Source organism: Solibacillus sp. FSL W7-1324 (assembly GCF_038008025.1).
Taxonomy (GTDB): Bacteria; Bacillota; Bacilli; order Bacillales_A; family Planococcaceae; genus Solibacillus.
This window is the reverse complement of sequence record NZ_JBBOYH010000001.1, coordinates 3,527,501-3,584,405: the sequence shown is the minus strand read 5'-3', so window position 1 is coordinate 3,584,405 and position 56,905 is coordinate 3,527,501. Positions and strand designations below refer to the sequence as shown.

The window sequence follows — 56,905 nt, the reverse complement described above, 5'->3', positions numbered from 1 at the left end:
TGAGGTCATGCAAAACATATTGCTAGTAGACGGCTATAACATGATCGGTGCATGGAGTGAGCTTCGTCCGTTACGCGAGCCTCACTTCGAAGATGCACGTGACCGGTTAATTGAACGAATGGCGGAGTATAAAGCACATACTGGCTGGCGTGTTATCGTTGTATTTGATGCCCATCTTGTACCGGGTACTGAGCAACTGTATATTCAGCATGCCGTGGAAGTGCTTTATACCCGTAAAAACGAAACAGCGGACGAGCGCATTGAAAAATTATCGAACGAATTAAAAGGACGGAAAATCCAAGTACACGTCGCAACTTCAGATATGACTGAACAAAATGTTGTATTTGGTCATGGTGCATTAAGGAAATCGGCCCGTGAGCTTGAAATTGAAATGCAAATTATTCAATCTAAAATTTCATCCAAAGTAAAAGAATCAACCGACGAAAAACCGGCCTCAAGGATTAAGCTATCAAAAGAAGTAGAACTGCAGTTTGAAAAATGGAGAAGAGGGCTCAAGTAATAGATTGCCCGTAAATTCCAATTAAGTTATACTATTCCTAATTATTCTAGCGTAACTGAGGTGATTTTCATTGCTTAAAAGTGAGAAGTTACAAATGGTACTACGTTTTGAACATTTGACAGATGAAGAGCTTGTAGAACAAGTGCATCTTGGCAATACAGATGCGCTAGATTTTTTAATTTCAAAATACCGATTGTTTGTTAAGGCAAAAGCGCGGTCGTATTTTTTAATTGGTGCGGATAAAGAAGATATCATACAAGAAGGAATGATTGGCTTATATAAGGCGATTCGGGATTTCAAGGAGGACAAGCTGGCGTCATTCCGTGCCTTTGCGGAGCTTTGCATTACAAGGCAGATCATTACCGCAATTAAAACGGCTACTAGACAAAAGCATATTCCGCTAAATTCATATGTTTCCTTAGATAAGCCAATTTACGATGAAGAGTCGGAGCGTACGCTTATGGATATTATTACGAGTCCGATTTCGGACGATCCGGAGTATTTGATGATCAATCGTGAAGATTATCTTTATTTGGAAGAGAAGATGGGTGAAGTATTGAGCGAACTCGAACAGCAAGTGCTGGTTCGTTATTTGGAAGGACAATCCTATAATGAAATTTCTGAAGAATTGGACCGCCATGTAAAATCCATCGATAATGCATTACAGCGAGTGAAGCGTAAATTGGAGCGTCATCTTGAATTAAAAGAAATGACTTAAACTCCACGAGCCTTTATTGACAGTGGGAAATTTAGGTGTTAGTCTTTAAAGGACAAACTGCCGAAAAGGTGATAAACATGGCAAAGAAAGTCGTTTTAAGTTGTGAAAAATGCGGTTCAAGAAACTACAATGTCCCGAAAAAAGAAGGGGCAACCGAGCGTTTAGAACTGAAGAAATTTTGCTCTCATTGCAATGAGCATACAATGCATAAACAAACGTTATAAATGAAACATAGATTAATTCGTTGTTCGGAGGTTAGCCAAAGATGAGTAAAGTAACAAACTTTCTGCAAGAAGTCGGCTCGGAAATGCGCAAAACAAGTTGGCCGAAACGTAAAGAGTTAACGAAGTATACGGTAGTAGTTATTTCAACGGTTATCGTGATGGCGTTATTCTTTACTGTAATAGATTTAGGAATCTCAGAATTATTCCGTTGGTTCTTGTCTCTGTAAGCAATATCATGTTAATATTTCGAAATAGCCCGTCCATGCCATATAACGGGTTTTTTCATTTGTTAAAAAATGCTGACAGCTTAATTTAAGAAATAGATTATTGAAGTTTTGTGAAAAGGGAAATATATACCCTAACACACTTAATGTAAAGGAGGGACGGACGATTTAGTCCTACCTATATGGAGAAAAATTGGTATGTAGTTCATACGTATTCAGGTTATGAAAACCGAGTAAAAGCAAATCTTGAAAAACGCGTTGAAACAATGGGAATGCAAGATAAAATTTTCCGTGTAATCGTAGCTGAGCATGAAGAGATTGATGTAAAAGAAGACGGTAAGAAAAAAGCGGTAATGCGTAAAATCTTCCCTGGTTACGTTTTAGTAGAATTGATTATGACAGATGATGCTTGGTATGTCGTTCGTAATACACCTGGTGTTACAGGATTTATCGGTTCTTCAGGCGGCGGTGTAAAACCGACTCCATTATTACCGGAAGAAGCGGAACGCCTGCTTGCACAAATGGGTATGAATGAAACATTATTAGGTGAAGTTGAAATTACTGTTGGTGAAGTTGTAGAAGTTCTTGAAGGACCATTTGCACATTTCCAAGGCCGCGTAGAAGAAGTAGACGTAGAAAAAGCGAAATTAAAAGTTCTTGTTGATATGTTCGGTCGCGAAACGGTAATGGAACTGGACTTTAACCAAGTTCAAAAAATATAGAATTATTTAGACTTGATTAAGTAATTTAAAAGTGTTATCATTTCAAAGGTCAGACTGTCCAAGTTTTGGACGTATGATTATAATTAGTTTTAATGTTATCGGCAAGTTAGCTGACGAACAGATATTTGAGTGGGAGGGGCAACCCAGTTACCACATCACGGACTTAAGGAGGTGTGTCTCGTGGCTAAAAAAGTTATTAAAGTTGTAAAACTTCAAATCCCTGCTGGTAAAGCAAACCCAGCGCCACCGGTTGGTCCTGCATTAGGTCAAGCAGGTGTAAACATTATGGGATTCTGTAAAGAATTTAACGCTCGTACTGCTGATCAAGCTGGTCTTATCATTCCAGTTGAAATTTCAGTATTTGAAGACCGTTCATTCACTTTTATTACAAAAACTCCGCCAGCTGCAGTACTACTTAAAGTAGCTGCTGGTATCCAATCTGGATCTGGTGAACCAAATCGTAAAAAAGTCGCAACGGTTAAACGTGATAAAGTTCGCGAAATCGCTGAACAAAAAATGCCAGACCTTAACGCTGCTTCAGTTGAAGCTGCTATGTTAATGGTTGAAGGTACTGCGCGAAGCATGGGTATTACGATCGAAGACTAATCCCATCTTCAACACTTGATGATGTTTTTGTTTTTGGAAGGTTGCTGCACTCGGATACTTGTTTGATGAGTGCGCAACCTTTATTCGTGGGAGGTCAAATCCGTTACAACCACAATCAAGGAGGAAATTATAATGGCTAAAAAAGGTAAAAAACTGCAAGAAGCAGCTAAATTAATCGACCGCGCAACTTTATACTCTGTTGAAGAAGCAGTAGCATTAGCGCAAAAAACAAGCACTGTAAACTTTGATGCAACTGTAGAAGTAGCATTCAAATTAGGTATCGATACTCGTAAAAACGACCAACAAATCCGTGGTGCGGTAGTATTACCACACGGTACTGGTAAAACTCAACGCGTATTAGTTTTCGCTAAAGGCGAAAAACTTAAAGAAGCAGAAGCTGCTGGCGCAGACTATGTAGGCGATGCAGAATACATCCAAAAAATCCAACAAGGTTGGTTTGATTTCGATGTAATCGTTGCAACTCCTGACATGATGGGTGAAGTTGGTAAATTAGGTCGTGTATTAGGTCCTAAAGGTTTAATGCCAAACCCTAAAACAGGTACAGTTACATTTGACGTAACAAAAGCTATCGAAGAAATCAAAGCTGGTAAAGTAGAATACCGTGCTGAAAAGTCTGGTATCATCCACGCTCCAATCGGTAAAGTTTCTTTCGATACAGAAAAATTAGTAGAAAACTTCTTAGCTGTATTTGAAGTAGTTCAAAAAGCTAAGCCAGCTGCAGCAAAAGGTACTTACATGAAGTCTGTAAACGTTACAACTACAATGGGTCCTGCTGTAAAAGTTGACGCTGCTAACGTAACAGTTAAATAATTTCCGGTTTTTTAAAACCGTTTTATAAAATTTGTTGACAACGCGCTTCTTACTTGGTAAGATGAATGCTGTTGTGAATCATCCATTTGTACCGTAGACAGTAGGGGTGCCATGTAGCACTTAATGATCCTACCGAGGACATAGGAGTTCGGATTCTTTTTAAGATGATGTACTTTCAGCCTCTATGTCTATTATTGATATAGAGGCTTTTCTTTGTCGGTATAAATGACTCATTCTAATAGGAGGTGTCATCATGAGCAAAGCAATCGAAACTAAAAAAGTTCAAGTTCAAGAAATCGCTGATAAATTCTCTGCTGCTGGTTCTGTAGTAGTAGTAGATTACCGTGGTTTAACTGTAGCGCAAGTAACTGAATTACGTAAGCAATTACGTGAAGCAGGTGTTGAGTTCAAAGTTTACAAAAACACTTTAACTCGCCGTGCTGCTGAAGCTGCTGGTTTAGAAGGAATCAATGAATTTTTAACTGGTCCTAACGCTATCGCATTCTCTAACGAGGACGTAGTAGCTCCTGCTAAAATTATTAACGAGTTCGCTAAGAAAAACGAAGCGTTAGAAATTAAAGCTGGTATCATCGAAGGTACATTGGCATCAGTTGAAGACGTTAAAGCTCTTGCAGAACTTCCATCTCGCGAAGGTCTATTATCAATGCTTTTATCTGTACTTCAAGCTCCAGTGCGCAACTTCGCACTTGCAACAAAAGCTGTTGCAGAACAAAAAGAAGAGCAAGGCGCTTAATAGTAGCCTCATAACTTCAAAAATCAGGCAAACTGCCTAAAACTAATAAACATTCCATAGGAGGAAATTAAAATGAACAATGAGCAAATCTTAGAAGCTATCAAAGCTATGACAGTTCTAGAATTAAACGATTTAGTAAAAGCAATCGAAGAAGAATTCGGTGTAACAGCTGCTGCTCCAGTAGCAGTAGCTGCTGGTGGTGCTGCAGGCGCTGCTGAAGAAAAAACTGAGTTTGACGTAGTACTAGCTTCTGCTGGTGGAGAAAAAATCAAAGTAATCAAAGTGGTTCGTGAAATCACTGGTTTAGGCTTAAAAGAAGCTAAAGAAGTTGTAGATAACGCTCCTAAAGCTCTTAAAGAAGGCGTTTCTAAAGACGAAGCTGAAGCTATCAAAGCTAAACTTGAAGAAGTTGGCGCTTCAGTAGAAGTTAAATAATTTCAGTTTAACTTTAATTGCTAGGCTCTGAGCTTAGTTTAATAAGGAAAGCTCGTCACATTTTTGCGGCGGGCTTTTCTTTATTTAACTTTTGTGGATATGAAAATATTGATTTTTTATAGTAATCCACATGAAAAGACATCATTTTGCACAAATTACCGCAAAATGTATTTTTTCTAAGGAGGCGTGTTGCATGTCTGAACATTATTATTCAAATAAGCCTCAAACTGAGAGTAAACCACGCCAATGGAAATTCACTTTATTAGGCAATACATTTACGTTTGAAACGGATACGGGTGTATTCAGTAAAAGCGAAGTAGATTTTGGTTCCCGTGTACTAATCGATGTGTTTGAAATGCCTAAAATTGATGGTGTTTTGCTTGATGTAGGTTGTGGCTATGGACCGATCGGATTATCGATTGCAAAAAACAACCCTGATCGTGAAGTGTACATGATGGATATTAATTCACGAGCAGTTAGTTTGTCTCAAAAAAATGCCCAGCTTAACGGGGTTCAAAATGTACGTATTTTTGAAAGCGATGGATTAGCCGCTGTTGAACCTGGAACAAAAGTAGCCGCAGTATTAACAAACCCTCCAATTCGTGCTGGTAAAGAAACGATTTTCAAGTTTTATGACGGTGCATACGAGTTATTGGCGGAAAATGGTGAGCTGTGGATTGTTATTCAGAAGAAGCAAGGTGCTCCATCAACTATGAGTCATTTAGAAGAAATGTTTTCAGAAGTAGATGTCGTTGAGAAGAAAAAAGGATATTGGATTATTCGAGCAAAAAAATAAGTAAGATTAGTTTCCATTATTGACTTGACAAATCGAGTATGATAACATAATAAAATGCAAAATTATTATTTTGAGGTAGTATGCCCTTTTGCATTAAATATTCAAAGTTACGGGTATACTGCTAAGAATAAGTTAAGTTTAACCGAAAATGAGGTTTAAAAAAAGTCTCGTTTTCTTTTTGTCTTTCGAAATCATACACTATTTGTATGTTTTTGCAAAGACCTATTATCGCTTTATTGAGGGGTGAATGAGTTGACAGGTCAACTAGTTCAGTACGGACAACACCGCCAGCGTAGAAGCTTTGCGCGTATTAGTGAGGTGCTGGAACTTCCGAATCTAATCGAAATCCAAACAGCATCTTATGAGTGGTTCCTTGAAGAAGGGTTGCGCGAGATGTTCCACGACATTTCTCCAATCGAAGATTTTACAGGTAATCTTTCATTAGAATTCGTCGACTATACTTTAGGAGATCCTAAGTATGATGTGGATGAATGTAAAGAGCGTGATGTTACTTATGCTGCACCATTACGTGTTAAAGTGCGTTTGCACAACAAAGAAACAAACGAAGTGAAAGAGCAAGATGTCTTCATGGGTGATTTCCCATTAATGACAGAAACAGGTACGTTTATTATTAACGGTGCTGAGCGTGTTATCGTTTCACAGTTAGTTCGTTCTCCAAGTGTATACTTCCACGAAAAAACGGATAAAAACGGTAAAAAAGGCTTTGGTGCAACGGTTATTCCAAACCGCGGTGCATGGCTTGAATATGAAACAGACGCTAAAGATGTTGTATATGTACGTATCGACCGTACACGTAAATTACCGGTAACAGTACTTTTACGTGCATTAGGTTTTGGCTCGGATCAAGAAATTTTAGATATCATTGGTGACAATGAATATTTACGTAATACGTTAGAAAAAGATAATACAGAAGGTACTGAAAAGGCTCTTCTTGAAATCTACGAACGTTTACGTCCTGGTGAACCACCAACAGTCGAATCTGCGAAGAACTTATTATATTCTCGCTTCTTTGACGCAAAACGCTATGATTTAGCAAATGTTGGTCGTTACAAAATGAACAAAAAGCTTCACATCAAAAATCGTTTATTCAACCAAACGATTGCAGAAACGTTAGTGGACCCTGACACAGGAGAAATTATCGTAGAAGCAGGTACATTATTAGACCGCCGTAATTTAGATAAGTTAATTCCTTATTTAGAAAGTGGTGTTGGATTCCGTACATTAAACCAAGTTGGTGGTGTATTGGAAGATGATATTACAATTCAATCGGTTAAAATCTTTGCACCAAATGATGAAGCACAAAAAGAAATTAACGTTATTTCAAACGCTTATGTAGATGAAGAAGTGAAAAACATTACTCCGGCCGATGTATTGGCTTCTGTATCGTACTTCTTCAATTTATTATATGACGTTGGTAACACAGATGATATTGACCATTTAGGTAACCGTCGTTTACGTTCTGTTGGTGAATTACTACAAAACCAATTCCGTATCGGTTTATCTCGTATGGAGCGTGTAGTACGTGAGCGTATGTCAATTAACGACACAGCTGCAATCGTACCGCAACAATTAATCAATATCCGTCCTGTTATCGCTTCAATTAAAGAGTTCTTCGGTAGCTCTCAATTGTCTCAGTTCATGGACCAAACTAACCCATTAGCAGAGTTAACGCACAAGCGTCGTCTATCTGCATTAGGGCCTGGTGGTTTAACACGTGAGCGTGCTGGTATGGAAGTACGTGACGTTCACTACTCTCACTATGGTCGTATGTGTCCAATCGAGACTCCAGAGGGACCGAACATCGGTCTTATCAACTCATTATCATCATTCGCAAAAGTTAACAAGTTTGGCTTCATCGAAACTCCTTACCGCCGTGTTGATCCAGAAACAGGTGCTGTAACGAGCGAGATCCATTACTTAACTGCTGACGAAGAGGATAACTATGTAGTTGCACAAGCGAACTCAATCTTAAATGAAGACGGTACTTTCGCGAATGAAGAAGTTGTTGGACGTTTCCGTGGTGACAACACTGTATTCTCTAAAGACCGTATCGACTACATGGATGTATCACCTAAACAAGTAGTATCTGCTGCGACAGCGTGTATTCCGTTCTTAGAAAACGACGACTCAAACCGTGCGTTAATGGGAGCGAACATGCAACGTCAAGCTGTTCCATTACTATACCCAAATGCACCATTCGTTGGTACAGGTATGGAGCACGTAGATGCACGTGATTCAGGTGCTGCTGTAGTAGCGAAATTCGATGGTATTGTTGAACATGTAGAAGCACGTTCAATTCACGTACGTCGTATTGAGCTAGTAGATGGTAAAGAAGTAAAAGGCGATTTAACAAAATATAAATTACAAAAATTCATTCGTTCTAACCAAGGTACTTCTTATAACCAACGTCCAATCGTAAAAGTTGGCGACCGTGTAAAACCTCGTGATATTTTAGCTGATGGTCCATCAATGGAAAAAGGCGAATTAGCACTTGGTCAAAACGTACTTGTTGCGTTCATGACATGGGACGGCTTCAACTACGAGGATGCTGTAATTATGAGTGAACGCCTTGTTAAAGACGATGTATATACTTCTGTTCATATTGAAGAATATGAATCAGAGTCTCGTGATACTAAGCTTGGACCTGAAGAAATCACACGTGATATTCCAAACGTGGGTGAAGATGCACTTCGTAACTTGGACGACCGCGGAATTATCCGTATCGGTGCAGAAGTTCGCGATGGTGACATTCTAGTAGGTAAAGTTACGCCAAAAGGAGTTACAGAGTTAACTGCGGAAGAGCGTTTATTACATGCTATCTTCGGTGAAAAAGCGCGTGAAGTACGTGATACTTCTCTGCGTGTACCACACGGAGCCGGCGGTATCATTTTAGATGTTAAAGTATTCAACCGTGAAGACGGCGATGAATTACCACCAGGTGTAAACCAATTAGTTCGTGCTTATATTGTTCAAAAACGTAAAATCCGCGTTGGTGACAAAATGGCCGGACGTCACGGTAACAAAGGTGTAATTTCACGTATCTTACCGGAAGAGGATATGCCGTTCATGCCGGACGGAACACCAGTTGATATCATGCTTAACCCACTAGGGGTACCTTCTCGTATGAACATCGGACAAGTGCTTGAGCTACACTTAGGTATGGCTTCACGTTACTTAGGTATTCACATGGCGTCACCAGTATTCGATGGTGCCAACGAAGCCGATGTTTGGGAAACGATGGAAGAAGCTGGTATGAACCGTGACGGTAAAACAATTCTTTATGATGGACGTTCAGGTGAGCCATTCGATAGCCGCGTTTCTGTTGGTGTCATGTACATGATTAAACTTGCGCACATGGTTGACGATAAACTTCATGCACGTTCAACTGGACCTTACTCATTAGTAACGCAACAGCCGCTTGGTGGTAAAGCACAATTCGGTGGTCAGCGCTTCGGTGAGATGGAGGTTTGGGCACTTGAAGCATACGGTGCTGCTTACACGTTACAAGAGATTTTAACTGTAAAATCGGATGACGTTGTAGGTCGTGTGAAAACATACGAAGCAATCGTAAAAGGTGAAAGTGTTCCAGAACCAGGTGTTCCAGAATCATTCAAAGTATTAATTAAAGAACTTCAATCATTAGGTATGGATGTGAAGATGCTTACAATCAACGACGAGGAAGTGGAATTACGCGACCTTGACGATGAAGATGAAGTAGCTGCACCTGTCGAAAGATCTAATGACAAAGAAGAAGACCCAGTAGAATCATTTGAATAACTTCAATTGAATCGGGCAGGTATATGCCCTGCCCGGTTTTTCTATTTTCATTCTTAGAATGAAAATAGGCTCTGGCAGATGTCGCAGATTTTATAAAGGAAACTTTATGAGTAAACTCATAAAAATCTGGACGCAATTATGCCAAGGCATAATTGAATAATTTTAGATACAAGTTTCATTATGGCCTAATATGAAATTTTGTAAGTGTAGAGCTACATTAAAAGTCATTTACGACTTATAACTAAAGGGAGGTAGGCTCCTTGATCGATGTTAATGAATTTGAATATATGAAAATTGGTTTAGCTTCACCTGACAAGATCCGTTCTTGGTCATACGGAGAAGTAAAAAAACCAGAAACAATTAACTACCGTACATTAAAACCAGAAAAAGATGGTCTATTCTGTGAACGTATTTTCGGACCAACAAAAGACTGGGAATGTCACTGTGGTAAATATAAGCGTGTACGTTATAAAGGTGTCGTTTGTGACCGTTGTGGCGTAGAAGTAACGCGTTCGAAAGTTCGCCGTGAACGTCAAGGACATATCGAACTAGCAGCACCTGTATCACATATTTGGTACTTCAAAGGTATTCCAAGCCGTATGGGTCTTATTTTAGATATGTCTCCACGTGCACTGGAAGAAGTAATTTACTTTGCTTCATATGTAGTAGTCGACCCAGGTCAAACGTCTTTAGGCTATAAAGACTTACTTTCTGAAAAAGAATACCGTGCATACCGTGAAAAGTATGGCAACGAATTCGAAGCAGCAATGGGTGCTGAAGCGATTAAACGTCTTTTAGAGAAAATTGACTTAGAAGATGAAACACAAGTTTTAAAAGAAGAGTTAAAATCTGCACAAGGCCAACGCCGTACACGTGCGATTAAACGTTTAGAAGTAGTAGAATCATTCCGTAACTCAGGCAACAAACCAGAGTGGATGATCTTAGATGTACTACCGGTAATTCCGCCAGAGCTTCGTCCGATGGTGCAATTAGATGGTGGACGTTTTGCTACATCTGACTTAAATGACCTTTACCGTCGTGTTATTAACCGTAACAACCGTTTAAAACGTTTACTTGACCTTGGTGCACCAAGCATCATCGTTCAAAACGAAAAACGTATGTTACAAGAAGCGGTTGACGCATTAATCGATAATGGTCGTCGCGGCCGTCCTGTAACAGGTCCTGGTAACCGTCCTTTAAAATCACTTTCACATATGCTGAAAGGGAAACAAGGTCGTTTCCGTCAAAACTTACTTGGTAAACGTGTAGACTACTCTGGTCGTTCGGTTATCGTAGTAGGTCCTAACTTAAAAATGTACCAATGTGGTCTTCCAAAAGAAATGGCAATCGAACTATTCAAACCTTTCGTAATGAAAGAGTTAGTAGAACGTGGCCTTGCCCATAACATTAAGAGTGCAAAACGTAAAATTGAGCGTTTACACAATGAAGTTTGGGATGTATTAGAAGATGTAATTCGTGAGCATCCGGTATTACTTAACCGTGCACCGACATTGCACCGTCTTGGTATCCAAGCATTCGAGCCTACACTAGTAGAAGGCCGTGCAATCCGTCTTCACCCATTAGTATGTACAGCTTATAACGCTGACTTCGATGGTGACCAAATGGCGGTTCACGTTCCATTATCAGCTGAAGCACAAGCGGAAGCTCGCTTACTTATGTTAGCAGCGCAAAACATCCTTAACCCGAAAGACGGGAAACCGGTAGTAACTCCATCTCAGGATATGGTATTAGGTAACTATTACTTAACACTTGAGCGTGAAGGTGCTCGTGGTGAAGGAGCAATATTTAATGATTCAAACGAAGTGTTAATCGCCTACCAAAACGGTCATGTACATTTACACTCTCGTATTGCGATTAAAGCAAGCTCATTAAATAACCCGACATTTACAGAAGAACAAAATAAAATGTTCTTATTATCGACTGTAGGTAAAGTAATCTTCAATGAAATTTTACCAAGCTCATTCCCTTATATTAATGAGCCTACTGCAGTCAACTTAGAGCAAAAAACACCTGAAAAATACTTCGTGAACTTAACAATTGACGAAGAGTTACTGAAAGAAATTGAAGCTACAGAAGGCTATGCTGATTTATCTGAATCAGAAAAAGTTGAAGCACAACGCCGCGCTATTTTAGCGAAACACTTCACAAATATGCCTGTAGTAGATCCTTTCCGTAAGAAATTCTTAGGAAATGTTATTGCTGAAGTATTCAAAGAGTTCCACATTACAGAAACTTCTAAGATGCTTGACCGCATGAAAAACTTAGGTTTCAAATATTCTACTCGTGCTGGTATTACAGTAGGTGTATCTGATATCGTCGTATTACCTGATAAAGGTGTCATCTTAGAGGAAGCCCAAAGCAAAGTAGATAAAGTAATGATCCAGTTCCGCCGCGGTTTAATCACTGAGGAAGAGCGTTATAACCGAGTTATTAACGTATGGACAGCTGCCAAAGATGAAATTCAAGGCAAGCTGATGAAATCTTTACAAAAAACAAACCCAATCTTCATGATGTCTGACTCTGGTGCCCGTGGTAACGCATCGAACTTTACACAGTTAGCTGGTATGCGTGGTCTGATGGCCAACCCGGCTGGTCGTATTATCGAGTTACCAATCAAGTCTTCATTCCGTGAAGGTTTAACAGTATTAGAGTACTTCATCTCTACACATGGTGCGCGTAAAGGTCTTGCCGATACAGCACTAAAAACTGCCGACTCAGGTTACTTAACTCGTCGTTTAGTAGACGTAGCACAAGATGTTATCGTTCGTGAAGACGACTGTGGTACTGACCGCGGTTTATTAATCGGTTCATTAATGGAAGGAAACGAATTAATCGAAGCGTTAGACGAACGTATTGTTGGTCGTTACGTGAAGAAAACAGTTCGCCATCCAGAAACAGGAGCGGTTATCGTAGAGCGTGATGGTTTAGTTACACAAGATATTGCTCGTGTAATTATCGATGCTAATATCGATGAAATTACAATCCGTTCTGCATTTACATGTAATACAAAACACGGCGTATGTAAAAAATGTTACGGTATGAACTTAGCTACTGGTGAAGAGGTAGAAGTTGGTGAAGCAGTTGGTATTATTGCTGCACAATCTATCGGTGAGCCAGGTACACAGTTAACGATGCGTACATTCCATACAGGTGGTGTAGCCGGTAACGATATTACACAAGGTCTTCCACGTATCCAGGAAATTTTCGAAGCGCGTAACCCTAAAGGTCAAGCGGTCATTTCTGAAATTACTGGTACAGTAATCGAAATCGAAGAGATTCGTGAAGGTCTTAAAGAAGTAACGATCCAAGGTGATGTGGAAACACGTAAATACCAAGCACCTTACAATGCGCGTCTGAAAGTAGCAGAAGGCGACACAATTGTAGCGGGTCAAACATTGTCTGAAGGTTCTATCGATCCGAAGCAATTATTAAAAGTAAAAGATGTATCGACAGTTCAAGAATATTTATTAAAAGAAGTACAGAAAGTATACCGTATGCAAGGGGTAGAAATCGGAGACAAACACATCGAAGTAATGGTTCGCCAAATGCTTCGTAAAGTGCGCGTGATTGAAGCGGGTGACACAGAGTTATTACCAGGGTCACTTCTTGATATCCACCAATTCTCTGAAGCAAATGCTGAAGCCGTATTAAGCGGAAAAACTCCAGCAACTTGCCGTCCTGTCATCTTAGGTATTACAAAAGCTTCTCTTGAAACAGAATCATTCTTATCAGCTGCATCATTCCAGGAAACAACACGTGTGTTAACGGATGCTGCAATTAAAGGTAAACGTGATGAGCTTCTAGGTCTGAAGGAAAACGTAATTATCGGTAAACTAGTTCCGGCTGGTACAGGTATGCAACGTTACCGTCAAATCCGTATGGAGCAAGAAGAATCAGCAGAAGTAATTACAGCTGAATAGCAGTATATATTAATGAAGAGATCCCGACAGAGACCATTTTCTGTCGGGAGATTTTCTTGGAATTTCCTTGGATTAAATATTAACCAACATACTTTCATAAGAAATCTGTTGACAGTGTAAGTTTGGAATGATAATATATTGAAGGTTGATAGTTAACTGTCTGTACTTAGGAGGATATGAAAATGTCTTACGATCAAGTAAAACAGGCCAGTAAAACAATCATAGGTATAAAGCAAGCAGTGAAAGCAATGTATGCTGGACAAGTAACAGCTCTTTTTGTCGCAATCGATGCAGACAAATGGGTAACCGATCCGGCCATTCTTCTCGCGAAAGAAATCGGTGTACCAGTCAATTACGTCGATTCTAAGAAAGAACTTGGTAAAGCTTGCGGCATTCATGTTGGAGCTGCAGTTGTTGCGATTACTGCGATGTAGTTTTTGTGTAAAGTACACAAAGACTTTGTTTTTACCCAAAAAATGAACCACCTGGATGTGTGGTATTGAAACAAGGAAAAAATGAAGGGAGGACAAATCGATGCCTACAATTAACCAATTAGTACGTAAGCCTCGTCAATCTAAAAGCACGAAATCAAAATCTCCAGCGTTAAACAAAGGATATAACTCATTTAAAAAATCTTTAACTGACGTTAAGTCTCCTCAAAAACGCGGAGTTTGTACTCGTGTAGGTACAATGACACCACGTAAACCGAACTCGGCTTTACGTAAATACGCTCGTGTACGCTTAACTAACCAACTTGAGGTTACTGCGTATATCCCAGGTGAAGGTCACAACTTACAAGAGCACAGTGTAGTTCTTATCCGTGGCGGACGCGTAAAAGACTTAGCTGGAGTACGTTACCACATCGTTCGTGGTGCACTTGATACAGCTGGTGTTAACGGTCGTTTACAATCTCGTTCTAAATACGGTACTAAACGCCCTAAAGAAAAAAAATAATTTAAGTTTAAATATACAACGATTTGAAAGGAGGAAAACACATGCCTCGTAAAGGTCCTGTTTCCAAACGTGACGTGTTACCAGATCCACTTTATAACTCAAAACTAGTAACTCGTTTAATCAACAAAATGATGATTGATGGTAAAAGAGGTACTTCTCAAAAGATTTTATACGGAGCTTTCGAATTAGTTCAAGAGCGTTCGGGTCAAAATGCTTTAGAAGTATTTGAAGCTGCATTAAACAACGTAATGCCTGTATTAGAAGTACGTGCTCGTCGTGTTGGTGGTTCTAACTACCAAGTACCAGTAGAAGTTCGTCCAGAACGTCGTACAACTTTAGGTTTACGTTATTTAGTAAACTACGCTCGTCTTCGTGGAGAAAAAACGATGGAAGAGCGCTTAGCTAACGAAATCTTAGATGCATCTAACAACACTGGTGCTTCAGTTAAGAAACGTGAAGATATGCACAAAATGGCAGAAGCGAACAAAGCATTCGCTCACTACCGTTGGTAATTTGATCTTTGCTCTAGCATTGCTGGGGCTAAGATTTTTACCATCTATACAGTTAACCCAATATGGAAGGAGAAATTTCCTATGAAACGCGAATTCTCTCTAGAGAATACTCGTAATATTGGGATCATGGCTCACATTGATGCTGGTAAAACAACAACTACTGAGCGTATCCTTTATTACACTGGTAAGATTCACAAAATCGGTGAAACACATGATGGCGGTTCTCAAATGGACTGGATGGAGCAAGAACAAGAGCGTGGTATCACGATCACTTCTGCTGCAACAACAGCTCAATGGAATGGTCACCGTATTAACATCATCGATACTCCAGGACACGTAGACTTCACTGTTGAAGTTGAACGTTCTTTACGCGTACTTGATGGTGCTGTAACAGTATTAGATGCTCAATCAGGTGTTGAGCCTCAAACTGAAACAGTATGGCGTCAAGCTACAACATACGGAGTTCCTCGTATCGTATTCATCAACAAGATGGATAAAATGGGAGCTGACTTCCTATATTCTGTAGGTACGTTACACGAGCGTTTACAAGCTAATGCTCACCCAATCCAATTACCAATCGGTGCTGAAGATGACTTCTCAGGAATTATCGACTTAATCGAAATGAACGCAACGTTCTATGGTAACGATTTAGGTACTGATGTAACTGTAGGAGAAATCCCTGCAGAGTTCATGGATCAAGCTGAAGAGTACCGTGAGAAATTAATCGACGCTGTTGCAAGTGTTGATGAAGAGCTTATGGAGAAATACTTAGAAGGCGAAGAAATTACTAAAGAAGAATTAAAAGCGGCAATCCGTAAAGCTACTATCGCGGTAGAATTCTACCCAGTACTTTGTGGTACAGCATTCAAACACAAAGGTGTTCGCAAAATGTTAGATGCTGCTGTTGATTACCTTCCAGCTCCAACAGACGTAGAAGCTATTAAAGGTACGGACGTTGACGGTGAAGAAGAAATCATCCGCCATTCTTCTGATGAAGAGCCATTCTCAGCTCTTGCATTCAAAGTAATGACAGACCCATTCGTAGGTAAGTTAACATTCTTCCGTGTGTACTCAGGTACATTAGAAGCTGGTTCTTACGTACAAAACTCTTCTAAAGGTAAACGTGAGCGTGTAGGACGTATCCTACAAATGCACGCTAACTCTCGTGAAGAGATCGCAAAAGTATACTCTGGTGATATCGCTGCTGCTGTAGGTCTTAAAGATACTACAACAGGTGATACTCTATGTGACGAGAAAAACCTTGTTATCTTAGAGTCAATGGACTTCCCAGAGCCAGTAATCTCTCTATCTGTAGAACCAAAATCTAAAGCTGACCAAGATAAAATGGGTCAAGCTTTACAAAAACTACAAGAAGAAGATCCAACATTCCGTGCTCATACTGACACTGAAACAGGTCAAACAATCATCTCTGGTATGGGTGAACTTCACCTTGATATCTTAGTTGACCGTATGAAACGTGAATTTAAAGTAGAAGCTAACGTGGGTGCTCCAATGGTATCTTACCGTGAAACATTCCGTAGCGAAGCTAAAGTTCAAGGTAAATTCTCTCGTCAATCTGGTGGTCGCGGTCAATACGGTGACGTAACGATCGAGTTCTCTCCAAACGAAGAGGGTAAAGGTTTCGAATTCGAAAACGCTATCGTTGGTGGTGTTGTACCTCGTGAATACATCCCTGCAGTAGAAGCGGGTCTACGTGACTCTCTTGACCGCGGTGTTGTTGCTGGTTACCCACTAATCGACATTAAAGCGAAATTAGTATTCGGTTCTTACCATGACGTTGACTCAAGTGAAATGGCGTTCAAAATCGCTGCATCTATGGCATTAAAAGAAGCAGCTAAAAAATGTAACCCAGTTATCTTAGAGCCAATGATGAAAGTAGAAGTTGTAATTCCAGAAGAGTACCTTGGTGATATTATGGGTAACATTACTGCTCGTCGCGGTCGCGTAGAGGGTATGGAAGCTCGTGGTAACTCTCAAGTAGTACGTGCTATGGTTCCACTATCTGAAATGTTCGGATATGCTACAACTTTACGTTCTGCAACTCAAGGTCGCGGTGTATTCTCAATGGTGTTCGATCACTATGAAGAAGTACCAAAATCAATTGCAGAAGATATTATCAAAAAAAATAAAGGTGAATAATTGAAATTTCACCTTGCATCAAGTATAAATAATTTGTAAGCTATGATTGACTGACTATAGATGGGGCCCGTTTATAGTCGGCATCTTAGAATAAATAATTTCAAAAAAAATAAAACATATCTCTGAGGAGGCATTTTCTAATGGCTAAAGAAAAATTTGACCGTTCAAAAACGCATGCTAACGTTGGTACAATCGGACACGTTGACCATGGTAAAACAACTTTAACTGCTGCTATCGCAACAGTTCTTTCTAAAAAAATGGGTGGTGCAGCTAAATCTTACGCTGACATCGACAACGCTCCAGAAGAAAAAGAGCGCGGTATCACAATCAATACTTCTCACGTAGAGTATGAAACTGCAACTCGTCACTATGCACACGTTGACTGCCCAGGTCACGCTGACTATGTTAAAAACATGATCACTGGTGCTGCACAAATGGACGGCGGTATCTTAGTAGTATCTGCTGCTGACGGCCCAATGCCACAAACTCGTGAGCACATCTTACTTTCTAAACAAGTAGGTGTTCCTTACTTAGTAGTATTCATGAACAAATGTGATATGGTTGACGACGAAGAATTATTAGAGTTAGTAGAAATGGAAATCCGTGACTTACTATCTGAATATGACTTCCCAGGCGACGATGTTCCAGTAATCAAAGGTTCTGCATTAAAAGCTTTAGAAGGCGAAGCAGAATGGGAAGAAAAAATCGTTGAATTAATGGACGCTGTAGATTCTTACATCCCAACTCCAGAACGTCAAACTGACAAACCATTCATGATGCCAGTAGAGGACGTATTCTCTATCACTGGTCGTGGTACAGTAGCAACTGGCCGTGTTGAACGTGGTCAAGTTAAAGTTGGTGACGTTGTAGAAGTTATCGGTATCGAAGAAGAAGCTAAAACTACAACTGTAACTGGTGTAGAAATGTTCCGTAAATTATTAGATTACGCTGAAGCTGGTGACAACATCGGTGCTTTATTACGTGGTATTGCTCGTGAAGATATCCAACGTGGTCAAGTATTAGCTAAACCAGGTTCAATCACTCCACACACTAACTTCAAAGCTGAAGTTTATGTATTATCAAAAGAAGAGGGTGGACGTCACACTCCATTCTTCTCTAACTACCGTCCTCAGTTCTACTTCCGTACAACTGACGTAACTGGTATCTGCATGTTACCAGAAGGCGTAGAAATGGTTATGCCTGGCGACAACATCGAAATGACTGTTGAATTAATCGCTCCAATCGCTTTAGAAGAAGGTACTAAATTCTCTATCCGTGAGGGTGGCCGTACTGTAGGCGCTGGCGTAGTAGCATCTATCCAAAAATAATTTTAGCTAATCGCTAATTTTCAAAAACACCTTGCAGGGACGCTTGCAAGGTGTTTTTTTTGTACCCTTTATAGCGTAAAAGCATAATGTTTATTCAATATATGTATTTCATTTATATATCATGACTCTTGTATAATGAAACGTAAGAACAGGGGATTCTAATGAATTATTAGAAATGTTCATTTAAAAGGGGGATTTATAGTGACAAATTATGTGCAAGTGGGAAACTTACAAGTAGCAGAAGTATTATTTCAGTTTATTAATGAGCGAGTTTTACCGAATAGCGGAGTAGAGCAAACGGCATTTTGGAACGGATTTGATCAGCTTATTCAAGAGCTAGCACCGGAAAATAAGGCATTGCTTGCTAAACGGGATACACTGCAAACACAAATTAATGAATGGCATAAAGGAAATAAGGGGAATTTCCAATTTGCCGACTATAAATCATTTTTAGAAGAAATCGGTTACGTAGAACCAAAAGTAGAAGATTTCAAAGTGGAAACAGAGAATGTGGATACAGAAATTGCATATCAGGCAGGTCCACAGCTTGTTGTACCTGTTAGCAATGCACGTTATGCGATCAATGCAGCAAACGCACGTTGGGGAAGTTTCTATGATGCCCTTTATGGTACGGATGCTATCAGTAGTGAAGATGGTGCAGAAGCAGGTAAAGGTTATAATCCGATTCGTGGTAATAAGGTAATTGCGTATGCTAAAAAGTTTTTAGATCAAGCTGCTCCTTTAACAGCAGCTTCACATAAAGAAGCGACATCCTATAGAATTGTAGAAGGTAAACTAGTCATTACACTTACAAATGGTGAAACAACGACATTGAATGAACCTGAAAAGTTAGTTGGCTATCAAGGAACGGCAGAACAGCCGACTGCAGTTTTACTGAAAAATAATGATTTACACATTGAAATTCAAATAGACCGTAACCATCCAATCGGAAAAGATGATGCAGCTGGTGTAAAAGATATTTATTTAGAGTCTGCAATCACAACAATTATGGACTGCGAAGACTCGGTAGCGGCAGTAGATGCAGAAGATAAAGTGGAAGTTTATGCGAACTGGTTAGGCCTAATGAAAGGCGACTTGACGGCAACTTTTGAAAAAGGCTCTAAAACCGTAACACGTACATTAAATCCTGACCGTGTATATACGGGAGTTAATGGTGAGACAGTAACATTAAACGGACGTTCGTTAATGTTTATCCGCAATGTAGGACACTTAATGACAAATCCGGCTATTTTAGATAAAGATGGCGGTGAAGTGCCTGAAGGAATAATGGATGGTGTCGTAACGAGCTTAATCGCGAAGCATGAAGTGATTGGCAATGGTCAGTATAAAAACTCGCAAAAAGGTTCTATTTATATCGTAAAACCGAAAATGCATGGCTCAAAAGAAGTAGCCTTTGCGAATAAACTGTTTGAGCGTGTAGAAGATTTAATTGGGTTGGAACGTTTCACTTTAAAGATTGGTGTTATGGATGAGGAGCGTCGTACATCACTTAACTTGAAAGCATGTATTCGTGAAGTGAAAAACCGGATCGTATTTATCAATACCGGATTCCTGGATCGTACTGGTGATGAAATTCATACATCGATGGAGGCAGGCCCAATGATTCGCAAAGGCGATATGAAAACTTCAACATGGCTTACTTCATATGAGAAATCGAATGTCATTGTTGGGTTAAATGCAGGCTTGCAAGGACGTGCACAAATCGGTAAAGGGATGTGGGCAATGCCGGACTTAATGGCGGATATGATTGAGCAAAAAATCAATCATCCGAAAGCAGGGGCGAATACTGCCTGGGTACCATCGCCGACAGCCGCAACATTACATGCAACGCATTACCACGAAGTAAATGTAAAAGATGTTCAAAAAGGTATTGTGACATCGGAAGATTTACAGGATGCGATTTTGGAAATACCGGTAGCGGCAAATACAGACTGGTCACCGGAAGAAATTCAAAACGAGCTTGATAATAATGTACAGGGAATTCTAGGATATGTTGTTCGCTGGGTAGAACATGGAGTGGGTTGTTCGAAAGTGCCGGACATTAATGATATTGGCTTAATGGAAGACCGTGCAACACTGCGTATTTCAAGTCAGCATGTAGCAAACTGGCTGCATCACGGAATTTGTACGAAAGAGCAAGTAGAGGAATCATTGAACCGCATGGCAAAAGTTGTTGATGAACAAAATACCGATGATCCGAATTACTCGCCTATGTCAGCAAACTATGAAGGTTCCGTAGCATTCCAAGCGGCAAGTGAATTGATATTTAAAGGTTATAATCAGCCAAACGGCTATACAGAACCGATTTTACACAAAAAGCGTATTGAAGCTAAAGCAAAACAAAAAGTAAACGCATAATTTTCTAAGTGACTACTATTTCTTCTGAAATAGTAGTCTTTTTCATTTAAATGATAAAAATAAGGGCGGATTCACTTAATATATAGGGAAAATGGTATAATAGTCATAATATAGTAATTTAAGTAATAGGAAAGAAGAGAATCAAAATGCAAAACAGAATTGAATCCTTAGATGCGCTTATTTCAATGATTTCAGTTATGAAAGAAGCAATTCCGACAGAATTATCAATTGCCGTATGTGATCTTGAAAAGTTTATAGCCTATTTCCCTGCAAAGGATTTAGATTTGAAAATACAAGTAGGTCAACAATTGAATCATGATGAACCGCTCATGATGTCATTGAAGAAAGGCCGACGTTTAGAAGCAGTTGTACCCGCCGATTATTATGGTTTTGAATTTATCGGAACTGCAACGCCATTATACGATCAAACAGGTAAAACCATTGGAGGAATTGCTGTCCAAGTAAGAAAGCATTCGGAATTAATAGAAATTTCCCAAGCAATAACGGGTTCTTTAACACATGCAAACGAACAGATCGTCAATATAGCGGGTGGTTCTACAAGCTTAAAAGAGTCGGCAAATGAGTTACTGCAACAATCGAAACAGGCTGAAAAGAATGTTCAACACACTTCCGAAATTTTATCATTGTTGAAGCGTATGGCAGACCAAACGAATCTGCTCGGTTTAAATGCCGCAATCGAAGCTGCCCGTGCAGGCGAAAAAGGGAAAGGTTTTGAAGTCGTAGCGACGGAAATCCGAAAGTTTTCAAAAGAAACAATTGAATCTACACAAAAAATTAGAGAAACGATGGATCAAATCAACGAGGCTACACAAAAAATTACAACCTCCATTGCTCAAATTTCCACTATCGGAACATTACAGAGCGAGTCCATTCAACAAGTTTCCGATTTTGTGAAGGAAATTCAAGTAATGTCTACACAGTTAAATGAATATGCCAATAAATTATAAAATGGTTGCCTAGAGATACTGAAACTTTCTAGGCAACCATTTTATTTAGAAACGAATTCACGGGCAAGTTTAATAAATTCCCGTACTGCGAAAGGTAAGTATTTATTTTTCTTCCACGTAACCCCCAGCTCAAGATAAATCTCTTCTTCCTGAAAAGGGATGCATTTAATCGATGTGTAAGGGATTTTTTCAGCTAGCTTTTTCGGAAGCAGCGCAATCCCCAGTTTTGCCTGAACCATTTCGATAAATAAATCTTTTTGCGTTGTTTCACAGGCAATTGTAGGGAAGAATCCATGTTTTGAGCATTCCTCGATAATGCGGTCATATAAAATGAAATCTTTCCGGTAAATAATAAAAGTTTCGTTTGCCAGTTCACTTAGCTGGATCGTCTCCTTTATTGCCAAAGGGTGACTCTCATGGACGATTAACATTAATGGATCTTTTAAAAATCGGATCGTTTCCAAAGACTCGTTCGTCGAAGTCACACTGCATACTAATCCGACATCCAGTTCACCTGCTTCAATTTCCTGGCGTATGCGCTTTGTTCCGACTTCTGTTAATAAAATTTCGATATATGGATTAAGCTCTTTATAATAGCTGATTAATTTTGAAAAAAATTCGGCGCCTACGATTGGTGGTATCCCAATGCGAATTTGGCCTTTCTTTAATTCCATCAAATCCGTTAATTCGGAGCGCAGGTTTTGAAATGATTCAAGTACTTGCATCGAATTCACGAGAACGGCCTGACCGGCATCCGTCAGCTCAAGCTGTTTGGATGAACGGTAAAATAAAGGTACGCCCAGTTCTGACTCAAAGTTTTGAATTGCTTTACTAATGGATGGCTGTGATACGTGCAGGGTTGCCGCTGCCTTCGTAAAACTTAAATGCTTGGCTACTTCAACAAAGTATTCGATTTGGCGTAAGTCCATTTTTCTTTTCCACCTCTTCACCTGTAATTCCTTTAATTGAATTGATTATAGCAAAGTTTGTAACGGTTGGATTGCTTGTTTTTGTATAATGGGAGTATATAGAAGGAGTGATGTTCTTTGAAGGTACTATTAATAGAAGATGATGTCTCCATATTTGAATTGATAGGCGAACGACTAGCACAGTGGAATATACAAGTAATTGGACCGAAAGATTTTCAACATATAATGGTAACTTTTAATGAAGAAGAGCCTCAGCTTGTTATTATTGATATTCAATTGCCAGCATTTGACGGTTTCCATTGGTGTCGTGAAATAAGGGCAGTATCGAATGTCCCTATTTTATTTCTTTCCTCACGTGATCACCCGATGGACATGATTATGGCGATGCAAATGGGAGCGGATGACTTTGTGCAAAAACCTTTCCATACTGAAGTATTAGTCGCAAAAGTACAAGCGTTGTTGCGTCGTGCTTATAATTATCAGGAAACACAGCAAAGTGATTTTGAAAGATGGAATGGTGCCGAGATTCATTATGACCGCGCGACTGTTCATTATAAAGAGCAACAGATCGAGTTAACGAAAAACGAGCTGTTTATATTAAAGGTGCTGGTCAAGGCAAAAGGACAAATCGTCTCCCGTGATGAACTTATGCGTAAATTATGGGATGATGAACGCTTCGTAAATGATAATACATTAACGGTCAACGTAAACCGTTTACGCCAACGTTTAGAGGATATTGGTCTTTTCAATGTCATAGTGACGAAAAAAGGTCTTGGCTACATGGCGGTGAATGAATGATCCGTTTGTTTATAAGACAATATTTATCCGCCATCTTCTTTGTTATCCTGCTTCAGCTGCTGATGAATCTGATATTATTCCTCGACACTGGATTCCATGGGGTTTCTTTACTTTATTTAAACATTATCTGGTTTACACTTGTAGCAGGTTATTTCAGTTTACGCTATGTGAAAGACAGGAAGTTAATGAAGCCCTATTCGAAGTTTAGAGGAACTTACTATGACGTTATTCATGAAGATTATAAAGAACAGCTCGCTGATAAGAATATAAAAATACAAGAACAAAAACAGATCGTATTAGAAAGACAGGACGAGCTTTTAGCATGGGTTCATGAAATGAAGTCCCCATTAACAGCAATGCAGCTATTGATGGAAAAAGTCGAGAATGGTGAAGTGAAGGAGCGCATCGAAAATGAATGGCTGCGCCTTTATTTATTAATAGATCAGCAGCTTCATGCAACACGTCTAATGACGATCGAGCTTGATAACCGTATTGAAAAAGTAAAGGTGAAGGATGTACTGATTCAGGAAATTAAAGCATTGCGCAGCTGGTGTTTTGAAAAGCAGCTCGCCATTGATCTGGAAGTGGATAATCTAACTGTACATTCAGATGCAAAGTGGCTAGGTTTTATCGTAAGGCAAATTTTATCGAATGCGGTTAAGTATAGCCATATCGGGGGAGAAATTAGAATATCGTCTCAAATCGTTAAGGAGCAGGCAGTTCTTATCGTTCAAGATGACGGAATCGGTATAAAGCGTGAAGATTTGCCGCGAGTATTCCGGAAATCCTATACGGGAACAATTGGTCGTGAAACGAGTGCTGCAACAGGAATGGGGCTGTACCTTGCTAAACAGGCAGCACAATCACTGCATATTGTTCTGGCAATCGAATCAACAGAAGGGGCAGGTACCACTGTTAAGATTACTTTCCCTATTATGAATGACTATCAAAAAACGCTTGGAATGTGACGAACTTGTCACTTACCACGCGTTTTTGTCATGTAAATCAAACGATTCCCGGTAACGGAACATGTAGAATGAAAGTAACAAGAAAGGGTGGAAACGATGAGCATTTTAATCGCACGTAAAGTTCGAAAAACATATGGCAAGCGCTCTCTTGCACAGGAAGTTTTAAAGGGCATAGATTTGGAAGTGGAAAAAGGGGAATTTGTTGGTATTATGGGTGCTTCAGGCTCGGGCAAAACAACATTATTAAATGTACTGTGTTCCATAGACCAGGTGACAGACGGATTTGTTGAAATCAATGGACAAAAGCTCCAAGGGATGAAGGAGCGTACATTGGCGAAGTTTAGACGCGATGAACTCGGTTTCATCTTCCAGGATTATAATTTACTGGACACATTGACGGTAAAGGAAAATATACTGTTGCCGTTATCGCTCAGCTCTATTCCAAAAGCGGCGGCGGAGCAACGTTTACAGGAGCTCGTAACAATTTTAGGGATTGGTGATATTTTAACGAAATACCCGAATGAAATATCCGGTGGCCAAAAGCAGCGAACATCGGCAGCAAGAGCCCTGGTAACCAATCCATCACTTGTATTTGCCGATGAGCCAACAGGGGCACTCGATTCAAAAGCCGCTACAGCACTGCTCGATAATTTAGAGAAAATCAATAAAGCAAAAAACGCAACGATCATGATGGTAACACATGATGCCATTGCAGCAAGCTTCTGTTCGCGTGTACTGTTTTTAAAAGACGGACAAATTTATACGGAACTGTATAAAGGGGATAAATCACGCAATGAATTTTTCCAGCAAATCTTGAATACGCAAAGTGTTTTAGGCGGTGAGCAGAGTGAAGCTTAGTCAGCTTGTTTTTAAAAGCATGATAAAGAATATGCGTCACTATTATTTATACTTTTTCGCACTCATTTTCAGTGTGACGCTGTTTTTCTCGTTTGTAACACTGCAGTATAATGAGTCGGTCATGGAAGCGACAAAAGCTAGCGGAACGGCAGCTTCAGGATTTGAAGCAGCATCTTATATGCTGTATTTTATCGTTCTGTTCTTCGTACTGTATGCCAATCACTTATTTATTAAGCGACGCAGCAAGGAAATTGGATTGTATCAATTGGTCGGTATGACAAAAGGGCTTGTGACACGACTGATCGCCTTCGAAAACATTCTATTATTTGCTGGAGCGGTAAGCGTCGGAATTATATTAGGCTTTTTAAGTTCACGTTTATTTGCGATGATCTTACTGAAGCTATTAAATTTTGAAGCGGTTGTCACTTTGAGTATCAATAAAGTCGCAGTTGTGAATACGTTATTCGTTTTTGGTATTCTGTTAGTAATTATTTTAATGCAAATGGCATTTATGGTGTACAGAACAAGTTTGCTTTCGCTATTTAACGCATCCAAGCAGGCAGACGAGCGTGTCAAACGCTTTAGCGTATTCCCTATGGTAATGGGTGCTATTGGATTAGCATTGATTATTTATGGCTACTATGAGAGTACGTTATTATTTACAGGACATACAAGAAACTTATTTTTAAGCATGGTCATTATATTAGCGACGACAATCGGCGGAACTTACTTTGTCTTCCGCTATTCGGTTGCATTCATATTAAATCTGTTCCGTCTAAGAAAGAAAGGACATTTGAATTTAACCGATGTTCTGGCGCTTACACCAATTATGCACCGTATGAAGGGTAACGCTAAATCCCTGACACTCATTACTGTTATTACGGCAGTGTCTCTTGCCATTACGACTCTTTCCTACATTAGCTATTATTCGGCAAATAGTACGGCTGAAAATTCAGTACCAGCAGATTATATAATAGTAGATGGACGTGGAGATGCATTCTTTGAAGCACTGGAGAAGAATGAAATTGCATTTGAGGAAAAGACATTTAGACTAACAAGCGCACAATTTGATATGTCGAAAATTTTCTCTGGTGAAACGGTCGAGATGCTTCAAGGCAATACAATGGCAGATGTGCTAATGATTCCGATTTCGGACTACCAGCAGATTGATCCGAATGCCCAGCTTTCTGAGGACGAAGCAATTATTGCCGGGTATAACGGCTTTCAGGCAAATATAATGCCGCTGGAAGCACCTTTAGATTTAACAATTTTGCATCAAGAACAACAATTTCCTTTAAAAGTTAAGGAAGTAAGCGAGACAACGATTGTGGCGTGGCGTATTACGGCAGGTGGCTTTGTTGTTATCGTTGAAGACCATGTGTTTGAGCAAGTACAACAGCTAAACAAGGAACATGCAATCGGCTACACAACACAAGAGCAGACATCGATTAACCTGGTTGATGCGGATGATGAAACATACAAGGTCACGGAAAAGCTTTATAAACAAACTGGTGCGAATATATTTGCTGAAAGTGAAGATGGCGGTGAATTGAATAAAATCAGTTCTCAAAAAGCTACAGTTGAATACAATTTAAACCTTTACGGAACGACAATCTTCACAACGGCGTTTTTAGGTTTAGCCTTTTTACTGGCAACGGGCAGCATTTTATACTTTAAGCAAATGTCTGAAGCGGATGAAGAGATGGAATCCTATAAGATTCTTCGTAAAATCGGTTTTACACAAGAGGAGTTAACGCGCGGTATAATGATGAAACAGTTATTTAACTTTGGTGTTCCTCTACTGATCGGACTGTTGCACAGTTACTTTGCAGTTAAATCAGGCTGGTTTTTGTTCGGTACAGAACTGACAACGCCTCTACTTGTTACAATGGGATTATATATCACCATGTATATCATATTTGCTGCATTAACAATCAATTATTACAGAAAAATAATAAAACAGGCTTTATAATACTTCAAACCGTCAATTTTCTCTTATTTGACGGTTTTATTTTATCCATATCCGTTGACTCACAATCAGTTTTCTTGTAACTTTAACACATTAGTAATTTAGCAGACGAAAGTGAAGTGTACAACATGAATGCTGTTTTAATAGCGGTAGGAGTAATGCTTATTTTAAGCCTGCTGCGTATAAATGTAGTTTTATCCTTAACGATTGGGGCAATTATCGGTGGCCTAGTCGGCGGATTAGATATAACAGAGACAATCAAGGCCTTTGTTGACGGTCTTGGCGGGGGAGCAACAATTGCGTTAAGCTATGCACTGCTTGGTGGATTTGCACGCGCAATTTCTCGCACTGGTATACCTGAAGTATTAGTAAAAGCGATTTTAAAAATTGTACAGCGTGAAGGCGATTCCCAAAAGAAAGGGGCTGCCAAAGCATTAATCTTCTTAGTATTGCTGGCAATGGCAATCATGTCGCAAAACCTGATTCCGGTGCATATCGCATTTATTCCATTAATCGTACCGCCAATGATCAAAATTATGAACATGCTGCAAATTGACCGCCGTTTAATCGCATGTATTTTAACGTTCGGTTTAGTTATGCCTTATATGTTCATACCAGCAGGGTTCGGTTTAATCTATCAAGGAATTATTGTCGATCAGATGGCTATAGCGGGGCTTGACGTTGCTTTGAGCGATGTTCCTAAGGCAATGGCTATTGTAGCGTTAGGGATGGCTGTAGGGCTTGCAGGAGCCTTTGTTGCCTACCGTAAACCAAGACAATATGAAAACATCGAAATGGAAACAACGAATGATTTAAATAAAGAAGTAAATACATTACACATTATTTTTGCGGCTATCGCATTGATTACTTCTATAGTAGTACAAGTAATGACAGATTCAATGATTGTCGGGTCGATTGCCGGTATTCTCATTTTATATATTACTGGTGCACTGAAAGTTAAAGAAGCCGACCAGGTTCTATCGGATGGAATGCGTATGATGGCATTTGTCGGATTCGTTATGATATCAGCGAACGGGTTTTCAGCTGTTATCAATGCTACAGGGGATGTTGAAACACTAGTATCCGGTGCAATGGACATTTTCAACGGGAATGTAAGTATAGCAGTTTTAATTATGTTGATTGTCGGCTTAATCGTAACAATGGGAATTGGTTCTTCATTTGCGACGATTCCAATCATTGCAGCTATCTTTGTGCCAATCGCAATGGAACTGGGACTAAGTGAATTAGCTATCATCTGTTTAATCGGAACAGCGGGTGTTCTGGGTGATGCTGGTTCCCCTGCATCAGATTCAACATTAGGTCCGACAGCTGGTCTAAATGTCGATGGACAGCACAACCATATTTGGGATACATGTGTACCAACATTTATCTTCTATAATATTCCACAGATTATTTTCGGCTGGATTGCAGTCGTTTTCTTCCTATAGTAATAGTCGTCGCTTTCAGCAAATAGAAAGCGACGATTTTTTCGTTTTCTGAACCGTTAGTTTTCAGAATAATATATTTAAAACATATTACTCCCTTTTCAGTTGCTTTCATCGTCAGAAACTTATATACTAATAAACGGCTCAAAAAGAGCGAACCTATTTATAAAGAATAAAACATTATGAAAAGAATTTTGCTAAAAGACTTGCGAACTTCTTTTTTATTGTATATAATGTTGAATGTTGGTCTTTGACTGCGATGAAGCGAGAGGTTGCCGACACACCCGGCCGCTTTGCCATGGCGGTGTGTAGGAGAAATTTTCGTGGAGAATGTCTAGAAAATAGGCGAGAAGGAGGGAAAGTAATGGCAAAACAAAAAATTCGTATTCGTTTAAAAGCATATGATCACCGTATCCTTGATCAATCTGCTGAGAAAATCGTTGAAACTGCGAAACGTTCAGGTGCTGGAGTATCGGGTCCGATCCCACTACCAACTGAAAGATCTGTATACACGATCTTACGTGCGGTTCATAAGTACAAAGATTCTCGTGAGCAATTTGAAATGCGCACACATAAACGTCTTATCGACATCGTTAACCCGACACCACAAACTGTTGATGCGTTAATGAAGCTTGATTTACCATCTGGCGTTGATATCGAAATCAAACTTTAATGGTAAAAACAAATATAAAACTTTTTCTAAAATTTACAGGAGGTGTGACAAATGACTAAAGGAATCTTAGGTAGAAAAATTGGTATGACTCAAGTTTTCGCTGAAAACGGAGATCTTATCCCAGTAACAGTAATCGAAGCTACTCCAAACGTAGTTTTACAAAAGAAATCTGTTGAAACTGATGGCTACGAAGCGATCCAATTAGGTTTTGAAGACAAGCGCGTTAAGCTTTCAAACAAACCTGAACAAGGTCACGTAGCAAAAGCAAATACTGCTCCTAAGCGCTTCATCCGTGAGTTCCGCAACTTAGAAGCTGCGACTTACGAAGTTGGTCAAGAAGTCAAGGTTGAAATTTTCGCTGAAGGCGATGTAATCGATGTAACAGGTGTAACAAAAGGTAAAGGTTTCCAAGGTGTTATTAAACGTCACGGACAATCTCGCGGCCCTATGTCTCACGGTTCTCGTTACCACCGTCGTCCTGGTTCAATGGGTCCAGTTGCCCCGAACCGCGTATTCAAACAAAAGAAATTACCTGGTCAAATGGGTGGCACAGTTGTTACTATTCAAAACCTTGAAATCGTTAAGGTTGACGTAGAGCGCAACTTACTACTTGTTAAAGGTAATGTTCCTGGTTCTAAAAAAGCATTAGTAACAGTTAAAACTGCTATTAAATCAAAATAATTCTCTTAAAGAAAGGAGGAAACAGGAATGACAAAGGTTTCAGTACTTAGTCAAACAGGTGCTTCAGTTGGTGAAATCGAATTAAACGATGCGATTTTCGGAATCGAGCCAAACGAAGCTGTATTATTCGACGCTGTAGTTGCACAACGTGCTTCTTTACGTCAAGGTAATCACAAAGTTAAAAACCGTTCTGCAGTTGCTGGTGGTGGTCGTAAACCATGGCGTCAAAAAGGAACTGGTCGTGCTCGTCAAGGTTCGATCCGCTCTCCACAATGGCGTGGTGGTGGTGTTGTATTCGGTCCTACTCCACGTAGCTACTCTTACAAACTACCTAAGAAAGTTCGCCGTTTAGCAATTAAATCTGCTTTATCTGCGAAAGTATTAGAACAAAACGTAGTAGTACTTGATGCATTATCATTTGATGCACCAAAAACTAAAGATTTCAAATCAGTATTAGCTGCTTTAGAAATCAACAAAAAAGCATTATTCGTAACTGCTGAAGTTAACGAAAACGCTATTTTATCTGCTCGTAACATCCCTGGTGTTACAGTGTTAACAGCTGAAGGAATCAACGTATTAGACTTATTAGGTCACGATAAAGTTGTATTCACTCAAGATGCTGTAAAAAAAGTTGAGGAGGTGCTTGGATAATGGAAGCACGTGATATCTTAAAACGTCCGGTCATTACTGAGCGTTCTTCAGAAATTATGGCAGAGAAAAAGTATACTTTCGAAGTAGACACTCGCGCTAACAAAACTCAAGTTAAAGACGCTGTTGAAGAAATCTTCGGTGTTAAAGTTGAGAAAGTAAACGTAATGAACTACAAAGGTAAGTTCAAACGCGTTGGTAAATTCGGTGGATACACTAACAAACGTCGTAAAGCGATTGTTAAATTAACTGCTGATTCAAAAGAAATCGAGTTATTCGAAATCTAATTCTAAATTTATATAAGTAACCTTTAAGAAGGAGGGAATACAAATGGCGATTAAAAAGTATAAGCCAACCTCAAATGGTCGTCGTAACATGACGTCATCTGACTTTGCTGAAATCACTACTAATAAACCTGAAAAGTCTTTATTAGAACCGACTAAACGCAAAGCTGGTCGTAACAACCAGGGTAAAATTACTGTTCGTCATCACGGTGGCGGTCACAAGAAACAATACCGTGTTATCGATTTTAAACGTCTTAAAGACGGCATTCCAGGACGCGTTGCTACAATCGAGTACGATCCAAACCGTTCTGCGAACATCGCTTTAATTAACTATGCTGACGGTGAAAAACGTTACATCTTAGCTCCGAAAGGTCTTGAAGTAGGTCAAACTATTTATTCAGGTCCAGAAGCGGATATCAAAGTAGGTAACGCATTACCACTAGCAAACATTCCAATGGGTACAACAATCCATAACATCGAAATGAAACCTGGTAAAGGTGGACAATTAGTACGTTCAGCTGGTACTTCTGCGCAAGTATTAGGTCGTGAAGGCAAGTACGTAATCGTTCGTTTACAATCTGGTGAAGTACGTTTAATCCTTGCTACTTGCCGTGCAACAATCGGTCAAGTTGGTAACGAACAACACGAACTTATCAACATCGGTAAAGCAGGTCGTTCTCGTTGGTTAGGTAAACGCCCAACAGTACGTGGTTCTGTAATGAACCCTAACGATCACCCACACGGTGGTGGTGAAGGACGTTCTCCAATCGGACGTAAATCTCCAATGACACCATGGGGCAAACCAGCTCTTGGTTACAAAACTCGTAGCAAGAAAAATAAATCATCTAAATTTATTATTCGTGGACGTAAAAAATAATGTGGTAAAACTACGGTTCAGTTCGAGAGCCGTGGTCGTATCACGGAGGGAGGTTCCTAAATGGGTCGCAGCTTAAAGAAAGGACCTTTTGTTGATGACCACCTAATGAAAAAGGTGGAAGCACAAGAGGCTTCTGAGAAAAAACAGGTTATTAAAACTTGGTCTCGCCGTTCTACTATCTTCCCAAACTTCATCGGTTTAACAATCGCTGTATATGATGGACGTAAACACGTTCCTGTATACGTAACTGAAGATATGGTAGGTCATAAACTTGGTGAGTTCGCACCAACTCGTACTTATAAAGGTCACGGTGCAGATGACAAGAAAACAAGACGCTAATTTTGAGAGGAGGTAAATCCTAATGACACAAGCTAAAGCTATCGCTCGTACAGTTCGCATCGCTCCTCGTAAAGTACGTCTAGTAGTAGACTTAATCCGAGGCAAGCAAATTGGTGAAGCAGTTGCAATTTTACGTCATACTCCAAAAGCGGCGTCTCCAGTCGTTGAGAAAGTATTAAAATCTGCAGTTGCTAACGCTGAACATAACTATGAGTTAGATGTTAATAACTTAGTTGTATCTGAAATCTTTGTTGATGAAGGTCCAACATTAAAACGTTTCCGTCCACGTGCACAAGGTCGTGCGTCGGCAATCAACAAACGTACAAGCCACATTACAATCGTGGTATCTGAGAAGAAGGAGGTTTAATCCGTGGGTCAAAAAGTACATCCAATAGGACTACGTGTTGGTGTTATTCGTGACTGGGAGTCAAAGTGGTTCGCTGAGAAAGACTACGCTAACTTATTACACGAAGACATCAAAGTACGTAAATATATCGAATCTAAACTTAAAGATGCATCTGTATCTAAAGTAGAAATCGAACGCGCTGCAAATCGCGTAAACATCACTATTCACACTGCGAAACCAGGTATGGTTATCGGTAAAGGTGGTACGGAAGTTGAAAACTTACGTAAACACTTAACTGAAGTAACTGGTAAACGTGTGCATATCAACATTATTGAAATCAAACGTGCAGATCTTGACGCTAAATTAGTAGCTGAAAACATCGCTCGTCAACTTGAGAACCGCGTATCATTCCGTCGTGCTCAAAAACAATCAATCCAACGCACAATGCGCGCTGGTGCAAAAGGTATTAAAACACAAGTATCTGGTCGTTTAGGTGGCGCTGATATCGCGCGTGCTGAACACTATAGTGAAGGAACTGTTCCGCTTCATACATTACGTGCTGACATTGATTATGCACATGCTGAAGCTGATACTACTTACGGTAAACTAGGCGTTAAAGTTTGGATCTACCGTGGTGAAGTCCTTCCTACTAAAAAGAACTCTGTGGAAGGAGGCAAATAATATGTTATTACCTAAACGCGTAAAATATCGTCGTGAACACCGTGGTAACATGCGTGGAGAAGCGAAAGGCGGTAAAGAAGTATCTTTCGGTGAGTTTGGCTTACAAGCTACAACAGCATCTTGGATTACAAACCGTCAAATCGAATCTGCTCGTATCGCAATGACTCGTTACATGAAACGTGGCGGTAAAGTTTGGATCAAAATCTTCCCACATAAACCTTACACGAAAAAGCCTCTAGAAGTCCGAATGGGTTCTGGTAAAGGTTCTCCTGAAGGTTGGGTAGCAGTAGTAAAACCAGGAAAAGTAATGTTCGAAATTGCTGGTGTATCTGAAGAGGTAGCACGTGAAGCACTTCGTTTAGCATCACACAAACTTCCTGTTAAATGTAAGATCGTAAAACGTCAAGAAACTGGTGGTGAATCTAATGAAAGCTAATGAAATCCGTGACCTTGCCACTAACGAAATCGAATTAAAAGTGAAATCACTGAAAGAAGAGCTTTTCAACCTTCGCTTCCAATTGGCGACTGGTCAATTAGAAAACACAGCTCGCATCCGTGAAGTTCGCAAAGCGATCGCACGTATGAAAACTGTGATTCGTGAAAGAGAAATCAGTGCAAATAACTGATAAAGGAGGGTTTTAAGTATGACTGAGCGTAACCAACGCAAAGTTTACACGGGCCGTGTTGTTTCTGACAAAATGGATAAGACAATTACTGTTTTAGTTGAAACTCACAAAAAGCACAAGCTTTATGGCAAGCGTGTAAAATACTCGAAAAAGTTTAAAGCTCATGATGAGCAAAACACTGCGAATATCGGTGATATCGTACGTATCATGGAAACTCGCCCGCTATCAGCTACTAAACGCTTCCGTTTAGTTGAAGTTGTAGAAAAAGCGGTTATTATTTAATAACACATTTCGGAATAAAATATATTTCCGAAGGGAGGTAACCTAAGTGATTCAACAAGAAAGTCGTATGAAAGTTGCTGACAACTCAGGTGCACGTGAAGTTTTAACTATTAAAGTACTTGGTGGTTCTGGACGTAAAACTGCAAACATCGGTGATATCGTTGTTTGTACGGTTAAGAAAGCAACACCAGGTGGCGTTGTCAAGAAAGGTGACGTTGTTAAGGCTGTTATCGTTCGCACAAAATCAGGTGCACGTCGTAAAGACGGTACTTACATTAAGTTTGATGAGAATGCTTGCGTAATTATCAAAGATGATAAATCACCACGCGGAACTCGTATTTTCGGACCAGTTGCACGTGAGTTACGTGATGGCAACTTCATGAAAATCGTTTCTTTAGCTCCAGAAGTTCTTTAATTTCATGACAGTACCAATCAAGGAGGTGCGACACATAATGCATGTTAAAAAGGGCGACAAAGTAAAAGTAATTACTGGTAAAGACAAAGGTAAAGAAGGCGTAATCTTAGCTGCTTTCCCTAAACAAGACCGAGTTCTTGTTGAAGGTGTAAACATCGTTAAGAAACACGTTAAACCTAACCAGCTTAACCCACAAGGTGGAATTGTATCTCAAGAAGCTGCAATCCACGTTTCGAACGTAATGCTAATCGATCCTAAATCTGGCGAGCCGACTCGTGTAGGTATTGAGATCAAAGATGGCAAAAAAGTTCGTGTTGCAAAAAAATCAGGTGTAGTAATCGACTAATAAGTAAATTGAGAAGGGAGGTACACACATGAGCCGCCTAAAAGAAAAATATTTAAACGAAGTTTCACCTGCTCTTATGAGCAAGTTCGAATATAAATCAGTAATGCAAGTTCCTAAAGTGGAGAAAATCGTAATCAACATGGGTGTTGGTGACGCTGTTCAAAACTCTAAAGCTCTTGATGTAGCTGTTGAAGAATTAACAACAATCACTGGTCAAAAACCAGTAGTAACTAAAGCAAAAAAATCTATCGCAGGTTTCCGTTTACGTGAAGGTCAAGCGATCGGTGCTAAAGTTACACTACGCGGTGAGCGTATGTATGAATTCCTGGATAAATTAATCTCTATCGCACTTCCACGTGTACGTGACTTCCGTGGTGTTTCTAAAAAAGCATTCGACGGTCGCGGTAACTATACATTAGGTGTTAAAGAGCAACTAATTTTCCCAGAAATCGATTACGATAAAGTTTCAAAAGTACGCGGTATGGACATCGTGATCGTAACTACTGCGAATTCTGACGAAGAAGCTCGCGAGTTATTAACACAGTTCGGTATGCCGTTCCAAAAGTAATAAAATAAGGAGGGCGAAGACGTGGCAAAAAAATCAATGATCGCTAAACAACAACGCACGCAAAAATTTAAAGTTCAAGAATATACACGTTGTGAACGCTGTGGCCGTCCACACTCTGTATACCGCAAATTTAAACTTTGCCGTATTTGTTTCCGTGAACTTGCATATAAGGGACAAATTCCTGGCGTTAAAAAAGCCAGCTGGTAATCCCCTAATTTGGGAAGGAGGTAAATTTTCATGACAATGACTGATCCGATTGCAGATATGCTTACACGCATTCGTAATGCGAACATGGTTCGTCACGAGAAGTTAGAGGTTCCTGCTTCTAACGTAAAGAAAGAGATCGCTGAAATTTTAAAGCGTGAAGGTTTCGTACGTGATGTAGAATATGTAGAAGACAACAAGCAAGGTATCATCCGTATTTTCTTAAAATACGGTAAAGAGAACGAGCGTGTTATCACTGGTCTAAAACGTATTTCTAAACCAGGTTTACGTGTATATGCTAAAACAAACGAAGTACCTAAAGTATTAAACGGTCTTGGTATCGCTTTAGTATCTACTTCAAACGGTTTATTAACTGACAAAGAAGCTCGCGCTAAACAAGTTGGCGGAGAGATCTTAGCATACATTTGGTAATTAGTAAGAAAAGAACGGAGGTGCAATATAAATGTCTCGCGTAGGTAAAAAAGTTATCGAGGTACCTGCTAACGTAACAATTGAAGTCGCTGCTGGCAACTTAGTTACTGTTAAAGGTCCTAAAGGCGAATTAACTCGTCAATTCAACCAAGATATGAAAATCGAGCAAGAAGGCAACACACTTTCTGTTGTTCGTCCTTCTGATTCTAAAGAACACCGTACAAACCACGGTACAACTCGTGCGTTACTAGCTAACATGGTAACTGGTGTTTCTGAAGGTTTCACTCGTACTCTAGAACTTGTTGGTGTAGGTTACCGTGCACAGTTACAAGGTACTAAGCTTGTACTAAACGTTGGTTATTCTCACCCAGTTGAGTTCACACCTGAGCAAGGTTTAGAGGTCGAAGTTCCTTCGAACACTAAGATCGTTGTTAAAGGTATTTCTAAAGAGCGTGTTGGTGCATTAGCATCTAACATCCGTGACGTACGTCCACCAGAGCCATACAAAGGTAAAGGGATCCGTTACGAAGGTGAATTCGTTCGCCGTAAAGAAGGTAAAACAGGTAAATAATGCGGCGTAAAACCGCATTAAATTTTGAAAGGAGTGACCACTGTGATTACGAAACAAGATAAAAATCAAGTTCGTAAAAAACGTCATGGGCGTGTTCGTTCTAAAATTTCGGGTACTGCACAACGTCCACGTTTAAACGTATTCCGTTCTAACAAGAACATCTATGCACAACTAATCGATGACGTAGCTGGCGTAACTTTAGTTTCTGCTAATACTCAAGAAAAAGCTTTCGAAGGTATGGGCTCAAACGTAGAAGCTGCTGCTAAAATCGGTGAAACAATCGCTAAACGCGCTGCTGAAAAAAATATTACTACAGTAGTATTTGACCGTAGCGGTTACTTATATCACGGACGTGTAAAAGCTTTAGCTGAAGCTGCACGTGAAAACGGCTTAGAATTTTAATAAGAAGGAGGGACATACTTCATGAGTCGCATTGACGCAAACAAATTAGAACTTGAAGAACGCGTAGTTACAATTAACCGTGTTGCTAAAGTTGTTAAAGGTGGTCGTCGCTTCCGCTTCTCTGCTCTAGTAGTAGTAGGAGATAAAAATGGTCATGTAGGATTTGGTACTGGTAAAGCCCAAGAGGTTCCAGATGCAATCCGTAAGGCTGTTGAAGACGCGAAGAAAAACTTAATCGAAGTACCACGCGTGGGTGGAACTACTCCACACTTAGTGCAAGGTCGCTTCGGTGCAGGTTCAATCTTAATCAAACCTGCAGCTCCTGGTACAGGAGTTATCGCTGGTGGTCCAGTACGTGCTGTACTTGAACTTGCTGGTATTACTGATATTCTTTCAAAATCTCTTGGTTCAAACACACCAATCAACATGGTGCGTGCAACTGTAGCAGGTTTAACTGAATTAAAACGTGTAGAAGAAGTTGCAAAACTACGCGGTAAATCAGTGGAAGAGTTATTAGGATAAGGGGGGGAATTATAATGGCTAAATTACAAATTACCCTTAATAAATCTGTCATTGGTACTAAACCTAACCAACGTAAAGTTGTTGAGGCATTAGGATTACGTAAAGTAAACCAAACTGTGGAACAAGCTGATAACGCTGCAATCCGCGGTATGATTACAAAAGTAGCTCACTTAGTTACTGTTAAAGAAATTTAATTTCAATTATACGAACAAGGAGGTGCCACCCAAATGAAACTTCATGAGTTAAAACCAGCAGAAGGTTCACGTAAAGTACGTAACCGCGTTGGTCGTGGTATCGGTTCTGGTAACGGTAAAACTTCTGGTAAAGGTCATAAAGGTCAAAACGCTCGTTCTGGCGGCGGCGTTCGCCCAGGATTTGAGGGGGGTCAAAACCCACTTTTCCGTCGTTTACCTAAACGTGGCTTTACGAACATTAACCGTAAAGAATACGCTATCGTTAACCTTGACGCGTTAAACCGTTTTGAAGATGGTGCAGAAGTAACACCTGCATTATTATTAGAAACTGGTATCGTGAGCAACGAAAAAGCTGGAATCAAAATTCTAGGTCATGGAACGTTAAGCGTTAAGCTTAATGTTAAGGCTCACAAATTCTCAGCTTCTGCAAAAGAAGCAATTGAGAACGCTGGCGGAACAACTGAGGTGATCTAATGTTTCAGACAATCTCTAACTTTATGCGCGTTCGAGATATACGAAATAAAATCATCTTCACACTTTTAATGTTAATCATTTTTCGTATCGGGACATTCATCCCGGTACCAAATGTTAACGCAGATGTATTAAAGGCAACTGATGAGTTCAGCTTAGTAGGTTTCCTTAATACGTTTGGCGGTGGTGCATTGGCAAACTTCTCGATCTTTGCGATGGGGATTATGCCGTACATCACAGCCTCAATCATTGTCCAGTTACTTCAAATGGATGTTGTTCCTAAGTTTGCAGAATGGGCGAAACAAGGTGATGTAGGTCGACGCAAGTTGGCTCAATTCACTCGTTACTTCACGATTGTATTAGCATTCATTCAATCTTTCGCAATGAGCTTTGGATTTAACCAATTTTATGGCGGATCATTGATTACGGATACTAGTATTCAATCATACTTAACGATTTCAATCGTATTAACTGCAGGTACAGCTTTCCTATTGTGGTTATCTGAACAAGTTACTGCATATGGTGTTGGTAATGGTATTTCAATCATTATCTTCGCTGGTATCGTAGCTGCGATTCCTAACGCAGTAAACCAAATCTATGCACAACAAATTGATGGAGCGGGCGATCAATTGTTTATCAATATTGCCATTCTAGTTCTATTAGTTCTAGTGTTGCTTGCTGTTGTCGTTGGAGTTATTTATATTCAACAAGCGTTGCGTAAAATTCCAATTCAATATGCAAAACGAGTTGCTGGGAATTCACCTAAAGTTGGTGCACAGCAAACGCATTTACCGTTAAAAGTAAATGCTGCAGGGGTTATTCCGGTAATCTTTGCGGTTGCGTTTATTGTTACACCTCAAACTTTAGCAACTTTCTTTGGAGATAATAATGTAACAGCGTTTATTACGAACACGTTTGACTATACTAAACCTGTTGGTATGTTAATCTATGTTGCTTTAATTATCGCCTTCACATACTTCTATGCATTCATTCAGGTGAATCCGGAAAATGTGGCAGACAACTTGAAAAAGCAAGGTGCTTATATCCCGGGTATCCGCCCAGGTAATGACACTCAAGCTTACTTAACAAAAGTTCTTTATCGTTTGACATTAGTTGGAGCTTTATTCTTAGTAGTTATTTCTGTAATGCCGATTTTATTCATTAACTTCATGAACCTGCCAGCTTCGGCTCAAATCGGGGGAACAAGTATGATTATCGTAGTCGGTGTTGCTCTTGAAACAATGAAACAGTTAGAGTCTCAATTAGTGAAGCGTCATTATAAAGGCTTTATGAAATAATGCAGGTTTAGGAAACATTCTCGTTTCCTTACCGGCTTATGCTATAAAGGGGAGTATTACGTATGAATATCGTTTTAATGGGTCTTCCAGGTGCCGGTAAAGGTACTCAGGCTGACAAAATTGTTGAGAAGTACGCAATCCCTCATATTTCTACAGGCGATATGTTCCGTGCCGCTATTAAAGAAGGTACAGAATTAGGTTTACAGGCCAAATCATTTATGGATCAAGGTGCATTAGTACCCGATGAAGTAACGATTGGTATTGTTCGTGAACGTCTTTCACAACCAGACTGCGAAAAAGGTTTCTTATTAGATGGATTCCCACGTACGGTTCCTCAAGCTGAAGCTTTAGATAGCATCCTTGAAGAATTAGGGCGCCCAGTTGAGCATACAATTAATGTTCAAGTTGAAAAAGAAGAGTTAATCGCACGTTTAAGTGGTCGTCGTATTTGTAAGACTTGTGGTACATCATATCATTTAGTGTTTAACCCACCAAAAGTGGATGGCATTTGTGATAAGGATGGCGGCGAGTTATACACGCGTGCAGATGATAATCCTGAAACTGTTACAAACCGTCTGGAAGTAAATATGAACCAAGCACAACCTTTACTTGATTTCTACAAAGCAAAGGGAGTACTTACAAATATTAATGGACAGCAAGAAATTTCAAAAGTATTTGCTGATCTTGATGCTCTATTGCAGGGCAGCCGCAGCTGATATCCGTCCGGGCGCTAGACAGCTTCCGCGGTAGTCATGCGGAGGCAACAACGAAACATAATTTTTTGAGAGTTGCAAAAGCATATTGTGCCCGGTATATACTATAAAGGTTGAGCACTAAATTAGTGTGATGACATCTTTGTAACGTATAATGGGTTTCGTGGAAGCATCTGTGTAACGGGTATGAATCTCTCATCAAGACATTCCGGCTATCGTGTTAACATAAGGATGCGGTTCCTTATAGGATACTGTTTCCATGGATTGTGTGAAGCGAAACCAGACGAGCGTCTTATTCTACATCTCTCATGCAATCCAAACCATATGTTGAAACGAGTTGCTTCTTAATTAGGAGAAACAGTTGCAAGAGCTCGCATGAGTTTTTTGATATAAGCATATAGAAGGGAGTCGAGAAGATGGCGAAAGACGATGTAATTGAAGTCGAAGGGACAGTTCTTGAGACTTTGCCAAACGCGATGTTTAAGGTAGAATTAGAAAATGGGCACACTGTGCTTGCACACGTATCTGGAAAGATCCGTATGCACTTTATCCGTATCCTACCTGGAGATAAGGTTACTATTGAGTTATCTCCTTATGATTTAACTCGCGGTCGTATCACATACCGTTTTAAATAATCTTTTGCACTCCGGACTATTAAGGAGGTTAGGTTAGATGAAAGTGAGACCATCTGTGAAACCGATCTGCGAAAAATGTAAAGTAATTCGCCGACGCGGTAAAGTAATGGTAATCTGTGAAAATCCTAAACACAAACAAAAACAAGGATAATTAATCAAGGAGGTGCACTAACGAATGGCACGTATTGCTGGTGTTGATATTCCTCGCGACAAACGCGTTGTAATTTCATTAACATACATTTACGGTATTGGTAAAACTACTTCTCAAAAAGTATTAGCAGGTGCAGGTATTGACGAAAATACTCGCGTTAAAGACTTAACAGAAGATCAATTAAACCAAATCCGTGAACAATTAGATTCATACAAAACTGAAGGTGACTTACGTCGTGAAGTTTCTTTAAACATCAAACGTTTAATGGAGATTGCTTCTAACCGTGGTATCCGTCACCGTCGTGGTTTACCTGTTCGTGGTCAAAATACGAAAAACAATGCGCGTACGCGTAAAGGTCCACGTAAGACTGTAGCGAACAAGAAAAAATAATTAAGTAAAGGAGGTTCCTTCTTAACATGGCTCGTAAACAACAAACTCGTAAACGTCGTGTGAAAAAGAACATCGAATCTGGTGTTGCTCACATCCGTTCTACATTCAACAATACAATCGTAACGATCACTGATATGCAAGGTAACGCATTATCTTGGTCTTCAGCTGGTGCTTTAGGTTTCCGTGGTTCACGTAAATCAACTCCATTCGCAGCTCAAATGGCTGCTGAAACAGCTGCAAAAACTTCAATGGAACATGGTTTAAAAAACATTGAAGTAACAGTTAAAGGTCCTGGTTCAGGTCGTGAAGCTGCAGTACGTGCACTTCAAGCTGCTGGATTAGAAGTAACTGCTATTAAAGACGTTACTCCAGTTCCTCATAACGGTTGCCGTCCGCCAAAACGTCGTCGTGTGTAATGGGTGCAGCTTAGAAGTATAATTACTTCTACGTACATCATGTTACTTTGTACAAAAGTCTTGTGCATTTTATAGTCTAACTTAGATTAACAACTATGATGATAAGAACCTATACATTAGATGTTTTGAAGGAGGGTAAATTGGAATGATCGAAATTGAAAAACCAAAGATTGAAACAGTGGAGATTAGCGAAGATGCCAAATACGGCAAGTTTGTTGTAGAACCGCTTGAACGTGGTTATGGTAATACTTTGGGGAATTCTCTACGTCGTATCCTTCTGTCTTCATTACCTGGAGCTGCTGTTACGTCAATTCAAATTGACGGCGTATTACACGAATTCTCAACTGTAGAAGGCGTTGTAGAAGATGTCGCTTCGATTATCTTAAACGTGAAAAAGCTAGCTTTAAAAATCTACTCTGACGAAGAAAAAGTTATTGAGATTGATGTAAAAGGTGACGGAACGGTTACTGCAGCTGACATTACACATGACAGTGATGTAGAAATTTTAAACCCAGATCTATATATCGCAACAATCGCTAAGAACGGTCATTTACGTATGCGTATGTACGCACAACGTGGCCGTGGTTATACTCCTGCTGATCAAAACAAACGTGAGGATCTTCCTATCGGCGTGATCCCGATCGACTCTATTTACACTCCAGTTTCACGCGTCAACTTCCAAGTAGAGAACACTCGTGTTGGACAAAACTCTGACTACGACAAGTTATCACTTGATGTATGGACAGATGGAAGCATCGGTCCTAAAGAGGCGATTTCACTTGGAGCGAAAATTTTAACTGAACACTTAAATATCTTCGTTGGCATGACGAACGAGGCACAAACTGCTGAAATCATGGTCGAAAAAGAAGAAGACCAAAAAGAAAAAGTATTAGAGATGACTATCGAAGAACTTGATCTTTCTGTTCGTTCTTACAACTGCTTGAAGCGTGCTGGTATCAATACGGTACTAGAATTAGCTAACAAGTCAGAAGACGATATGATGAAAGTACGTAATCTTGGTCGTAAGTCTCTTGAAGAAGTTAAGCATAAGTTAGAAGAGCTTGGTTTAGGATTACGTAAAGAAGACTAAGCGAAAAATTATAAAATTTAGCTAGATCAGATATATTTAAAAGGAGGGAAACGTCCATGGGTTACAGAAAACTTGGTCGTACAAGTTCTCAACGTAAAGCATTATTACGCGACTTAGCTACTGATTTAATCATCAACGAGCGCATCGAAACTACTGAAGCGCGCGCTAAAGAAACTCGTAAAGCTGTTGAGAAAATGATTACTTTAGGTAAACGCGGAGATTTACACGCTCGTCGTCAGGCAGCATCATTCATCCGTCGTGAGCTAGTAACAGTTGGAGAAGGCGAAGAAGAAAAAACTGTTTTCGCACTTCAAAAATTATTTGACGATATCGCACCTCGTTATGCGGAGCGTCAAGGTGGTTACACTCGTATTCTTAAAGTAGGTCCTCGTCGTGGAGACGGCGCACCAGTAGTAATTATCGAATTAGTTTAATTCTTAATAACATACAGGTGGAAAAGGGGTGTCCGGTTCACCGGTTGAACCCGCACCCCTTTTTTATATAAACAAAATTGATTTATACGACATAATAAAGCTGAGCGTTATGATGAGCGGAGTATTTTATATACTGGCGTCTCGTTTAGCTCTCCGCACCTCATTCAACGAATTTTCGGGCTTGAGCACCCGTAAATTTTGTAAATGTAACGACAAGCGCATTTCTCTGAATGAGGTGCGCGCTTTTTTATTTATGGAATGAAGGGTTGAGCCCCTAAATTCCCTATACATATGCAAACATAAAGTACGTTTAAATAGGTGGCCGTTCGCGCAAAACTTGTTTGAAAACGTGCTTTATTTTTATATAGGTATCATTTCCTGGGAAATTCAAATTAACAATATAATATGTCATACTTAAGCGAAGCAGAGGGGAGATTAGCTGCGTATGAGTGAAATTTTATCATTTAATCAAGTAACCTATTCATATACACCGGAAGAACCTCAAACTCGAAATGCGGTAGAGGATGTTTCCTTTGTCATTAACAAAGGGGAATGGATTACGATTGTCGGTCATAACGGCTCCGGAAAATCAACGATGGCCAAATTGATGAGTGGTCTTCTAATACCACAGCATGGCGAAGTCCGTATTAAACGTGAGCTTCTTACAGAAGAGAATATATGGGATATTCGTTCGCAGATAGGTATTGTCTTTCAAAATCCGGACAATCAGTTTGTCGGGGCGACTGTGCAGGATGATGTTGCTTTCTCGCTTGAAAACAACGGTGTCCCGCATGAAGAGATGGTTAAACGTGTGCACAATGCCCTCAGACAAGTGAAGATGGAAGAGTTTATCAACCACGAGCCACATCATTTATCAGGCGGACAGAAGCAGCGTGTCGCTATTGCAGGAGCATTGGCAATGCATCCGCAAATATTAATATTGGATGAAGCAACATCTATGCTGGATCCTCAAGGCCGTGAAGAAGTGTTAACAATCGTGGAAGCACTGCGAAAAGAAATTGGACTTACGGTATTGGCGATCACACATGATCTTGAAGAAGCGTTACTGGCAGACCGCATTATTTTTATGAATGCCGGCAAAAAATACGCTGAAGGAACGCCTGAGGAGATTTTTGCATTGGGTGATGAACTTGTACAGTTTGGTTTGGATATGCCGTTTGCGATGAAAATGACAAAGCTGCTGCAGGCACAAGGTGTACATCTTGTAGGACAACATATGACAGAAGAAGAGCTGGTGAATGACTTATGGACATCCAACTTCAACAAGTAAGCTATGCCTATGCAAAAGGCACACCATTTGAAAAGAAAGCTTTACATGAGGTTGACTTAACAATTAAAAGTGGAACATTTCAGGCGATTATCGGACATACAGGATCAGGGAAATCAACAATTCTCCTGCACTTTAACGGATTGTTAAAACCTTCGAGCGGTACCGTGAAAATCGGAGACCGATTGATTGAAGCAGGAAAAAAGGCAAAAGACTTAAAGACAGTGCGTCAAAAGGTAGGCATCGTGTTTCAGTTTCCTGAGCACCAGCTTTTTGAAGAGACTGTATTAAAGGATATTATGTTTGGCCCGATGAATTTTGGGGTGTCTGAGGAAGAAGCGGAAAAACGGGCGCGTGAGCTAATCTTATTAGTAGGATTGCCGGAAGAAATATTGGACAAATCCCCATTTGACCTATCTGGTGGTCAAATGCGACGTGTCGCCATTGCAGGAGTACTGGCAATGGACCCTGAAGTAATCGTTTTGGATGAGCCAACAGCGGGTCTTGATCCACGTGGTCAAAAAGAAATTATGGACTTATTTTATAAGCTACATAAAGAGCGCGGTTTAACAACGATACTCGTTACACATAGTATGGAGGATGCGGCACGCTATGCAGATGCGGTTGCAATAATGCATGAAGGACGCTGTGTGTTGACCGGAGATCCGCGTGCGATTTTCAGCGATCGTCAAACACTTGCCCAATTCCGTCTGGAGCCGCCACGTATTGTTCGCTTTCAGCATCAGGTCGAGAAGATGATGGGGAAACCATTGGCGAAAGTATGCTTAACTGAAGAAGAGCTTGCCTTGGAAATTGGACAGGCAATTCCAAAGGGGCGTGAACAGCAATGATGGAAAAAATGATATTTGGGCGCTATATACCAGGAAATTCATTTGTGCATAAGCTGGATCCGCGTTCAAAGCTGCTTTTTGTATTTGCCTTTATTATCGTCGTCTTTTTTGCCAATAATGCAGTAACCTATGCGCTGCTTTTGGCGTTTACATTACTCGTTATTCTACTTTCGAGAATCCGCCTTTATTTTCTAATCAACGGTTTAAAACCCGTCATATTCTTAATGCTCTTTACTTTGATTTTGCATTTGTTTATGACGAAGGAAGGGCCTGTATTAGTTGATCTTGGCTTTATGAAAATATACGAAGAAGGTTTACGACAAGGGATGTTCATATCAATGCGCTTTTTAATGCTCGTATTTATGACATCAATCTTAACGTTAACGACTTCCCCTATTTCAATTACGGACGGTCTGGAAGTACTGCTCAATCCATTTAAAAAGCTTAAGCTGCCTGTACATGAACTTGCATTAATGATGTCGATTTCTTTACGTTTCATACCAACATTAATGGATGAGACGGATAAAATAATGAAAGCGCAGATGGCCCGTGGTTCGGATTTAAGTGCAGGACCGATTAAAGATCGTCTCAAGGCAGTTGTACCGTTGTTAGTACCGCTCTTTGTCAGTGCATTTAAACGTGCAGAAGATTTAGCGACTGCGATGGAAGTGCGAGGCTACCGCGGGGGCGAAGGACGTACAAAATACCGTCAGTTAAAATGGATGGGAAGAGATACGGCTATTTTAGTCGTACTTGTATTATTAGGCGTCCTTTTATGGATGCTGCGCAGTTAGAGGAGTAAAGACATGGTGAGATTAAAAGCAACGATTAGCTATGACGGTACAGGGTTTGCCGGATATCAGGTGCAGCCGGGTGAGCGCACAGTACAGCTTGAAATCGAAAAAGTATTAACAAAAATGCATAAAGGGACACACGTTAAAATTACAGCGAGCGGCCGTACAGATGCGCGTGTCCATGCAACAGGTCAGGTAATACATTTTGATACGGCTCTTGCGATTCCCCCTGAAAAATATCAAAAAGCTTTAAATGTCCAATTGCCGCGTGATATTCGTGTACTTCATATGGAACAGGTAAGGGAAGACTTCCATGCACGCTATGATGTATCTGGCAAGCGTTACCGCTATATTTGGGATTGCCGCGCTGTTCAAAGCCCGTTTAGAAGACATTACGCAGTCGAAACAGGCGGAGTGAAGCCGAATGTAGAAGCGATGCGTGAAGCAGCCCAAGCAATTGTCGGGACACATGACTTCAGTTGCTTTTGCGCGGCAAATACGAGTGTAGTGGATAAAGTGCGTACGGTTGAAGCACTGGAGCTTGTCTGGCATGGGGAAGAGCTGCATATGACCATCAGCGGCAACGGCTTTTTATACAATATGGTACGGATCATTGCAGGGACATTGTGGGAAGTGGGCATCGGAAAAAGGGAAGCAGCGTCACTGGAAAAGGCAATCGCTTCAAGGGACCGTGCACAAGCAGGTAAAACAGCACCAGCACATGGTCTGTATTTGGAACAAGTTTTTTATCAAGATTTATAAAAATTTATTTGAAATAATTTTCCTCTTCACTATAAAAACCTAGAGAAATCGGCTTGTGAAAAGGGTTAACAACCTCTCCAGGTGTTCAATTAAATATCTTGACTTTAAACGCGATCCAGTATATGATGATGTATGGTATTTTCATTACCACCACAATAATAAGCCCCGAAACTTATAAAAGTGTATATAATGAAAAATAACGGTAATTCATATCGATTAGGAGGATACAAACATGCGCACAACTTTCATGGCTAAAGGTCAAGAAGTAGAACGTAAATGGTTAGTAGTTGACGCAGAAGGCCAAACGTTAGGTCGTTTAGCTTCTGAAGTAGCTTCTATCTTACGCGGTAAACATAAACCAACATTCACACCAAACGTTGATACAGGAGATCATGTGATCATCATCAACGCTGATAAAATTGAGTTAACAGGTAACAAATTACAAAAGAAAATTTACTACCGTCACACTCAATTCGCTGGTGGTTTAAAACAACGTACAGCTGGTGAAATGAAGGAAAAATACCCAACTCAAATGCTTGAGTTAGCAATTAAAGGTATGCTTCCAAAGAACTCTTTAGGTCGTCAAATGTTCACTAAATTGAACGTTTACACTGGTTCTGAACATCCACATGCTGCACAAAAACCAGAAGCTTACGAGTTACGTGGTTAATCAATAAACTATAATAGGAGGAAATAACTTTGGCACAAGTACAATATATCGGCACAGGTCGCCGTAAAAGCTCAACTGCTCGCGTACGTTTAGTACCAGGCGAAGGTAAAGTAGTAATCAACAACCGTGATGTTTCAGATTACCTACCATACGAAACTTTACACTTAATTATCAACCAACCATTAGTAGCTACAGAAACTAAAGGTTCATATGACGTTCACGTTAACGTAAACGGTGGTGGATTCACAGGTCAAGCTGGAGCAATCCGTCATGGTATCGCACGTGCATTATTACAAGTTGATCCAGACTTCCGCCCAGCTTTAAAATCAGCGGGTCTATTAACTCGTGATTCACGTATGAAAGAACGTAAAAAACCAGGTCTACGCGGCGCTCGTCGTGCACCTCAGTTCTCAAAACGTTAATCTATACGATTATTATTTTGCGAAACTACAAAACCCTTTCTTGGAATTATCCGAGAAAGGGTTTTTTCTTTATTCATTTGCAAAGCCGTTTGTCGCATGAAGTTTTCCTTTAATTTTTGAAAGAGGCAAATGAGTACCGCTTAGCCACGATTTAAAATCAATCACTACAGGCAGTGCATCGCCACCTAAAGCAAAAATACATTTCCCTTCACCCGGTAAATAGCCAACCGTATGGAGAGTCCCATCCCATGCACCGTATTTTGTCGCAAAGACGCCATTTTCGATACCATTCAATAATGTATATGCCTTTTCAAAACTAAGTGGATTTGCCTGGGCACTCGAAATAATATGTTCACGCGCTAAGGAATCTTCTGTTCGGTACCGGTTTTCTTCTGTCAGCACTTTAAAGTGATTCGTACAGGCTGCTGCGTCGCGCACGGCCACATTGCGGGGAGATGCTTCTACTGCCACCATCGTTTGCTTCGCATCCAGTAATACATAATTAAATGAATGCTTATGGGGAATATCTTTTAACAGAGAAATGCCATCTTCAACAGTTGCGCAACGTTCAAGTAAAAGACGCGCAATCATATTGCACACAAAGCCATCCACACTGTTTTTCGTATTGACAAAGTTATAACCGACGACAAGTCCTTTTTCATTCATTCCATCCATACGACCTGTAATTTGCATTGAAGGACCGAGTGCCGCGTAGCCACCGTCCGTTGGAGCATATAGCACAAAGCGTCCATCATAGCTTTTAGGGTCATTATCATAGTTGCGGATCATATAAGAAGGACTTGTCGTAATCGAGCAGCCACTTTTTCTGTGTGCGGCATAATAGCCTCCATAATGGAGTAAAGCCTGTTCTTCTGTATAACCAAGTGTATAAGCGAGACCTTCAATTTCTTCTATTATTCCTGGAGAGAAACGGGCTAATAGTTGATTAACATATGATTTATCTATAGAAAATCTATGATCCAGTTGTTTATAAAGTTCTTCTCTATTAGAAAAAAGCGGAGAGTTCTTTAAAAGCTCTCCCTGATATATACCAAACTCATAATGCGATCCTCTAAATTGTATAATATCGCTCGTCACGTTTTTCAATTTTATGTACCCCTTTAATGAAACTGTTTGTTTTATAGTAACGATATTTAAAGAGCAAACAAAATAAAACGGTTTGAAAAAAAGTTCTTCTCCTGAGCACTTTACCGGGAGTATTACTTTTGTATACAATAGTATACGATAGTATTCAAAAGAGATGGGTGATAAATTTGAGATCAGAAGGTAGAGGGAGACACCGAGGAGAAGGAGAACATAGTATTCGCCGTCCAAAGGGTGCCCAAACTTTCCGTCGTGGGCGTGCATTGGAGTTTTACCGTCAACTCGAAATGAAACGTTCAACTTTGAAACAACAGCTGGAGTCTACGGAATTGCAGTCGATTCATTCTGTCATTGCAGGAGAACTGAAAGCGACCGAAGCGATTATGAATGATTTTGTAGGGTTGTTCCAATTAAATGAACTGTTGGAAGAAACAAAGCCAACAGAAGAGGATTGAATTTTCACAACATAAGGAAGTGAACTTGTTTAATGCAAGCAGTATGGAAACTCTCAAAATATATTAAGCCATATATATTATTTGCGATCATCGCTCCCGTAATGATGGTTATTGAGGTAAGCATGGATTTACTGCAGCCTACAATATTACAGCATATTATCGACGATGGGATTGCTCAAAATGATACGTCATATATTGTGAAAATGTTTGGCTTAATGATAGCGACATCTTTAATCGGTTTAATCGGAGGTGTAGGGTGTTCGATTTATGCGTCACGGACGGCTGTTAACTTTTCAACCGATCTACGTCACGATTTATATGAAACGATTACGTATTTTTCAAATAACAGTAAAGATAAATTTACGCTCGGAAAGCTTGTTACGAATTTAACGAGTGATATGGAAATGCTTCAGCGTGCACTGACAATGTTATTAAAAATATTTGTCCGTGGACCGATGATGTTTATCGGGGCCATTGTCATTGTCTTTATTACAGCCCGCGAATTATTTCCGATTTTGTTGGTCGTTGTGCCGATTTTGGCGTTTTGCATGTACTACTTTACGGCACTATCAGGCAAGCTTTTTCATAAAGTGCAAAAGGTTGTCGATGTAGTAAATACGAAAGTCCAGGAAAACTTGGCAGGTATTCGGGTCATTAAGGCTTACAACCGGAAAAATCATCAGATCGAGCAGTTTACCGGAGTAAATACACAACTGATGAAGCGCAGTATGGCAGCTGATCAAATTATAGGCGTACTTGCACCGCTTACGATGTTTGTCGTGAACTTAGGTATAGTAGCAGCACTTTGGATGGGTGCGATCAAAGTAGACAACAATACGTTACAAGTTGGGGTTATTCTGGCCTTTATCAACTATTTAATGATGGTCATGCAGGGGCTGATGAGTTCTTCGATGGTACTTGTACAGCTGGCACGTGCAATACCAAGCGCGGGGCGAATCGTAGAAGTGCTGGAAGAGACAACAGACTTAACGAGTCCTTCAGTACCAGAGCTGAAAGAGATTCAAGGAAGAATCAGTTTTGAAGATGTAAGCTTCTCCTATTTAAAAGAAACAGAATCGGTATTGAAAAATATTAGCTTCGACGTGAATGCGGGAGAAACCCTCGGCATTATCGGAATGACAGGAAGCGGGAAATCGACATTAGTTAAAATGATTCCACGCCTGTTTGATCCTGACAGTGGTGTAGTAAAAATTGACGGGCTACCGATCGGGAACTATTCATTGGAACATTTACGCCAGTCAATCGGTTTTGCGCCACAAAAAGCTACACTGTTTTCGAAAACGATTGCCGACAACTTACGCTACGGCAAACCCGGTGCAACTACAGAGGAAATTTTGCAGGCATTACAATCAGCAAACGCCAAGGAGTTTGTCGATAAACTGGATGCAGGCACAGACCACTTGCTCACACAAGGGGCAACAAACTTGTCAGGCGGGCAAAAGCAGCGTTTGGCAATGGCGCGGTCATTTATCCGTAAACCAAGTATTTTGATTTTGGATGATGTGACAAGTGCGGTTGACAGTATTTCTGAAAAAACGATTCAACGGGCAATTGAAGAACAATTTAGTAATGCCACAAAAGTGATTGTCTCATCTAAAATCTCTTCAATTCGTCATGCCGATCAAATACTCGTAATGGATGACGGAAAAATTGCCGCAGCAGGGACACATGAGCAATTATTGCAGGAAAGTCCATTATACAAAGAGATGGCGAAAACACAGGCAGAAAAAGGGGTGACCTTAAGTGAATAAACATCAAGGGGAACCGCCTACACCAATGAGGCATCCAGGTGGTCGCTTTACAGGTCCGGTTGTGAAGCCGAAAAATCAAAAAGAAACATTGCTTCGTATTTGGAGCTATTTACGCATACAAAAGGTAGAACTGATCAGTGTTGTCATTTTCGTTATTATTAGTACATTGCTAAGCTTAGTCGGCCCATTTCTAATCGGGAGAACAATCGATGATTATATTGTGAAGCTCGATGTTCCAGGTGCGATTCGGATGGCTCTTATTTTAGCCGGCGTCTATATCGCGTCATCGTTACTGACATGGCTTCAAACCTTTGTCATGATTCGTGTTTCACAAAAGACAATTCGCAGGTTGCGACAACAACTGTTTGAACAGTATCAGTCATTGCCGCTCGCCTTTTACGACAAAAGACAGCAGGGCGATTTAATGAGCCGGATGACAAATGACATCGAAAATTTAAATGCCGCTTTGTCACAGAGTGTCATTCAAATCGTTTCAAGTTTCTTAACGATTGTCGGAACGGCCTTTGCCCTCTTTTATTTAGATTGGCGTTTAGCGCTTGTTACGCTCATTATTATTCCGCTCATCGTTTATGCGACAAAGCAGATTATTAAACGAAGCAGTGTAAACTATAAGGCACGTCAACGGGATTTGGGCAATTTAAATGGGTATATTGAAGAAACCATTTCAAACGCGGATATTATTACGCTTTTCGGTCAGGAAAAATCAACGCTTGCTGAGTTTAAAGAGGCCAATGAGCGATTGCGCGGTTCGGCAATGCGAGCCGATATAATTTCCGGCTTCATGGGTCCAATCAATAACTTCATGAACAATTTAGGTTTAAGTCTTGTAATAGGCGCCGGTGCAATCATGGCAGTAACAAGCGGACTAACAATCGGTGTAATCGCATCATTTGTTACGTATACCCGACAGTTTTTCCGACCGATCAATCAGCTATCGAACTTGCTCAATACGTTCCAATCGGCTATTGCTGGTTCTGAACGTGTTTTTGAAGTGCTGGATGAAGCAAAAGAAGTAGCGGATATTGAAAATGCAAAAGCTAAGAAACAGTTTAGTGGAAATGTTAAGTTCGAAAACGTTCAGTTTGCTTATGAAACGGGCAAGACAGTATTACACGGAATCGATTTTGAAGCAAAAGCAGGAGAGACAATTGCCATTGTTGGTCCGACTGGTTCAGGGAAGACGACAATTATTCAGCTGTTAACCCGCTTTTATGATGCGACAGGTGGCCGGATCTTATTGGACGGTGAACCAATTCAACATTATAAGATGTCGAATGTGCGAGATCATGTCGGAGTTGTACTGCAGGATACATACCTGTTTTCAGGAACAGTACGTGAGAATATCCGTTTCGGTAAGCTCGATGCAACAGATGATGAGGTTGAACAGGCAGCAAAAATTGCATATGCACATAATTTTATCAAGTATTTGCCTGAGCAGTACGATACTGTATTGACAAGCGGGGGCTTAAATTTAAGTCAGGGGCAGCGTCAGCTTATAGCGATTGCCCGCGCAATTCTAGAAGATCCCGACATCTTAATCTTGGATGAAGCAACTTCAAGTGTTGATACAATGACAGAAGTGCATATTCAAAAAGGCTTGAACAATTTGATGGAAGGACGTACGAGCTTCGTGATTGCACACCGTCTTAAAACGATTGAAAATGCAGACCAGATCCTTGTCATTAAAGATGGGCAGATTTTAGAACAAGGAAATCATGACTCTTTAATGAATGAACAAGGTTTTTATGCAACATTACAGCGTCAGCTTTTGTCTCAATGATAAGGTGAATATTCCACCGTCCTTTTGCGTATAGTAGGCAAAAAGGACGGTGTTTTTTTTGAGACGTTGGCTTGCACTCATATTCGTAATTTTTTGTTCGATGCTTGTCGTTGTATATGAAACGAACGCATCCGACCGGCGATTTTTTTTACCCGAGCCATTAGGTGGGGTAAAAATTGTATTAGATGCTGGTCATGGAGGAGTTGATGGTGGTGCTTCAAATGGAGAGGTGATCGAAAAAGATGTGACATTGGCAATTACAAAAAAAGTAGCTCGTCAATTGACACGTTTGGGAGCAGAGGTAGTATTAACACGTTCCACAGATGGGGATGTACTGAGTGAACATGCACCAAGTGAGACATTTCCAACACTTCGTGAGCGTAAAAAACAGGACATTTTTTTACGTGAAACGTTAGTAGAATCACATGAACCGGATCTATTCATTACGATTCATGCAAATGCAATACCAAATAGCAAGTGGAGAGGCGCCCAAGTGTTTTACCATCAGACTGGACATGAAAAAAGTGCGGCACTTGCACAGGCAGTTCAGCAATCAATTCGAGAGACGATGGAAAATACGGAACGCGAAGCACTGGCAATTAAAAATGTTTATTTATTAAAGAAAATTGAAAAACCGGCTGTATTAGTTGAAACAGGTTTTTTAAGTAATGAGGAAGAGCGTGATTTGCTGGCAAATGACAGCTATCAGGAAAAAATGGCATTTGCAATTGCACGTGGCATTGAAAATTATATTCACGTAAAATACGAGTAGGCAACATGTAATAACAATACGAATCGATTATGATATACTAACAAATGTAATTTCATTCAGGGGAGTGTTTGATATGTTAAATGAGGAACAAGTCCGAGAACTATTAGGAGAACTACAAGATCCGTTTTTACATAAATCACTAGCAGAAACAAAAGGTGTAACAAACGTTTCGATTAAAGCAGAAAAAGCGCATGTGAGTGTTCGTATTGCAATCGCAAAAACTAATACGCCTGAACAAATGACACTTCAAATGAAAATTGTTGAAGTGTTAAAGGAAAATGGCGCAGCTTCAGTTGGAATTCGTTTTGAAGAGCTGCCGGCAGAAGTACTGCAGTCATTCCGTGGACAAGCGACGGAATCGGAAGCACAAGATATTTTATCACCATTATCAAGCGTACAATTTATTTCAATTGCATCAGGTAAAGGCGGAGTAGGGAAATCTACGGTATCTGTAAATATGGCAGTTGCACTTGCTCGCCTAGGCAAAAAAGTCGGTTTAATTGATGCTGATATTTATGGTTTCTCTGTACCGGACATGATGGGTGTTACAGAAATGCCGGTCGTAAAAGATGACCGTATTTACCCAGTAGAGCGTCTTGGTGTAAAAGTTATCTCTATGGGATTCTTCGTTGAAAACAATGCACCAATCGTTTGGCGCGGACCGATGCTTGGGAAAGTATTGGACCAGTTCTTCCGTGATGTAGAGTGGGGCGATTTAGACTACTTACTATTGGATTTACCACCAGGAACAGGAGACGTAGCTCTGGACATTCACCAAATGCTGCCGTCTTCAAAAGAGATTGTTGTAACAACACCTCACCCGACAGCCGCTTTCGTAGCAGCCCGTGCAGGTGCGATGGCATTACAGACAAATCATGAAATCCTTGGTGTTATTGAGAATATGGCTTGGTATGAAAGCAAATCAGGGGAAAAAGAATTCGTATTTGGTCAAGGTGGCGGTCCAAAGCTGGCTGATGAACTGCGCACAAAATTACTTGGTCAAATTCCGTTAGGACAACCAGATTGGACAGAGGAAGATTTTGCGCCATCTATCTATGCAGAAAGTCACCCGACAGGTAAAATCTATTTGCAAATCGCTGAAGAAATCATTTCAGAGTTAAAAAAATAAAAAAAGAACAACCAGTTGTCCCGATTGAGACGACTGGTTGTTTTTTTATGATTCTCCACCACTTTCTTTACCGCCGCCGCTTTCCTTCTCAGAGCCGGATCCCGATTCAGATCCCGATTCTTTTTCGGATGAAGCTTCACCGCTCTTCTTAATAAGATCCTGCCATTTTGTTTGCATAAGCGGATTTTCGATTGTTTCCATTACGATTTTTTCCAGCTCTTTTCGCATGACGGCACCTTTCATTATACTTTCGAGCTGCTTTTGCATATCCGGCTGGCCGAAGAAAGATGTTAAAGCTTCTTGGTAACTGGCGTCGTTCAGTAGGTTTTTCATTAATTCTTCCTGCTGATCCTGCATACTCTTGGCGAATGTTTCTTTGAATTTCGGGTCTTCAAATGTTTTGATCCAAAAATCCATTGCCTCTTTTGATAACATTGTCTCCTCGGTCGCTTTTTTTACTTCTTCTGTATTTAAAATAAGCAACTCCCGGAAATTCTTATCTTCAAACATTTGGCGAATTGCTTTTTTCCCATCCTCTGTTTGAATGGCATCGACCATGATTTTTTTCACTTCATCATAAGACATTGTCGTCGATTTGGCGTCACTACAACCGGTAAGGAGAATGAGGAAAAAGGTAAGTATGATTAATCGTTTCAATTTTCTCACGACCTTTCTTCATTTATGCGCTTTCGCTTATTGTTCACAATTTTACAAATTGTATGTAACATCTTTTAAGAGAGGTCGCTTTTTTGATACCAAATTGATAAAATATACAAGATATATTAAAAAATGGGGGAATTTGTTCGTGACGATACGGAACTGGGTGAAGTTTGCTTTTTGGGCATTAGTAATCGGTGGTTTAGTTAATGCAGCTGCCTCGTTAATTATTCGTTGGGACTTTTACCAGCCATACTTAGCGAATGGAGAAATCTCAGAATTTCTTGCAGCAGTAGTTTGGAATATCGTATTAGGGATGACAATGAGTGTAATGGCACAAGCAGGATTTTTTGCATATTTGACATTACATCAAGTCGGGGTCAATATATTTAGAACGCTAACACTTTGGAATTGGATTCAAATTTTATTAATCATTATCGTGTTAGTGGATATTATTGTTTTCCGTTTTGCACCAGGAGCTAATGCAGCGGGAGACTGGATTTTCTATGGTTTCTTACTTGCAGTGCTAATCGGTGCGGCCGTCTGGACAGCAATTAAAAAAATCAAAATGACGCAAAAGCCGCATGTGTTGATTTCAACATTATTTTTCATGATTGTTATTACATCTTTGGAGTGGATCATCGCTTTAATGGGAAGACAAGATAATATTGATGTATATGTTGCACTATTATTATTCCCATTAGTGGCCGTTAATGCATACCAAATTTTAATGTTGCCAAAATACAATGCACAATCAGAAGAAGATCGAAAACGATTGGAGCAGCGTCGCAAAGCACGAAAAGAAACAACAAAAACTGCAAAAGCATAAAAAAAGGGCGATCACAGAAATGAAAAATTTCGTGGCAGCCCTTTTTTAGTTTTATAGTAGAATAATAAAGTTT

Annotated in this window: 70 protein-coding genes and 1 other annotated feature (2 of these 71 cut by a window edge); of the genes, 66 read left to right on the top strand and 4 right to left on the bottom strand. The window is 40.1% G+C overall.

The annotated features are described in order from the left end of the window. From rlmB to MKY71_RS17865, 20 genes are all read left to right on the top strand, one after another. Nucleotides 1-3, top strand: the 3' end of a protein-coding gene (rlmB, locus tag MKY71_RS17960; RefSeq protein WP_339174435.1) for a 23S rRNA (guanosine(2251)-2'-O)-methyltransferase RlmB. 861 nt of this gene lie to the left of the window's left edge; only the last 3 of its 864 coding nucleotides appear in the window; its start codon lies beyond the left edge, outside the window; its stop codon occupies nt 1-3. 4 nt (nt 4-7) lie between these two features. Further along, on the top strand, nt 8-520 hold the full coding sequence (locus MKY71_RS17955) for an NYN domain-containing protein (protein WP_339174431.1): 513 nt from the start codon (nt 8-10) through the stop codon (nt 518-520). 94 nt (nt 521-614) lie between these two features. Then, entirely contained in the window at nt 615-1,238 is a 624-nt protein-coding gene (gene sigH / locus MKY71_RS17950; protein ID WP_169797433.1) for an RNA polymerase sporulation sigma factor SigH, read from the top strand. A gap of 77 nt (nt 1,239-1,315) precedes the next feature. Beyond that, nucleotides 1,316-1,462 carry a 50S ribosomal protein L33 gene (gene rpmG, locus MKY71_RS17945; protein WP_079523505.1) on the top strand — a complete coding sequence of 49 codons (147 nt, stop codon included), beginning with the start codon at nt 1,316-1,318 and terminating at the stop codon, nt 1,460-1,462. A gap of 41 nt (nt 1,463-1,503) precedes the next feature. Continuing rightward, nucleotides 1,504-1,689, top strand: coding sequence for a preprotein translocase subunit SecE (gene secE, locus MKY71_RS17940; RefSeq protein WP_339174426.1), 186 nt, complete (start codon nt 1,504-1,506; stop codon nt 1,687-1,689). A 179-nt stretch (nt 1,690-1,868) separates the two neighbouring features. After that, nucleotides 1,869-2,408 (top strand): transcription termination/antitermination protein NusG, encoded by a 540-nt coding sequence (gene nusG / locus MKY71_RS17935; RefSeq protein ID WP_339174423.1) that lies wholly within the window; start codon nt 1,869-1,871, stop codon nt 2,406-2,408. Nucleotides 2,409-2,588: 180 nt separating this feature from the next. Then, nucleotides 2,589-3,014 carry a 50S ribosomal protein L11 gene (gene rplK / locus MKY71_RS17930; RefSeq protein WP_008406998.1) on the top strand — a complete coding sequence of 142 codons (426 nt, stop codon included), beginning with the start codon at nt 2,589-2,591 and terminating at the stop codon, nt 3,012-3,014. 132 nt (nt 3,015-3,146) lie between these two features. Continuing rightward, on the top strand, nt 3,147-3,845 hold the full coding sequence (gene rplA, locus MKY71_RS17925; protein ID WP_087617866.1) for a 50S ribosomal protein L1: 699 nt from the start codon (nt 3,147-3,149) through the stop codon (nt 3,843-3,845). Nucleotides 3,846-3,918: 73 nt separating this feature from the next. Continuing rightward, nucleotides 3,919-4,066, top strand: a sequence feature (ribosomal protein L10 leader region). A gap of 32 nt (nt 4,067-4,098) precedes the next feature. Beyond that, nucleotides 4,099-4,599: a 50S ribosomal protein L10 gene (gene rplJ, locus MKY71_RS17920; RefSeq protein WP_339174420.1), complete on the top strand. Its 501-nt coding sequence runs from the start codon at nt 4,099-4,101 to the stop codon at nt 4,597-4,599. A 72-nt stretch (nt 4,600-4,671) separates the two neighbouring features. Then, nucleotides 4,672-5,034, top strand: a complete 363-nt coding sequence (gene rplL, locus MKY71_RS17915; protein ID WP_339174418.1) for a 50S ribosomal protein L7/L12 — start codon at nt 4,672-4,674, stop codon at nt 5,032-5,034. Nucleotides 5,035-5,227: 193 nt separating this feature from the next. After that, nucleotides 5,228-5,830, top strand: coding sequence for a class I SAM-dependent methyltransferase (locus MKY71_RS17910; RefSeq protein WP_340733518.1), 603 nt, complete (start codon nt 5,228-5,230; stop codon nt 5,828-5,830). A 243-nt stretch (nt 5,831-6,073) separates the two neighbouring features. Then, nucleotides 6,074-9,628, top strand: coding sequence for a DNA-directed RNA polymerase subunit beta (gene rpoB, locus MKY71_RS17905; protein WP_340716750.1), 3,555 nt, complete (start codon nt 6,074-6,076; stop codon nt 9,626-9,628). A 260-nt stretch (nt 9,629-9,888) separates the two neighbouring features. Next, nucleotides 9,889-13,569, top strand: a complete 3,681-nt coding sequence (gene rpoC, locus MKY71_RS17900; RefSeq protein WP_340733517.1) for a DNA-directed RNA polymerase subunit beta' — start codon at nt 9,889-9,891, stop codon at nt 13,567-13,569. Nucleotides 13,570-13,751: 182 nt separating this feature from the next. After that, nucleotides 13,752-14,003 (top strand): ribosomal L7Ae/L30e/S12e/Gadd45 family protein, encoded by a 252-nt coding sequence (locus MKY71_RS17895; RefSeq protein WP_008406985.1) that lies wholly within the window; start codon nt 13,752-13,754, stop codon nt 14,001-14,003. A 100-nt stretch (nt 14,004-14,103) separates the two neighbouring features. Then, a complete protein-coding gene (gene rpsL, locus MKY71_RS17890) occupies nt 14,104-14,523 on the top strand; it encodes a 30S ribosomal protein S12 (protein WP_008406983.1) in 420 nt (139 codons plus the stop codon). A 41-nt stretch (nt 14,524-14,564) separates the two neighbouring features. Next, complete coding sequence (gene rpsG, locus MKY71_RS17885; protein WP_008406982.1) at nt 14,565-15,035, top strand: 30S ribosomal protein S7; 471 nt, start codon at nt 14,565-14,567, stop codon at nt 15,033-15,035. 81 nt (nt 15,036-15,116) lie between these two features. Then, nucleotides 15,117-17,195 (top strand): elongation factor G, encoded by a 2,079-nt coding sequence (fusA, locus tag MKY71_RS17880; protein WP_340733516.1) that lies wholly within the window; start codon nt 15,117-15,119, stop codon nt 17,193-17,195. A gap of 140 nt (nt 17,196-17,335) precedes the next feature. After that, complete coding sequence (tuf, locus tag MKY71_RS17875) at nt 17,336-18,523, top strand: elongation factor Tu (protein ID WP_079523494.1); 1,188 nt, start codon at nt 17,336-17,338, stop codon at nt 18,521-18,523. Nucleotides 18,524-18,724: 201 nt separating this feature from the next. Beyond that, a complete protein-coding gene (locus tag MKY71_RS17870; protein WP_340733515.1) occupies nt 18,725-20,902 on the top strand; it encodes a malate synthase G in 2,178 nt (725 codons plus the stop codon). A 146-nt stretch (nt 20,903-21,048) separates the two neighbouring features. Next, a complete protein-coding gene (locus MKY71_RS17865) occupies nt 21,049-21,870 on the top strand; it encodes a methyl-accepting chemotaxis protein (protein WP_340733513.1) in 822 nt (273 codons plus the stop codon). A 41-nt stretch (nt 21,871-21,911) separates the two neighbouring features. Here MKY71_RS17865 and MKY71_RS17860 read toward each other — a convergent pair whose 3' ends face one another. After that, nucleotides 21,912-22,799, bottom strand: coding sequence for a LysR family transcriptional regulator (locus tag MKY71_RS17860; protein ID WP_339196575.1), 888 nt, complete (start codon nt 22,797-22,799; stop codon nt 21,912-21,914). A gap of 117 nt (nt 22,800-22,916) precedes the next feature. On the opposite strand from MKY71_RS17860, the gene MKY71_RS17855 reads away from it, so the two are divergent. From MKY71_RS17855 to rpsI, 40 genes are all read left to right on the top strand, one after another. Continuing rightward, nucleotides 22,917-23,597, top strand: coding sequence for a response regulator transcription factor (locus MKY71_RS17855; protein WP_339196573.1), 681 nt, complete (start codon nt 22,917-22,919; stop codon nt 23,595-23,597). Next, nucleotides 23,594-24,565 (top strand): sensor histidine kinase, encoded by a 972-nt coding sequence (locus MKY71_RS17850; RefSeq protein WP_340733512.1) that lies wholly within the window; start codon nt 23,594-23,596, stop codon nt 24,563-24,565. Before MKY71_RS17855 ends, MKY71_RS17850 begins: the two co-directional genes overlap by 4 nt. A 96-nt stretch (nt 24,566-24,661) precedes the next feature. After that, nucleotides 24,662-25,423 (top strand): ABC transporter ATP-binding protein, encoded by a 762-nt coding sequence (locus MKY71_RS17845; RefSeq protein WP_339196568.1) that lies wholly within the window; start codon nt 24,662-24,664, stop codon nt 25,421-25,423. Next, entirely contained in the window at nt 25,413-27,395 is a 1,983-nt protein-coding gene (locus MKY71_RS17840) for an ABC transporter permease (RefSeq protein ID WP_340733511.1), read from the top strand. Before MKY71_RS17845 ends, MKY71_RS17840 begins: the two co-directional genes overlap by 11 nt. A gap of 125 nt (nt 27,396-27,520) precedes the next feature. Further along, complete coding sequence (locus MKY71_RS17835) at nt 27,521-28,840, top strand: Na+/H+ antiporter family protein (protein WP_340733510.1); 1,320 nt, start codon at nt 27,521-27,523, stop codon at nt 28,838-28,840. 361 nt (nt 28,841-29,201) lie between these two features. Beyond that, nucleotides 29,202-29,510 (top strand): 30S ribosomal protein S10, encoded by a 309-nt coding sequence (gene rpsJ / locus MKY71_RS17830; protein ID WP_008406970.1) that lies wholly within the window; start codon nt 29,202-29,204, stop codon nt 29,508-29,510. 51 nt (nt 29,511-29,561) lie between these two features. Next, nucleotides 29,562-30,191 (top strand): 50S ribosomal protein L3, encoded by a 630-nt coding sequence (rplC, locus tag MKY71_RS17825; RefSeq protein ID WP_008406969.1) that lies wholly within the window; start codon nt 29,562-29,564, stop codon nt 30,189-30,191. 27 nt (nt 30,192-30,218) lie between these two features. Next, the gene (gene rplD, locus MKY71_RS17820; protein ID WP_339174388.1) at nt 30,219-30,842 is read left to right on the top strand and encodes a 50S ribosomal protein L4; all 624 of its coding nucleotides are present in this window, start codon (nt 30,219-30,221) and stop codon (nt 30,840-30,842) included. Beyond that, nucleotides 30,842-31,126 carry a 50S ribosomal protein L23 gene (gene rplW / locus MKY71_RS17815; RefSeq protein ID WP_008406966.1) on the top strand — a complete coding sequence of 95 codons (285 nt, stop codon included), beginning with the start codon at nt 30,842-30,844 and terminating at the stop codon, nt 31,124-31,126. The genes rplD and rplW overlap by 1 nt, the downstream gene beginning before the upstream one ends. Before the next feature lie 43 nt (nt 31,127-31,169). After that, on the top strand, nt 31,170-32,000 hold the full coding sequence (gene rplB / locus MKY71_RS17810; RefSeq protein WP_008406964.1) for a 50S ribosomal protein L2: 831 nt from the start codon (nt 31,170-31,172) through the stop codon (nt 31,998-32,000). A gap of 60 nt (nt 32,001-32,060) precedes the next feature. Continuing rightward, nucleotides 32,061-32,339 carry a 30S ribosomal protein S19 gene (rpsS, locus tag MKY71_RS17805; protein ID WP_004233637.1) on the top strand — a complete coding sequence of 93 codons (279 nt, stop codon included), beginning with the start codon at nt 32,061-32,063 and terminating at the stop codon, nt 32,337-32,339. 22 nt (nt 32,340-32,361) lie between these two features. Next, entirely contained in the window at nt 32,362-32,706 is a 345-nt protein-coding gene (gene rplV, locus MKY71_RS17800; RefSeq protein WP_008406963.1) for a 50S ribosomal protein L22, read from the top strand. A gap of 3 nt (nt 32,707-32,709) precedes the next feature. After that, the gene (rpsC, locus tag MKY71_RS17795; protein WP_339174384.1) at nt 32,710-33,366 is read left to right on the top strand and encodes a 30S ribosomal protein S3; all 657 of its coding nucleotides are present in this window, start codon (nt 32,710-32,712) and stop codon (nt 33,364-33,366) included. 1 nt (nt 33,367) lies between these two features. Then, nucleotides 33,368-33,802 (top strand): 50S ribosomal protein L16, encoded by a 435-nt coding sequence (gene rplP / locus MKY71_RS17790; RefSeq protein WP_008406960.1) that lies wholly within the window; start codon nt 33,368-33,370, stop codon nt 33,800-33,802. Next, complete coding sequence (gene rpmC / locus MKY71_RS17785; protein WP_008406958.1) at nt 33,792-33,992, top strand: 50S ribosomal protein L29; 201 nt, start codon at nt 33,792-33,794, stop codon at nt 33,990-33,992. The genes rplP and rpmC overlap by 11 nt, the downstream gene beginning before the upstream one ends. Before the next feature lie 18 nt (nt 33,993-34,010). Further along, nucleotides 34,011-34,274, top strand: coding sequence for a 30S ribosomal protein S17 (gene rpsQ / locus MKY71_RS17780; RefSeq protein ID WP_079523483.1), 264 nt, complete (start codon nt 34,011-34,013; stop codon nt 34,272-34,274). 46 nt (nt 34,275-34,320) lie between these two features. Next, nucleotides 34,321-34,689: a 50S ribosomal protein L14 gene (rplN, locus tag MKY71_RS17775; protein ID WP_008406955.1), complete on the top strand. Its 369-nt coding sequence runs from the start codon at nt 34,321-34,323 to the stop codon at nt 34,687-34,689. Nucleotides 34,690-34,726: 37 nt separating this feature from the next. Beyond that, complete coding sequence (gene rplX / locus MKY71_RS17770; RefSeq protein WP_191701161.1) at nt 34,727-35,035, top strand: 50S ribosomal protein L24; 309 nt, start codon at nt 34,727-34,729, stop codon at nt 35,033-35,035. 28 nt (nt 35,036-35,063) lie between these two features. Next, on the top strand, nt 35,064-35,603 hold the full coding sequence (rplE, locus tag MKY71_RS17765; protein WP_079523482.1) for a 50S ribosomal protein L5: 540 nt from the start codon (nt 35,064-35,066) through the stop codon (nt 35,601-35,603). Nucleotides 35,604-35,624: 21 nt separating this feature from the next. Then, nucleotides 35,625-35,810 carry a 30S ribosomal protein S14 gene (gene rpsN / locus MKY71_RS17760; RefSeq protein WP_076496371.1) on the top strand — a complete coding sequence of 62 codons (186 nt, stop codon included), beginning with the start codon at nt 35,625-35,627 and terminating at the stop codon, nt 35,808-35,810. Between the two features lie 30 nt (nt 35,811-35,840). Further along, complete coding sequence (gene rpsH / locus MKY71_RS17755) at nt 35,841-36,239, top strand: 30S ribosomal protein S8 (protein ID WP_008406947.1); 399 nt, start codon at nt 35,841-35,843, stop codon at nt 36,237-36,239. A 31-nt stretch (nt 36,240-36,270) separates the two neighbouring features. Further along, nucleotides 36,271-36,810: a 50S ribosomal protein L6 gene (rplF, locus tag MKY71_RS17750; protein ID WP_339174377.1), complete on the top strand. Its 540-nt coding sequence runs from the start codon at nt 36,271-36,273 to the stop codon at nt 36,808-36,810. Nucleotides 36,811-36,852: 42 nt separating this feature from the next. Continuing rightward, nucleotides 36,853-37,212: a 50S ribosomal protein L18 gene (rplR, locus tag MKY71_RS17745; RefSeq protein WP_339174375.1), complete on the top strand. Its 360-nt coding sequence runs from the start codon at nt 36,853-36,855 to the stop codon at nt 37,210-37,212. 21 nt (nt 37,213-37,233) lie between these two features. Further along, nucleotides 37,234-37,734, top strand: coding sequence for a 30S ribosomal protein S5 (rpsE, locus tag MKY71_RS17740; protein ID WP_008406937.1), 501 nt, complete (start codon nt 37,234-37,236; stop codon nt 37,732-37,734). Between the two features lie 14 nt (nt 37,735-37,748). Continuing rightward, entirely contained in the window at nt 37,749-37,928 is a 180-nt protein-coding gene (gene rpmD, locus MKY71_RS17735; RefSeq protein ID WP_445265728.1) for a 50S ribosomal protein L30, read from the top strand. Between the two features lie 33 nt (nt 37,929-37,961). Further along, a complete protein-coding gene (gene rplO, locus MKY71_RS17730; protein WP_008406935.1) occupies nt 37,962-38,402 on the top strand; it encodes a 50S ribosomal protein L15 in 441 nt (146 codons plus the stop codon). Then, nucleotides 38,402-39,697 (top strand): preprotein translocase subunit SecY, encoded by a 1,296-nt coding sequence (gene secY, locus MKY71_RS17725; protein WP_339174370.1) that lies wholly within the window; start codon nt 38,402-38,404, stop codon nt 39,695-39,697. Before rplO ends, secY begins: the two co-directional genes overlap by 1 nt. A 62-nt stretch (nt 39,698-39,759) precedes the next feature. Continuing rightward, nucleotides 39,760-40,413, top strand: coding sequence for an adenylate kinase (locus tag MKY71_RS17720; protein WP_251690856.1), 654 nt, complete (start codon nt 39,760-39,762; stop codon nt 40,411-40,413). Nucleotides 40,414-40,826: 413 nt separating this feature from the next. After that, entirely contained in the window at nt 40,827-41,045 is a 219-nt protein-coding gene (infA, locus tag MKY71_RS17715; RefSeq protein ID WP_008406932.1) for a translation initiation factor IF-1, read from the top strand. Between the two features lie 37 nt (nt 41,046-41,082). Further along, nucleotides 41,083-41,196, top strand: a complete 114-nt coding sequence (gene rpmJ / locus MKY71_RS17710) for a 50S ribosomal protein L36 (RefSeq protein WP_000868344.1) — start codon at nt 41,083-41,085, stop codon at nt 41,194-41,196. A 24-nt stretch (nt 41,197-41,220) separates the two neighbouring features. After that, complete coding sequence (gene rpsM / locus MKY71_RS17705) at nt 41,221-41,586, top strand: 30S ribosomal protein S13 (protein ID WP_008406720.1); 366 nt, start codon at nt 41,221-41,223, stop codon at nt 41,584-41,586. A gap of 26 nt (nt 41,587-41,612) precedes the next feature. Then, nucleotides 41,613-42,002 (top strand): 30S ribosomal protein S11, encoded by a 390-nt coding sequence (rpsK, locus tag MKY71_RS17700; protein WP_008406718.1) that lies wholly within the window; start codon nt 41,613-41,615, stop codon nt 42,000-42,002. 145 nt (nt 42,003-42,147) lie between these two features. Further along, nucleotides 42,148-43,092 (top strand): DNA-directed RNA polymerase subunit alpha, encoded by a 945-nt coding sequence (locus MKY71_RS17695; RefSeq protein WP_008406717.1) that lies wholly within the window; start codon nt 42,148-42,150, stop codon nt 43,090-43,092. A gap of 56 nt (nt 43,093-43,148) precedes the next feature. Further along, nucleotides 43,149-43,526 (top strand): 50S ribosomal protein L17, encoded by a 378-nt coding sequence (gene rplQ / locus MKY71_RS17690; RefSeq protein WP_339174364.1) that lies wholly within the window; start codon nt 43,149-43,151, stop codon nt 43,524-43,526. Nucleotides 43,527-43,971: 445 nt separating this feature from the next. Then, nucleotides 43,972-44,817 (top strand): energy-coupling factor ABC transporter ATP-binding protein, encoded by an 846-nt coding sequence (locus tag MKY71_RS17685; RefSeq protein WP_339174361.1) that lies wholly within the window; start codon nt 43,972-43,974, stop codon nt 44,815-44,817. Continuing rightward, a complete protein-coding gene (locus MKY71_RS17680; protein WP_340733509.1) occupies nt 44,793-45,665 on the top strand; it encodes an energy-coupling factor ABC transporter ATP-binding protein in 873 nt (290 codons plus the stop codon). Before MKY71_RS17685 ends, MKY71_RS17680 begins: the two co-directional genes overlap by 25 nt. Next, a complete protein-coding gene (locus tag MKY71_RS17675; protein ID WP_340733508.1) occupies nt 45,662-46,459 on the top strand; it encodes an energy-coupling factor transporter transmembrane component T family protein in 798 nt (265 codons plus the stop codon). Before MKY71_RS17680 ends, MKY71_RS17675 begins: the two co-directional genes overlap by 4 nt. Nucleotides 46,460-46,471: 12 nt before the next feature. Continuing rightward, nucleotides 46,472-47,221, top strand: a complete 750-nt coding sequence (truA, locus tag MKY71_RS17670) for a tRNA pseudouridine(38-40) synthase TruA (RefSeq protein ID WP_340733506.1) — start codon at nt 46,472-46,474, stop codon at nt 47,219-47,221. A 232-nt stretch (nt 47,222-47,453) separates the two neighbouring features. Continuing rightward, nucleotides 47,454-47,891, top strand: a complete 438-nt coding sequence (gene rplM, locus MKY71_RS17665; protein WP_191701173.1) for a 50S ribosomal protein L13 — start codon at nt 47,454-47,456, stop codon at nt 47,889-47,891. A gap of 29 nt (nt 47,892-47,920) precedes the next feature. Continuing rightward, the gene (rpsI, locus tag MKY71_RS17660) at nt 47,921-48,313 is read left to right on the top strand and encodes a 30S ribosomal protein S9 (protein ID WP_251690844.1); all 393 of its coding nucleotides are present in this window, start codon (nt 47,921-47,923) and stop codon (nt 48,311-48,313) included. Between the two features lie 69 nt (nt 48,314-48,382). Here rpsI and MKY71_RS17655 read toward each other — a convergent pair whose 3' ends face one another. Continuing rightward, nucleotides 48,383-49,420 (bottom strand): C45 family peptidase, encoded by a 1,038-nt coding sequence (locus tag MKY71_RS17655; protein ID WP_340733505.1) that lies wholly within the window; start codon nt 49,418-49,420, stop codon nt 48,383-48,385. Nucleotides 49,421-49,539: 119 nt separating this feature from the next. On the opposite strand from MKY71_RS17655, the gene MKY71_RS17650 reads away from it, so the two are divergent. The 5 genes from MKY71_RS17650 (at nt 49,540) to MKY71_RS17630 (ending at nt 55,346) form a co-directional block, all read left to right on the top strand. Beyond that, nucleotides 49,540-49,872, top strand: coding sequence for a 2-keto-3-deoxygluconate kinase (locus MKY71_RS17650; RefSeq protein ID WP_340733504.1), 333 nt, complete (start codon nt 49,540-49,542; stop codon nt 49,870-49,872). Between the two features lie 32 nt (nt 49,873-49,904). Continuing rightward, nucleotides 49,905-51,644, top strand: coding sequence for an ABC transporter ATP-binding protein (locus MKY71_RS17645; protein ID WP_340733503.1), 1,740 nt, complete (start codon nt 49,905-49,907; stop codon nt 51,642-51,644). A gap of 25 nt (nt 51,645-51,669) precedes the next feature. Beyond that, a complete protein-coding gene (locus MKY71_RS17640; RefSeq protein ID WP_340733652.1) occupies nt 51,670-53,445 on the top strand; it encodes an ABC transporter ATP-binding protein in 1,776 nt (591 codons plus the stop codon). A 58-nt stretch (nt 53,446-53,503) separates the two neighbouring features. Further along, on the top strand, nt 53,504-54,217 hold the full coding sequence (locus MKY71_RS17635; protein WP_339196543.1) for an N-acetylmuramoyl-L-alanine amidase: 714 nt from the start codon (nt 53,504-53,506) through the stop codon (nt 54,215-54,217). A 73-nt stretch (nt 54,218-54,290) separates the two neighbouring features. Continuing rightward, nucleotides 54,291-55,346 (top strand): P-loop NTPase, encoded by a 1,056-nt coding sequence (locus tag MKY71_RS17630; protein WP_339174343.1) that lies wholly within the window; start codon nt 54,291-54,293, stop codon nt 55,344-55,346. Nucleotides 55,347-55,391: 45 nt separating this feature from the next. Here the strand turns inward: MKY71_RS17630 and gerD are convergent, their stop codons facing one another. Beyond that, nucleotides 55,392-56,003 carry a spore germination lipoprotein GerD gene (gerD, locus tag MKY71_RS17625; protein WP_339174339.1) on the bottom strand — a complete coding sequence of 204 codons (612 nt, stop codon included), beginning with the start codon at nt 56,001-56,003 and terminating at the stop codon, nt 55,392-55,394. A gap of 148 nt (nt 56,004-56,151) precedes the next feature. Between gerD and MKY71_RS17620 the strand changes: the two genes are divergently transcribed. After that, a complete protein-coding gene (locus tag MKY71_RS17620; RefSeq protein WP_339174336.1) occupies nt 56,152-56,832 on the top strand; it encodes a KinB-signaling pathway activation protein in 681 nt (226 codons plus the stop codon). A 71-nt stretch (nt 56,833-56,903) separates the two neighbouring features. Here the strand turns inward: MKY71_RS17620 and MKY71_RS17615 are convergent, their stop codons facing one another. After that, nucleotides 56,904-56,905, bottom strand: a 2-nt sliver of a protein-coding gene (locus tag MKY71_RS17615; RefSeq protein ID WP_339196537.1) for a hypothetical protein. It continues 643 nt past the right edge of the window; just 2 of its 645 coding nucleotides fall inside the window; its start codon lies beyond the right edge, outside the window — the gene reads right to left on this strand; the stop codon is cut by the window's right edge — 2 of its three bases fall inside, at nt 56,904-56,905.

Excerpts from the sequence above, each read along its gene's own strand:
- MKY71_RS17955 (WP_339174431.1), top strand. The coding sequence starts at position 8 with ATGCAAAACATATTGCTAGTAGACGGCTATAACATGATCGGTGCATGG.
- sigH (WP_169797433.1), top strand. The coding sequence starts at position 615 with ATGGTACTACGTTTTGAACATTTGACAGATGAAGAGCTTGTAGAACAA.
- rpmG (WP_079523505.1), top strand. The coding sequence starts at position 1,316 with ATGGCAAAGAAAGTCGTTTTAAGTTGTGAAAAATGCGGTTCAAGAAAC.
- secE (WP_339174426.1), top strand. The coding sequence starts at position 1,504 with ATGAGTAAAGTAACAAACTTTCTGCAAGAAGTCGGCTCGGAAATGCGC.
- nusG (WP_339174423.1), top strand. The coding sequence starts at position 1,869 with ATGGAGAAAAATTGGTATGTAGTTCATACGTATTCAGGTTATGAAAAC.
- rplA (WP_087617866.1), top strand. The coding sequence starts at position 3,147 with ATGGCTAAAAAAGGTAAAAAACTGCAAGAAGCAGCTAAATTAATCGAC.
- rplJ (WP_339174420.1), top strand. The coding sequence starts at position 4,099 with ATGAGCAAAGCAATCGAAACTAAAAAAGTTCAAGTTCAAGAAATCGCT.
- rplL (WP_339174418.1), top strand. The coding sequence starts at position 4,672 with ATGAACAATGAGCAAATCTTAGAAGCTATCAAAGCTATGACAGTTCTA.
- MKY71_RS17910 (WP_340733518.1), top strand. The coding sequence starts at position 5,228 with ATGTCTGAACATTATTATTCAAATAAGCCTCAAACTGAGAGTAAACCA.
- MKY71_RS17895 (WP_008406985.1), top strand. The coding sequence starts at position 13,752 with ATGTCTTACGATCAAGTAAAACAGGCCAGTAAAACAATCATAGGTATA.
- rpsL (WP_008406983.1), top strand. The coding sequence starts at position 14,104 with ATGCCTACAATTAACCAATTAGTACGTAAGCCTCGTCAATCTAAAAGC.
- rpsG (WP_008406982.1), top strand. The coding sequence starts at position 14,565 with ATGCCTCGTAAAGGTCCTGTTTCCAAACGTGACGTGTTACCAGATCCA.
- fusA (WP_340733516.1), top strand. The coding sequence starts at position 15,117 with ATGAAACGCGAATTCTCTCTAGAGAATACTCGTAATATTGGGATCATG.
- tuf (WP_079523494.1), top strand. The coding sequence starts at position 17,336 with ATGGCTAAAGAAAAATTTGACCGTTCAAAAACGCATGCTAACGTTGGT.
- MKY71_RS17865 (WP_340733513.1), top strand. The coding sequence starts at position 21,049 with ATGCAAAACAGAATTGAATCCTTAGATGCGCTTATTTCAATGATTTCA.
- MKY71_RS17860 (WP_339196575.1), bottom strand. The coding sequence starts at position 22,799 with ATGGACTTACGCCAAATCGAATACTTTGTTGAAGTAGCCAAGCATTTA.
- MKY71_RS17850 (WP_340733512.1), top strand. The coding sequence starts at position 23,594 with ATGATCCGTTTGTTTATAAGACAATATTTATCCGCCATCTTCTTTGTT.
- MKY71_RS17845 (WP_339196568.1), top strand. The coding sequence starts at position 24,662 with ATGAGCATTTTAATCGCACGTAAAGTTCGAAAAACATATGGCAAGCGC.
- MKY71_RS17835 (WP_340733510.1), top strand. The coding sequence starts at position 27,521 with ATGAATGCTGTTTTAATAGCGGTAGGAGTAATGCTTATTTTAAGCCTG.
- rpsJ (WP_008406970.1), top strand. The coding sequence starts at position 29,202 with ATGGCAAAACAAAAAATTCGTATTCGTTTAAAAGCATATGATCACCGT.
- rplC (WP_008406969.1), top strand. The coding sequence starts at position 29,562 with ATGACTAAAGGAATCTTAGGTAGAAAAATTGGTATGACTCAAGTTTTC.
- rplD (WP_339174388.1), top strand. The coding sequence starts at position 30,219 with ATGACAAAGGTTTCAGTACTTAGTCAAACAGGTGCTTCAGTTGGTGAA.
- rplW (WP_008406966.1), top strand. The coding sequence starts at position 30,842 with ATGGAAGCACGTGATATCTTAAAACGTCCGGTCATTACTGAGCGTTCT.
- rplB (WP_008406964.1), top strand. The coding sequence starts at position 31,170 with ATGGCGATTAAAAAGTATAAGCCAACCTCAAATGGTCGTCGTAACATG.
- rpsS (WP_004233637.1), top strand. The coding sequence starts at position 32,061 with ATGGGTCGCAGCTTAAAGAAAGGACCTTTTGTTGATGACCACCTAATG.
- rplV (WP_008406963.1), top strand. The coding sequence starts at position 32,362 with ATGACACAAGCTAAAGCTATCGCTCGTACAGTTCGCATCGCTCCTCGT.
- rplP (WP_008406960.1), top strand. The coding sequence starts at position 33,368 with ATGTTATTACCTAAACGCGTAAAATATCGTCGTGAACACCGTGGTAAC.
- rpmC (WP_008406958.1), top strand. The coding sequence starts at position 33,792 with ATGAAAGCTAATGAAATCCGTGACCTTGCCACTAACGAAATCGAATTA.
- rpsQ (WP_079523483.1), top strand. The coding sequence starts at position 34,011 with ATGACTGAGCGTAACCAACGCAAAGTTTACACGGGCCGTGTTGTTTCT.
- rplX (WP_191701161.1), top strand. The coding sequence starts at position 34,727 with ATGCATGTTAAAAAGGGCGACAAAGTAAAAGTAATTACTGGTAAAGAC.
- rplE (WP_079523482.1), top strand. The coding sequence starts at position 35,064 with ATGAGCCGCCTAAAAGAAAAATATTTAAACGAAGTTTCACCTGCTCTT.
- rpsH (WP_008406947.1), top strand. The coding sequence starts at position 35,841 with ATGACAATGACTGATCCGATTGCAGATATGCTTACACGCATTCGTAAT.
- rplF (WP_339174377.1), top strand. The coding sequence starts at position 36,271 with ATGTCTCGCGTAGGTAAAAAAGTTATCGAGGTACCTGCTAACGTAACA.
- rpsE (WP_008406937.1), top strand. The coding sequence starts at position 37,234 with ATGAGTCGCATTGACGCAAACAAATTAGAACTTGAAGAACGCGTAGTT.
- rpmD (WP_445265728.1), top strand. The coding sequence starts at position 37,749 with ATGGCTAAATTACAAATTACCCTTAATAAATCTGTCATTGGTACTAAA.
- rplO (WP_008406935.1), top strand. The coding sequence starts at position 37,962 with ATGAAACTTCATGAGTTAAAACCAGCAGAAGGTTCACGTAAAGTACGT.
- secY (WP_339174370.1), top strand. The coding sequence starts at position 38,402 with ATGTTTCAGACAATCTCTAACTTTATGCGCGTTCGAGATATACGAAAT.
- MKY71_RS17720 (WP_251690856.1), top strand. The coding sequence starts at position 39,760 with ATGAATATCGTTTTAATGGGTCTTCCAGGTGCCGGTAAAGGTACTCAG.
- infA (WP_008406932.1), top strand. The coding sequence starts at position 40,827 with ATGGCGAAAGACGATGTAATTGAAGTCGAAGGGACAGTTCTTGAGACT.
- rpmJ (WP_000868344.1), top strand. The coding sequence starts at position 41,083 with ATGAAAGTGAGACCATCTGTGAAACCGATCTGCGAAAAATGTAAAGTA.
- rpsM (WP_008406720.1), top strand. The coding sequence starts at position 41,221 with ATGGCACGTATTGCTGGTGTTGATATTCCTCGCGACAAACGCGTTGTA.
- rpsK (WP_008406718.1), top strand. The coding sequence starts at position 41,613 with ATGGCTCGTAAACAACAAACTCGTAAACGTCGTGTGAAAAAGAACATC.
- MKY71_RS17695 (WP_008406717.1), top strand. The coding sequence starts at position 42,148 with ATGATCGAAATTGAAAAACCAAAGATTGAAACAGTGGAGATTAGCGAA.
- rplQ (WP_339174364.1), top strand. The coding sequence starts at position 43,149 with ATGGGTTACAGAAAACTTGGTCGTACAAGTTCTCAACGTAAAGCATTA.
- MKY71_RS17685 (WP_339174361.1), top strand. The coding sequence starts at position 43,972 with ATGAGTGAAATTTTATCATTTAATCAAGTAACCTATTCATATACACCG.
- MKY71_RS17680 (WP_340733509.1), top strand. The coding sequence starts at position 44,793 with ATGGACATCCAACTTCAACAAGTAAGCTATGCCTATGCAAAAGGCACA.
- MKY71_RS17675 (WP_340733508.1), top strand. The coding sequence starts at position 45,662 with ATGATGGAAAAAATGATATTTGGGCGCTATATACCAGGAAATTCATTT.
- truA (WP_340733506.1), top strand. The coding sequence starts at position 46,472 with ATGGTGAGATTAAAAGCAACGATTAGCTATGACGGTACAGGGTTTGCC.
- rplM (WP_191701173.1), top strand. The coding sequence starts at position 47,454 with ATGCGCACAACTTTCATGGCTAAAGGTCAAGAAGTAGAACGTAAATGG.
- MKY71_RS17645 (WP_340733503.1), top strand. The coding sequence starts at position 49,905 with ATGCAAGCAGTATGGAAACTCTCAAAATATATTAAGCCATATATATTA.
- MKY71_RS17640 (WP_340733652.1), top strand. The coding sequence starts at position 51,670 with ATGAGGCATCCAGGTGGTCGCTTTACAGGTCCGGTTGTGAAGCCGAAA.
- MKY71_RS17630 (WP_339174343.1), top strand. The coding sequence starts at position 54,291 with ATGTTAAATGAGGAACAAGTCCGAGAACTATTAGGAGAACTACAAGAT.